Source organism: Photobacterium obscurum (genome assembly GCF_026191635.1).
Classification (GTDB): Bacteria; Pseudomonadota; Gammaproteobacteria; order Enterobacterales; family Vibrionaceae; genus Photobacterium; species Photobacterium obscurum.
The window spans coordinates 1-57,671 of the sequence record NZ_JAKRRW010000026.1 but is presented as its reverse complement, the minus strand read 5'-3'; the positions used below and the strand labels follow the sequence as shown (position 1 = coordinate 57,671).

Below are 57,671 nucleotides of genomic sequence, written 5' to 3'. Positions count from 1 at the left end.
CTTGTGATGCTGTTGCTAATAATATTGATGCAGCAACAAATTTTAGTGTCGTTTTCATAGTAACTCTCTAATTGTATAGGAATGTTATGTAGCGATTTAGGTAATTGGATGTTTTAGGTGTATGCATTGGCCGTATTGGCTGGCACTTTAGTCGGACGCCACGGATCGCCGGTATGCTCAAGCCAAGGCAGCAGCTCTTCTTCGAGCAGCTGACGGACTAAGGTTTCGTTCTGATCGGCAATGTTGTGCATCTGGTAGGGATCCTGCTGGTTATCGTGCAGAACAACGGTCAGCGGCTTGCCGATTTTTCTGTCCATCATCAAGGTGTAGCGGTCGGTTCTGACCCCTCGGCGACCATAAGACTGCCCGCCATACGGCATAAAGGTGTAGAACTGCGATGTGGGTTTGGTATCCCCTTCGATGCCATGAAGGCTGTTGGCAAAGTTAGTGCCTTCTACGGTATCGGGAATAAGCTCCGGCATGCCCATCAGGCCGAACAGGGTCGGATAGATATCCGGTGCAGAGAACAACAGATCATCCTGGCGTGGAGCCAGCTTGCCGGGCCAGCGGAACATCATCGGGATCCGCATAGATTCGTCATAGTGGTTATTCTTGGTCGGCTTACCGTGGGAGCCCAGGCAACAGCCGTGATCGGAGAAAAAGACCACTAAGGTTTCTTCTTCCAGCCCAAGGCGATCCAGTTCGTTGACGATACGGCCAAACTGCTCGTCAACACCGTGCACCATGGCCATATATTCTTTGAAATACTTAGGTCCATAGCCTTCCAGGTATTCTTTGTCCCACTTCACATTAGGACGGGTATTCAGGCTTTCAGAGGTTTCATTCTGATAGCGATCCAGGTATTTCTGCGGCACCTGATCATACGGTGAGTGCGGCGGGTTCATGGAAACCACCAGGGTAAACGGCTTGTCGCTGTCACGGTACTTGCCGTTTTCATTACGTAAATACTTAATTGCAATGTCGGCTTCGTGCTCCGGACTCCACTGGTTAACGCGGATCGGCTGATCACGAGGCGTATCATTGGTCCAGTACATCGGTGTCAGGTGCTTGTCATAAGTGCCGTAGGCATACCAGAAGTCAAAGCCATGGCGGCGATCCGGTGCTGTCCAGTCATTCCAGTAACGGCCTTCCATCGGGTTGTTGTAGCTAGGAATGAAAGGTGCTTCAGGAGTATCCAGATGCCATTTCCCGATATATCCCATGCTGTAACCCTGATCTTTAAGAATGTCTGACCAGGTACGGGTCTGCTTCTTGAGCTCAATGCCAAAGTCTTTGCCGCCAAATTTTCCCGGCATCGCGGTATGGCTGTTGCCCTGGATCCCGTTTCGGTAAGGGTATTGCCCTGTCATCAGCATGCCGCGAAAAGGAGTGCATAGCGGAAAGTTGGAGACGGCTTGGCGCAGTACCACGCTCTGGTTGGCAAAGCGATTGAGATGCGGGGTATCTGACGGATCCTGATTCATGAACCCTAGTGCGTGGGCACGCATTTCATCGGGAAATACAATTAACAGGTTCGGCTTCTTTTTCGGTTGTGCTTCCATATCTCCGGCAGTAAGGGCACTGGGTGAAGTACTGCACCCTGCCGTCGCCGCGACAGCACTGGTGGCTGCCATGCCTTTTAGTAGGCTACGTCGCGAAATAGACATATGTTCTCCTGAAAGTGAAACGTATTGGATGTTTTAAAAACAAATGAAAGAAGATTTGTCTTTCACTGGCCTTGTGTTTTGTTGTTTTTGGAACCATTACTTGCAATATGCTTGCGAATTGCTTCGGATCGTAAGTGATCGAAATTGAGTTGACTGTGTATTTGATCACAAAAAAGAAAACGAAAGCCATTTGGTGCTCGTATCGAAAGATACTGTCTATATAGGTCATACAAATAGCTAAAATTGCGACGGGTATTTACGGTTTGAGTTTGGCAATAGACCTTTCGAAGGTTATGATATGAACAAATGCGTAAGTTCACGCAAGATTAAACGTAACAATGCGAAAGATTGTGAAAGAGATCAAAAGTTTTCATTTCCCGTATTGTTGCTTTCGTTTTTAGGTGTAAGCTGTATTCGAAATCAAGCGAAAGAAGTTTTGCTGGTTTCGTAAGGAGACAAGGTAAAGTGAAAAGTGCAGTCGAAAGGCGCATGGAAATTGTCAACGTCGTTAACCGAGATGGTAAAGCGCGTGTCGAGGACCTTGCCGCACAGTTTGATGTCTCTAGTGTCACGATTCGTAGTGACCTCAGTTTTCTGGAAAAGAATGGCTATGTCGTCCGCTCTCATGGCGCCGCCATTCCCAATACTGGGGTGATTGCTGAACTGACTGTTCATGAGAAACGCCGCCAAAATGCAGGCATTAAATCTCTCATCGGTCAGGCTGCAGCGAAACTTATCGAAAGTGGTGACACTGTTATTCTGGATTCGGGAACTACTACGCGGGAAATCGCAACCAGCCTGAAATCGCTGGAAGATGTAGTAGTAATGACCAATGGTCTGGATGTTGCAATGGAGTTGGCATCGGCGCCTGGAGTAGAGGTTCTGATGTCGGGTGGTGTACTTCGTAAGAATGCACTCTCTTTTTCTGGCTCACAAGCCGAACACAGCTTGAAGAACTATCGTTTTGATAAGGTTTTCCTGGGTGTGGATGGTTTTGATTTAAGGGCCGGTATCACAACGCACAACGAGCAGGAAGCGAGTCTGAACCGCTTGATGTGTGAGATTTCTGAACAAGTGATTGCAGTTGCCGATTCAAGTAAGTTTGGTAAACGCAGCTGTCATATGATCCGCGAGTTCGGAAACATTGATATCTTAGTGACTGATTCTGATATTCCTGAAGATTACGTACAGGGTCTTCGAGAAATGAAAGTTGATGTGATTATTGTAGAAAAAGAGTACTAGCCAGCTAACTCCATAACAGCATTTCAGATGTGGATTGTGGAGTTAGTACATGAACACCCTTCAAAATCTCGTTCAACGCCATAAGGCAGGTGAACAAAACGGTATTTATTCCGTCTGTTCCGCACACCCTCTGGTGATTGAAGCCGCTCTCAAGCAGGCGTTGAGCGACGATTCTCTATTATTAATTGAAGCTACCTCCAATCAGGTCGATCAATTTGGCGGTTATACAGGCATGACGCCTGTGGACTTTCGAAATTTCGTATTGGAGATGGCGGAATTGCTTCAATTCCCCACTGAAAAACTCATTCTTGGCGGTGATCACCTTGGGCCAAATCGCTGGCAGGCACTCGATGCCGATCAAGCCATGCGTAATGCAGATGATCTGATTGCTGCTTATGTTGCGGCTGGTTTCAAGAAAATTCACCTTGATTGCAGCATGTCTTGCCAGGGCGACCCTATACCGCTATCAGATGACATTGTCGCCGAACGTGCGGCAAGGCTCGCTAAAATTGCAGAAAAAACGGCGCTATCAACTTTTGGTCACAGCGATATTACCTATGTTATCGGTACCGAAGTTCCAGTACCAGGTGGTGCGGCAGAAGAACTTAATGAACTGGAAGTGACGTCACCGCAAGCTGCGCAAGAAACTATCGAATGCCATAAATCCGCTTTCGAGAATGCAGGTGTTGCTGATTGCTGGCATCGAGTTATCGGGTTGGTTGTCCAGCCGGGTGTCGAGTTTGACCATACCGGGGTTATTGATTACTGCCCGGAGAAAGCGCAGTCACTGAGCCGTGTCGTTGATGGCTATGATCATCTTATCTTTGAAGCCCATTCTACGGACTATCAGACCGACAAAGCGTATCAGGCGTTGGTCGAAGGACATTTTGCCATCTTAAAAGTTGGCCCGGCCCTGACTTTTGCCATGCGAGAAGCGCTGTTCAATCTTTGTGATGTCGAAGAAGAAATTGTTGCCAAGGCTCATTGCTCGAACTTACGAGAAATGATCGAGCAGCAGATGTGCAATGCCCCTGATTATTGGAACAAATACTACCACGGTGACGAACACCAGCAGCGCTTTGCCCGTTGCTATAGCTTCAGTGACCGCATTCGCTATTACTGGCCGGATGAACAAATTCACCGCGCGCAGGAAACATTGTTTGCCAACTTATCCCGTACTGGCATTCCACTTCCCCTATTAAGTCAGTATTTGCCTGAACAGTTCCAAGCGGTTCGTGCAGGGCTGATTGAGTCTGAGCCTAAGGCTTTGGTTCTCGACAAAATTCGTCAGGTACTTCGTAGCTATGCGAAAGCCTGCAAACTAAATAAAGGTTAAGAGGTACAACATGAACCAATATCTGGGCTACTCAGAGCAAGAGCTGGAACAGCTGAGTGCTTTCTGGACAGCAAAAGAAGTTGAGCAGCAGCCATCATGCTGGCGCAAAACTCAGGCGACTTTCCGTGAATGCTTTCCTGCAATTGAAGCTTTCATGGATAAGGTGCTGGCGCACCAGGATCTACGCATTGTCATGACTGGGGCTGGTACATCGGCGTTTGCTGGCCGTGCGCTGGCACCGGCTTTGGCTGAAAAGACGGGGCGACGAGTTGAAGCCGTTGCGACAACCGATCTGGTCTCGAATCCCTATCAGTATTTCGCCGAAGATTTACCGACCTTGCTGGTTTCCTTTGCTCGCTCGGGCAATAGCCCCGAGAGTGTGGCGGCAGTCGAACTGGCCAATCAGTGCCTGACTAACTGTTACCACTTGGTGCTGACCTGCAACGGTAACGGAAAGCTGTATAACAACAGCGTTGGTGATAGTCGCTGCTTTGCGCTGCTAATGCCAGAAGAGACGAATGATCAGTCCTTTGCCATGACCTCCAGCTTCTCTTCGATGATGCTGGCTGCCTTTTCGGTTATCGACTTAAAAAATGACCATTCGAAAGAGATTGAAAGGTTTTGCTTATGTTCTGAGGGGCTGGTCAAAGAAATTAATATACCTTTCAGTAATATAGCAACACTCGATATAAGCCGGGTAATTTACCTGGGTAGCGGTGGCTTGCAAGGTTTGGCTCAGGAATCAGCATTGAAGTTACTTGAACTGACTGCCGGTAAGGTCGTGGCGACGTATGATTCTCCACTTGGTTTCCGCCATGGTCCTAAGTCTATCGTTGATAGCGAGACCCTTATTGTGGTGTATATCTCGAACGACCCATATACCCGTCAATATGATCTCGACCTGTTAAGTGAGCTACGCCGCGACAAGATTGCGAGCAAGGTTATTGCTGTTACCGCACAACTTGATGAACAAGTGACGAATGGCGATTACTGGCATGTCCCGGCAATGGAAACCGCCACCGATATCGAACTCCTATTCCCGTACATTATTTTTGCCCAGATCTATGCGTTCCACCGTGCATTGGCTCTGGGTAACACTCCTGATAATCCTTGTCCTACCGGTGAAGTAAACCGGGTTGTACAAGGTGTCACTATCCATAACTTTAATAAATAGAACAGGTAGAACTCATATGACTGCACCTAACATTGTTTGGACCCGAATTGACGAGCGTTTGTTACACGGTCAGATCCGTATTACTTGGGGTAAACACACAGAAGCCAATTTAATCCTTGTCGCCAATGATGAAGCCGCAGAGGGGCCGAATGCCGCCTTTATGCAAGCGGGTATGAAAGCATCGGCCGGCGGCGAATATGCGGTTCGTTTTTTCTCAATTCAAAAAACGATCGATGTCATCCACAAAGCGTCCCCGAAACAGAAGATTTTCATTCTGTGTAACAGCCCGGAAGACGTTGCCCGACTGGTTGAGGGAGGCGTGCCGCTGACTCACTGCAATGTCGGCAACATGCACTTCCATGAAGGCAAACGCCAGATCGCTAAGACGGTTTCGGTTGATGACAAAGACTTGAAGGCGTTTGAACGTATGGTTGAGCGTGGTGTGACTTGCACCGTGCAAAACACTCCCGATCAAACCCCTGTTAATGTTCTTGAACTTGCCATGACGTCGGCGTAAGCCACGTCATACCCACTATAAACAGAGATTTAAAAAAGGAATAAATCATGTTTTTTGAAGCTACGCTGGTCGCAGTATGGGCGTTCTTCTGTGGTATCGATAAATACGATGTCGCGTTGAACATCCACCGTCCGCTCATTACTGGCCCGGTTGTCGGCCTGATCATGGGCGATATGCAAATTGGTTTGATTGCAGGTGCCACCCTGGAACTTGCCTGGTTGGGCTTGGTGCCTAACGCCGGTGCTCAGCCGCCAGATGTGACCATGGGTACGATTGCTGCCGTTGCTTTTGCTGTAATGACGGGTCAATCACCAGAGGTTGCAATGGGTGTCGGTATGCCGATTGCGGTACTGATGCAGATGTTGGTTATCGGCTTCTTTGCTCTGACGTCTTTCACCATGGGCAAAGCGGACAAATTCGCAGAAACCGGGGATTCTGCGGGGATCGACCGACTGCTTATCACCACCATTTCGTTACGTTCTTTGATGTACGCGCTGGTTGCCTTCGTAACGGTTTACTTCGGTGAGCATGCGGCAAGCTGGATTGATGAAAACGCACCGAAAGTGTTGCTGGAAGGCCTGGGTATTGGCGCCAAGATGGTACCGGCAATTGGTTTCGCGATGCTGCTTAAAATCATGTGGTCGAAAGAAGTGGCTGGCGTGTTCTTCATTGGTTTCGTGATGACAACCTACCTCAAGCTACCAATTATGGCCGTCGCAATTCTGGGTGCTTCAGCGGCAGCACTGTACTACTTCTTCAGTGGAAATAATGGAACTTCTAACAACCAACAAGTAGAGGAATTCGAAGATGGCATCTGATATCACAGCAGGCACTTTAGCCGGTAAAAACACCAAGGTTCATGAAAGTCTGGTTGATGATATTGATTCATACGAAGACACCACACCACGTAAAGTGATCTCGAAAAAAGATCTTTGGATTTGTGCGCTACGTGGTCTGTTCATGGAAGGTAACTTCAACTTCGAACGTATGCAGGCGGGTGGTTTTGCTTACTCCATCATCCCGGCACTGAAAAAGATCCACGGTGACAATAAACGTGACCTGGCGAAAGCGTTAAAGAACCATCTTCAGTTCTTCAATGCGAGTCCAAAACTGTTCACTTTCCTGCTTGGTACTGCCATCGCAATGGAAGAGAACAAAGAAAAACCATCAACGGTTAATGTCATGAAAGTGGCGGGCATGGGGCCAACGGGTGGTATCGGTGATGCGATCGACCACATGACCCTGATGCCGCTGACACTGGCGCTAGGGGCGTCGATTGCAATGGAAGGCTCGATTGCCGGTCCGTTTGTGTTCTTCTTCCTGTACCAGGTTGTTCACTTTGCCGTGTACTTCGGCTTGATGTTCATGGGCTACAAGGCGGGTACCGCTGCGATGGTCAACATGAGCGATGCCACAGAGAAGCTGGCAAAAGCGGCCAACATCATGGGTATCTTTGTTATCGGGGCGCTATCGGCCACTTTCATTCGGGTGCAGACCACGGCCTCGCTCGAACTGGGAGGGAAGGTCGTTGAACTGCAAAGTGCCTTGTTCGACAAGGTGATGCCGAACATTCTGCCGCTGGCCTTGGTGTTCTTCATGCTCAAGATGGTGAAAGGAACGGGCTTCTGGGCGAAACCGCCGGTGTTGATTTTCTCAACCCTTGCTGCCGGTGTTGTCGGCCACTTCCTCGGCATTCTTTAAGTAATTACGTTTAGATAGTTCAGGGGGGAGGTACTCCCCCCTTATCAAGGATTTTCAGATGATTGGTATTGTTGTTTCGGGTCATATTCATTTCGCATCAGGCATGCAGTCGGCGGTTCAGGCGATTGCGGGCGAACAAGACCAAATGGAATTTATTGATTTTGTAGAGTCAATGTCGACAGAGGAATTGGAAATACAACTTCGCCAGGCGTCCAAGCAGGTTGATTCGGGTGAAGGGGTGCTATTTCTGACTGATATTCCGGGTGGCTCACCGTGTAACCGCGCACTGTCAATCATGATGGATACGCAAAATGTCGAGCTGATTGGCGGCGCCAACCTGCCAATGATTGCCAATGCGGCGTTCGAGCGAGACGGAGTCAGCTTGCAGGAGCTGGTTGAGACATTGTTAGAGATTGGCACTTCTTGCATGCAGGACATGCGCAAAGAGCTGGAAGCTGTCATGGCGCCAGAGCCAGTTGCTGAATGTGAAGACGGACTATAACTATGCGTTACGCCTTACTCGCCGATCGCGTGTTTACCCCACAAGGCATCGTGACGGATACGGCAGTGGTGATTGCCGACGGGAAAATTGAAGCACTGACTTCAGAGCTCCCAGCGGATTGCCCGGTAAGCCGGTTGGAAGGCCAGTCTTTGATGCCGGGCTTTATTGATATCCATATTCATGGCCGCCAGGGCGCCGATGTGATGGATGCAACGGATGCTGCGTTGCAGAAGATTGCTGATGCCTTGCCGCAAACCGGTGTCGTTGGCTGGGTCGGCACCACCGTGACTGCGCCGTGGGACGACATTCTCAACGCTTTGCGTCAGGTTCGTCATTTTGCCGAGCAACCGCAACAGCAGGGTGCCGAGCTATTGGGTAGTTTTCTGGAAGGCCCGTATTTCACCGAGCCACATCGCGGTTCTCATCCTCCGGCATATTTGAAATCTCCCACTATTGGCGAGCTAGAGCAGTTACATCAAGCCGCCGGTGATTCGTTGATCCGGGCAGCCGTGGCACCGGAAGCGCAAGGGGCGATGGAAGCCATTAGCTGGCTTGCCGAACACCAGATTAAAACATCGGTCGCTCATACCGATGCGACGTTTGACCAGGTCACCGAGGCGTTCCATCGTGGCGCTGACTGCGGAGTTCACCTGTTTAATGGGATGCGTGGCCTGCACCACCGTGAGCCGGGGTGCTGCGGCGCCGTTCTCTACCATGACATGCTGGCCGAGCTGATTGCCGACGGTATTCACGTTAATCCGGTCATGATGCAGCTCGCTTATCGAATGAAAGGGTATCAGGGCATTGCCTTGATCACCGACTGCATGCGCGCTGGTGGCCTTGATGACGGTGAATACTTGCTAGGGGCGCAGACCATCACTGTGACTGACGGCGAAGCGCGCACGACCTGTGGCTCGCTGGCAGGCAGCACCTGCAGCTTGGATCAGGCGCTGCGAAACATGGTTTTCGAAAGCCATGTTCCTGAATGGGAAGCGGTGCAGATGGCATCGTCCGTCCCGGCTAATTATCTCGGGCTTGCTCACCGCCTTGGCAGTATTGCCAAGGGATTGGAAGCCAGCCTCACTGTTATGAATGAAGATTTACAAGTGCAGGGCACGTTAATCAAAGGCGAGTGGGCCTATCAAACCGAAGCGACCAAATAGCGCTGTCTCCCTTGCTACAACAAATGAATAAGAGGTTTTACATGGAAATTCGTCAACCAATTCATAGTGCACACGCCAAACAACTTGATACTGCCGGTCTGCGCGAGCAGTTCCTGATTGAAGATATGTTTCAGGCTGGCCAGATCAACCTGACCTACAGCCACATTGACCGCATCATTGTCGGTGGCGCCGTACCGACAACCGAAGCATTAGCGCTTGAAGGCGGCAAGGAAATTGGCGTTGATTTCTTCCTTGAACGCCGTGAGTTAGGTGCAATCAATATCGGTGAGCCGGGGCTGGTGATTGTTGATGGCGAAACCTATGAGATCGGTACTCGCGAAGCGATTTATGTCGGCAAGGGTGCCAAAGACGTTAAGTTTGAAAGTGTGTCGGCAGAAAAACCAGCCCGTTTCTATGTCAACAGCGCACCTGCTCACATGACATACCCAACGCGCAAGATCACCCGTGAAGATGCCTCCCCTGAAACCTTGGGTAGCCAGGAAAACTGCAACGTACGTACTATTAATAAGTACCTGCACCCAGCGGTATTGCCTACCTGTCAGCTATTGATGGGATTGACTGAGCTGGCACCGGGCAGCCTGTGGAATACCATGCCTTGTCATACTCATGAGCGTCGTATGGAAGTGTATCTGTACTTCAACATGCAAGACGACAACATCGTTTTCCATTATATGGGCGAGCCACAGGAAACCCGCCATATTGTCATCCGTAACGAGCAAGCGGTAATTAGCCCGAGCTGGTCAATTCACTCTGGCGTAGGGACGGCAGCCTACACCTTTATCTGGAGCATGGTAGGGGAAAACCAGACCTTCCATGACATGGACCATGTTGCGATGAGCGACCTGAAATAATCCTCTCTCTCAATTTGCGGTATGGCAATTGGCTCGAAAACAGTTTCGTCCACTGCCTGCCATACCGCAGCCTTTTTAATTAGGAATTCCGAATGAATATGTTTGATTTATCAGGTAAAGTTGCCATCGTTACAGGTTGTGATACAGGCCTTGGTCAAGGCATGGCGGTTGGTCTGGCACAGGCTGGTGCTGACATTCTGGGTATCGGTTATGTCCCTGCTGAAGAAACGCGCGAGAAAGTTGAAGCGCTGGGCCGCAAGTTCCACTACATCACTGCCAACCTTATCGACGACTCGAACAAAAAAGCACTGACTGCACTGGTTGACCAGGCGGTGACTGAAATGGGTCGTGTTGACATTCTGGTAAACAATGCCGGTATTATTCGTCGTGAAGACCTGCTGGATTTCTCGGATGATAACTGGGATGACGTTATCGCCATTAATCAAAAAGCGGTTGTCTTCCTGTCTCAAGCTGTTGCTAAACACTTCATTGCGCAAGGCAATGGCGGCAAGATCATCAACATTGCTTCTATGCTGTCTTTCCAAGGCGGTATCCGTGTTATTTCCTACACTGCATCCAAGTCTGCGGTCATGGGGATTACCCGTGCACTGGCTACTGAACTGTCCCCACACAATATCACTGTGAACGCTATCGCCCCGGGCTATATGGCAACCAATAACACACAGGCGCTGCGTGAAGATCAAGAGCGTAACAAGGCCATCTTGGATCGTATTCCTGCTGGTCGCTGGGGGCTACCATCTGATATGGCCGGTCCTGTTATCTTCCTGGCTTCTCCGGCTTCAGATTATGTAACGGGTTACACCCTTGCTGTTGACGGTGGCTGGTTGGCTCGCTAATAGGTGATGACATGACATTAACGAAAGAACATGTACTAAAGCAGCTAAAACGTGTCTATCGCTACCAAGCCGCGAATCAGACTCGTTCTGTAATTCGCCGCAGTGGCGCGACTCGTTTTATCAAGGATACGGACTGGGAAAGAGGCGTATTCTGGTCTTGTGTATCTGCTGCATGGATGGCAACTGACGATAATGAATACCTTGACGGGGTGATGAATTACGCACTGCACACAGGTTTTCGGACCGGTGCATTTCCGCGTTTTGCTGATGACCATGTTTGTGCCCAAGCTTATCTGGATGTCTACCCAACAATAAACATCCCTGAAGCGTTGGAGCCGACCATTAAGGCGTTTGATGTTATGCTTGATGAGCCGAAACCAGGCCATCGCGACTGGTGGTGGGTGGACTCATTGTTCATGGCACCACCTGCTTTTGCGGCTTTGTCAAAAGTGACTGGCGAGCGCAAGTACCTCGATTACATGAATACGGCATTCTGGGACGCGATTGATCATCTTTACGATCCTGAAACGGGCCTGTTTTACCGTGACTACCGTTACATGCCAACAGAGCTAGGCCAGAAGTACCGTGATGAGTTCGGTGATGGTGGGGCAGAGCTTCGCGAAGCTAACGGCGAGAAGGTGTTCTGGTCGCGCGGTATCGGCTGGATGCTGGCTTCGGTACCGCGTCTGATGGCACGCATGCCCGAGGACTATGTTGAACGCAGCCGTTACCTTGAATTGTTTAATAATCTTGCTGCCGAAGTGATCAAATATCAGCAAGATGATGGTTTTTGGCGTACCAGCTTGCTTGACCCGGAAAGTTTCCCGGCTCCGGAGAGTAGTGCCACTTCGTTATTCTGTTACGGCTTGGCGTGGGGAATAAATAACGGTCAGCTTGATCGTGATACTTATTTACCTGTTGTCGAAAAAGCCTGGCAGGCATTGCAAGGCTGTATTCATGACAACGGCATGATTGGCTGGGTACAGTTACCGGCCTTTAATCCTCGCGACGTGAAGTTTGAACATAATATCGATTATGGCGCCGGGGCATTCATGCTGGCGGCAACGGAAGTGGCAAACTTGGCAGAATAAACAAATGGTATATGGCAGCCTCTCTTTTTATCTTCGGAGTGAGATAAAATAGAGGCTGATTTTTTCATAATTGAGGGGCACACCCTAGATTGGTATAAGAGGACCAATAAATTATGTCCGAACAATCTACTTATTTGCTCGCACAATTCCTTGGTTTTATAAGTTTCGCGATCGGCTTGTATGCGTTTTACCAGAAACAAGATACCAAGCTGAAATTGTGGATGGCGGTATTGTGTCTGGTGAATGCAATCCACTTTCTCTTGCTACATTCTTTCTCGTCAGCTTTCTGCGTCGCTGTTTCGATGGTCAGAAATTTAATCACCATAAAGGTCCGATCCCGATGGGTGATGATGGTTTTCATGCTATTTAGTGTTGCCGGTTTTTTCTCTATTCAGCGTCCGAGTGAGGCACTTGGGGTGACGGGTATATGCGTGGGTACTTACTCACTGTTTATGCTCGATGGTATAAAGCTTCGATTAGGTTTGCTAACCGGATCACTGCTTTGGTTAGGTAATAATATCGCCTTGGGTTCGATAGGCGGTTCGTTGCTTGAAGCCTGTGGTGCGAGCATGAATGCCGTTACGCTATATCGTCTGTATCGCGATAAAAAAGCCCCGGCAGCTTTCGTTGTGCAAGGGCGGGATTAAGCCTGGTATTACATAAGGGTATATGTCTTAGCTCATAACTTGCTGTGAACACGAGTGGCCTTTGTTTTTTTGAATTTAGCTGCAAACGTAATTATAGCTTGGACTGCTTTTTGAACAGAAAGTTGAATGTTTGGTTGTTTATCGAGCTTAATGAAAATATCGATAAAATGTTTTTATTAATTGAATGAAAAATATTGTTTGAGTGAATGAAATGAACGCCGTATTATTCATTCAGCAGTTACGTATTTGCTCTAAAACAGAATCCACATAAGCGATATCAACGCTACTTGTGCAATGTTGGCAAGTTTAGCCGTTCTCACGTTCCCCGTGAGACCCCATTGATAACCACTTTTTTAGCTACTTTTTGGGATCCTAAACAAACCATAGCTTTTTGTTTGCTATGGCAGATTCGTATACCTGCAATTCATAACGCTAGGGATACACCCTAGCGTTTTTTTCATTCATTTTTATTATTGAAAACATTATGAAACGTTTTGTTGTTGTACTCACTTCTACCATGTTATTTGCGTGTGGTGGCGGGTCGGGTAATGACTCTTCGGATAATACGAAATCCCCTTCAACGGCGGTAGCTTCTCCTACTCAAGTGGCTCCGCAACCTGAAACTAATGATGAGGTTCAAACTGCGGTTGAGCCTCTTGTTCCTGCTGTTCACTTATCTCCACAATCAGAGCAAGAGCCAGAACAAGATCCAGAACAAGATCCAGAATTAGAATCAGAGCCAAATGAGGCGGCGCAGTCAGTACAGGTTACTGAGAATACACACACTCCCGTCGTTCAATCTACTTTGCAGCCTGAACCGGCGCAGACTAAGGAAATGCAGCTACCTGAGCCAACTTTCGTTTTGGATCTGGCCGGGCCTACTCCTCTGAGAGGGCAAATGGTCTCTGGCAACCTTGTCACCCAGCCCGAATATCAAGTCGGATTAGAGTGGCAAATTGACCAGCGTGGCGTCAGTCAGTGCATAGTGACCCCCACAGAACCGAACTGCACCTATACTGTTACCAGCCAGGATGAAGGGCATCTTTTACGTCTGTGTAGCGTTGCGGGAGAGCAGAGCACTTGTACTGAGGAGCAGCAGTTACCACGAATTAGTTTCACCGGATTGCTTAATTACAAAGGTGAGGTGAATGCGCAGCTGGCTGGTTTTTCCGAGCAGTTGGAAATAGGCTGGTACCTATCTGATACTGAAGTGTTTAATATCGATGCCGACGGTCCTGGGTATCTCGCGCCAGGGATGAATGAAGGACTCACTTATCAGTTACAGGAGGCATCCCACAGCGCCAGAGATTACGTCCATCACTTCTTGATCTTCTGTGTGAACGACCGTGCGCGTCGTTGGGAAACCACTTGCCGTGTTGTCGGCACGATGGATTCTATCTATCCATCAAGACAAGGGATAGACACGCTGTTTCCAATATTCGCTGATGAATATAAAAAACAGCAACTTGTGGGAGGGGAGCTATTGGAGCGAGTCGATACCCATCGTCGCATTGCGCCCGTTTTGGCAATTAAACATGAATTCCGTTCTTATACTTCTTATATCAATCGGCCAATAACATCGGCTGAGCTGGATTATTTCCAGTTCACTTTGGCTCCAATGTATTCAACAAAATATAGGCAAGAGCAACAGGGCGACTATCCATCCCTGATGTATAAGTATGAGGATGATGAAGATACAAGAGAAAATCCATACGATAACATCATCACGACTGCCGATGATTTGTGTAGCAGTATTGGCCGACGATTACCTGCAGCGATTCAGTTTGAGCGTAGTGACTTTACAGACTCAGGCTGGCCAATGCATGGCTATCCGTTTGGTTTGTACTGGACGGCGTCCAGGAAAATTGGCGCGTATTACCCGAACCTGGCGACAGATATTGTAACAGGGGAAAGCTATACAGAGTCAAATAAGGTGCTTTTCAGTGTGGCTTGCGGGCACTACGGCTGATTCATTATTGCACAAGAGACAGGTGCTGCTCTTTGTTACGTAATTTAGAATGAACGTTTATTGTGACGATTAACATTAAATGCTTATTCACAAATCAATAAAAAGGCTGCTTGTGCAGCCTTTGTATTGATACAGCTTGTGAGGTTTATGTTTAATCGTGATTGTTTTTTTTCTTATGCTTCTTAAGAAGTTTTTTTATCAACCGGTAAACCTTAGCCGGTATCTTTTTATCACTCATACAAAATCCATTTCCCGGCGTTTGTTAATTTATCGAACTCATCCTTCGTCGATACTTATTACGCTTCTGGCTTTGCCTTTTCTTGTCGACTCGCTAATAGCGCTTCAATGTTTTCTGCAAGTAGATCGATTTTGTCATCCATATGATCTAATCGCTCATTGTCGATACCAACACAACTTTGTAGCAAATTGTGTACACGCTCTTCAATTGCAACAGATGTGTGGGTGCGTTCAGTATGTACCCGTTCTTTCACTTCTGATTCAACAGAACGTCCACGTTCAACCAATTCATTAAACAAGCTTTTGCCTTTGTCTGATAACTGACTTACTTCTCCGGTGCTCTTTGCATATGCTCCCAGACCTGCTAACCAGATGTTATGTAGTTTTTCATCTTTGACGATAGTTTCTGCAGCCGATTTAACAGTGCTCATAATCGTACTCCCTCTTTGTAATATAAAAATTGCTAATCTTGATTTTCAGTGTATTTACAGGATAAGAATTTCGATTAGAGTATTCCCACTAAAATAGTGAATTACCGTTGTATATTGTGAAATAAAATAAAGGATAACCTTCTTATTCCATTCGTTGAGCATATTTGGTTAGAACAGAAATTAAGGTTTAATCCCTGTGAAAAGTTTTTATTTATCAAATCTGTGAATTTAGGGTAATAACAAACTGAATAATTAAGGTGTATTAGCTTAGTTTCTTTCTGGCCTCCAGGCCCGCAACATCCGCGACAGCCAGGCAGCCGTTTCACGGTGTTTAGTGCGGGTTGCCAGCCAGATCAGCAGGGCATCGATCAGTTCATCATCCAGGTTCAGGTCGATGTTTTTACCACTGAGGGCGGCTTGTCGCGCCGCTAAACTGCGGCTATGAGCATATTCGACCCGCGACAGGAATTCATCGATCAGCGGTTGCTCCGGTATGTTGAGCGATAGGTGTCGCAGATCTTGTAACGCTTGTCGCTCGATATCCAGATGTGCCTCCACCCCGGAAGCCTGACGGTAGCGCTGCTGCCACTTGCGCCCCTTGACCACCAGGGGACGTAGCCGCGGATCCAGCCAGTAGAGGAAACGCTGCAATTCGTTATCGAAGTCCTGTAGGGGGCCGGCGCACTTCAGCTTGGTCCAGAGCGCCGCTTTCATGGTTGCGTTATCCGTTCGACTAGCCAGCGTACCAGTGCAGCTCGCTGAGCGGCATGGCGCTGCTGAAGTCGTTCTATTTGGTCAGATGTTTCCTGCTCAAGCCGCTGTTGTTCGTTAGCTAATTCCTCCAGGCAGTCCTGTTTCTCCCGCTCGAATGTCTGTATCAGTGCGGTTAACTGTTCCTGGTGCTCATGCTCCAGCTGTTTACGCTTGTCGCTCAGTTGTTGCTCGGCGGCTGCTTCTGCCTGGCGGATCTGCTCGGCTGCCGCCCGTTCTGCTTCCGTCAATTTAGCTACAAAGTTTTCAAGTTCGTTTTGTTTCATAACAGGCGGGCCTTTAATCGCTTGATTTGAAAAATTGCTTCCCTTTCCTTCTCCTCAAGTTGCTGTTCGATGCGATTTTTCTCCCGGGTCAGCTCGGGAATAATGACTTGGTTTAACGCATTTACCTGGCGGTGAGTCTGTTTTAAGGCGGCTGCGATACGGCGGATATTGGTCTCCAGCGTCATCAATTTCGCCAGTTCGGGCATCAGCTCCCCTAGCTTCCCGCGTACCTGTTCAGGGCGGATCCCGACCTGAGTAATCGATCCCAGCAGCTTGGGTGCAGGCTTCGCTAGAGAGAGCTCCGCCAGTTCGACCGACATCCAGCGATGGCTGTTGTCTTGCAAAGGAGCGGGTTGTTCCACCGCGTCGGCTAACCGCTTCAGGGTCTGGAACGATTCATGTTCAAGCGTATCCTGCCAGTGATTCTGGATCACCGCCCAGGCTTGGGTGACCTGCTGCCTGAGTGTTTTGGCCTGCCTGAGCTGTTTAAGGCCCTCCGCCATCAGCATATCGCGTTTGCGCTCCAGCAGATCCAGACCTTCCCGCGCAATCTTCAGCTCAGTCTTGATGCTGACCAGTTCTGCCTTGGTGGCCGGCCGGTGAACAGTGAGTGGCATCAGTCTTTCTCCCTTTCAAGGCCCGGATCCAGTCCTTCATCCAAAAGGGACCCATAGGTTTCGAGCATCGTAGCGCTTAACCGAGTCAGCTCTTCTCTGGGCAGACAGCCCAATGCACGCCAGCCGATATCGAGGCTTTCTTCAATGCTGCGATCTTCGGTGAGATCCTGTGCAATAAATGACCGCTCCAGACACTGACCGAATTCAAGGTAGCATCTGTCGACAGTTGACAGATCCCCTTCACCCACGATGCGGGTCATCATGCGAACCTCTTCGGCACGGGCATAGGCTGCATAGAGTTGTTCCATCAGAGGTTGATGGTCACTGCGGGTTAACCCCTGACCAATACCGTCGGCCATGAGCCGGGATAAGGAGGGCGGCAGGTTGATCGGAGGAAAGACGCGCTGACGAAACAGGTCGCGGGAGAGCACAATCTGCCCCTCGGTGATGTAGCCTGTCAGGTCCGGGATCGGATGGGTGATATCATTGTTGGGCATGGTCAGGATCGGGATCTGGGTAATGGAGCCGGGCTTGCCCTTGATGCGTCCGGCACGCTCGAAAATCGTGGCGAGATCACTGTAAAGGTAACCGGGATAGCCCTTTCGGGACGGGATGTCGCCCCGTGCCGTAGCAATTTCCCGCAATGCTTCGCCGTATACTGTCATGTCGGTGAGTATGACCAGCACATGCAGGCCCAGCTCAAACGCCAGATATTCGGCTGCAGTCAGGGCTACCCGAGGTGTCAGCAACCGCTCCATGACTGGATCGTCTGCCAGGTTCAGGAAAGAGACCGTACGCCCGGATATCTCTTCGGCAAATCGTACGGCCACATCATGTTTGACGCCGATAGCCGCAAACACCACTACCAATTCTTCACTGTCTTTTTCGCCCGCAGTACTTTTGCTTAGGTCCGGACGGATCCTGGCCTGCTGAGCAATCTGGATGGCCAGCTGGTCATGGGGCAGCCCTGATGAGGAGAAGATCGGTAGCTTTTGACCCCGAACCAGGGCATTCATGGCATCGATACCGGAGATACCTGTCTGGATAAAATCATGGGGATACGCCCGTGCCGTTGGGTTGAGCGGGCTGCCGTTGATATTCAGTGCGGTTCCGGTCAAAGGTGGCCCCCCGTCGATGGGAGCTCCTATGCCGTTAAGGCGTCGACCAATGATGGATTCACTGACCGTTAAGGTAATTGGATGACCGAGAAAGCGGATACGTTGTGACCCCTTGGCCAGCCCTGTTGTGCCCTGGAACACTTCGATCGTCACTTTGTCACCATCCAGTTGCGCCACTCGGCCATGGCGGATCCGTCCTTCCCGATCGGCTACCTGAACCGCTTCGCCAAAACCGATCCCGGGCAGTGTCGCCACCAGGGCAATCAGGGGGCCTTCAATCTGTTCCAGCTGCGTGTAGATGATTGGGTCTTTCATGGTGTGCGCTGCCATTTCAGGATTTCTTTCGTTTCATCCGACCCCAGTTCATCCTTAAGCCGGATCAGTTCATTAAGTTTGAATTTGGCAAACGCGTCCCGGGCTGGCGTTGTATCTTCGAGCAGGTCGCGAATCTGCCTGATGATCACCCTTAGCAGGCAGGCTTGTTTTTCTGGTGACGCAAAACGATCTTTGGCACTGAAGGCAGACTGCTGCAGGAAACCCTCCTTGACCACACGCTCCGCCATCAGGGTCTTTCGCTGTTGATCGGACAGCCCTTCCTCGCCTAGGATCCTGACAATACCCTTTAACTTGTCTGCGGTAAGCAACAGGCCGAGCAGTTCATCGCGCTCCTGCTGCCAGTCGGGAGAGATCTTTTCCCACCACGGAGCGAGCTCCTCATCAAATTCAGAGTATGACTCCAAGGGGTGAATTGCCGGGAAGAAGCGGGCGTAGGCCAGGTTTTTGTCTAGCATCCAGTAAGCCTTCACAAAACGCTGGGTATGCAGGGTGACAGGCTCGGAGAAATCGCCCCCCGGGGGGGAGACTGCACCGATGGCGGTCACGGAGCCGGTTTCATTGGCCAGGGTACGAACTCTTCCCGCTCGTTCATAAAATTCGGCAGTACGACTCGGCAGATAGGCGGGAAAGCCCTCTTCTGCCGGCATCTCTTCCAGCCGGCCTGAAATCTCTCTTAGTGCTTCTGCCCAACGGGAGGTTGAATCGGCCATCAGGGCTACGTCCAGCCCCTGGTCCCGGAAATATTCCGCAATCGTAATGCCGGTGTAGATGGATGCTTCTCTGGCCGCTACGGGCATGTTGGAGGTGTTGGCTATCATGACGGTGCGCTCGATCAAGGGGCGGTCAGTCCTGGGATCGCGCAGCTTGGGGAAGTCTTCGAGTACACCGGTTATCTCGTTGCCTCGTTCACCGCAGCCGATGTAGATGATGATGTCAGCGTCGCACCATTTGGCAAGGTTTTGTTGGGTCACTGTCTTACCGGTGCCGAATCCTCCCGGCATGGCCGCAGTGCCTCCTTTGGCGAGGGGGAAGAGGGTGTCGATAATGCGTTGTCCGGTAATGAGCGGCTGGTCCGGTGTCAGGCGGTGATGCACCGGACGTTTGATGCGTACGGGCCAGCGATGATAAAGGTAAACTGGGTGTTCCTGTCCGTCGGCACTGCGGATCCGCGCGATGGTGTCCTCCAGAGTGTATTCGCTTGGTTCTGCAATATGAACCAGTTGGCCAGATAGCCCGGGAGGCAGCAGGATTTTGTGGTTGATGGTGGGTGTTTCCCGCACCAGGCCTATGATGGTTCCGCCGCTGAGTTCGGCTCCTGTCTCCTGCTTAGGTTCGAATGGCCAGGTCCGTGTTCGGCTCAACGCTGGTGCTTCCGCGCCCTGGTGGATAGATGGCCCAAGCTGCTCTCGGATCAGGGTCAGTGGGCGCTGGATACCGTCATATATGGTGGATAACAGGCCGGGCCCCAACTCTACCGCCAGTGATGACCCACTGCCGGTGACCGGTTCGCCGATTTTGAGCTCGGTGGTATCCTCGTAGACTTGAAGAAAGCATTCAGTGGGGGTCAGGCGGATGACCTCTCCGATCAAGCCAACATCGCCAACGGCAACACGGTCGCCCATTGCGAATTGCTCGGGATGGTCACAGATGACAACGGGGCCACTAATCCGGATCGTTTGAGCTGACATCTTCAAGCCACCTTTGCCAGAGCTCAGGGAGCAGCCTTTCCAGCCGCTGGTCCCAGGAGCCGTCTATTTCGATATGCATCTCTTTATTTTCAATAATTGCTCCGCCTAATATCGGAGTTGGTGATATAGAGGCGCACTTCAGGGCGACTCGCTCCGGGTCGATACCCTCTGACCACTGGGGAGATAGCTTGAGGTGCCATTTTAAGGCGGGATCCAGCCGTGGTAATGCCTGCGCTATCCAGGCCTTTAGGTAGTTATGGTCTGGTGGTTGCTGCGCCAGCAGATGGCGAGTGTCTGTCATAATTTCGTCGATACAGTTCTGATGGCAGCGCCAGAGGCGTTGCTGCTGACGGGTTTGTGTGTCACGGGTCGATTTGAGGCGAAGTTGCCGCAGCCGATTAGTATGGCTCTGTCGTAGACGGCTGGTCCTGGCGTGGTAGACGCGTTGTTGTTCCTGTTCGAGTTGTTCTGCTCGGGAGCGGTAATCCTGCTCAATTTCATTCAGTCGCTGTTGGAGTTTTTGTTCCAACTCCTCGTACAGGTTCTCCAGGGTATTAGGCGTCACAGGCGAACCTCCCCTAGGCCAATGGCACGGCCTAGCAACTTGCTCAGTTGTTCAGTCTCGCGTGAGGGATGGGCGGGATCAGGTAGTCTCAGGTACGGTATCCGGTCGGTCTCTTCGGGAGGTGGTTCGTCTACGCCAACAAGCAGTCCGCAAGGCTCATTGCCTTCTCTGGTGGCAATGCCGAGCAGTTGAAACAGCAACTGTTCCTCTTCTGTTCCCTTAGTACGCAGTTCCATTGCTACAGGGCTGCAATAATGATGATGGAGATGATCAGGCCATAGATGGCGATCCCCTCGGCCAGTCCCAGAATCACTATCACCCGTCCAAAAAGCTCCGGTTTTTCTGAGATCGCCGCCACCCCTGCTGCGCCGACCTGACTGACGGCAATACCGGCTCCGATACTAGATAGCCCCGTCGCTACCGCCGCTGCCATGTAATTGCCCCAGTGAGGGAGTATTTTGGCGGCTTCCTGAGGGGATTCCGCTGCCGCTTTGGGCATGAAATACAGCAGCAGGCTGGAGAGGATAATTAAAGAGCCTGCAGTCGCGCAAAGCCCCCAAACCCATTTACTGACTGATATCGGCGTACTCATCAAAGTGCTCCACGGAAAGTCTGAGGGGCACGAACGGAATGCCGCCTCCTGAGATAAATTTAGTAAACAATTCGTAAAAGTGCAGGCGAATCACCTGAATACAGACCAGGATCCCTTCGATGACGGTGATCAGAATGTTGCCGATCACAAAGACGCTCCAGGCCAGCCAGGTGTGGCCGGATAACAGCTCCACAATAATAACGAGGGCCATCGAGAGAGCGATATGCGCAAAAGTAAAGGCGGCTAAACGGACGAAGGAGAGGGTATGAACCACAAATTTGATCGCAAAATCGTAGGTTTCTATGAGCGTTGCAAAGAGGCGTAACCCGAGCGATTCCTGTTCCTGCCGGTTGAAGTTGCGTATGGCCATGGCGAGCAATCCGGCAGAAACCAGGCTCAGGCAGAGGAGTTGAATTCCAGGCCACTGCGCCCAAAACCCAACAATTAAGCCGACAAGGGCAAGGTAAAACAGCAGACCGATGAGGCCAAAGTTGTCCCACAGGCGTTCTTTGAGGAGCCCGCTCAACCAAGCGTTAAGCAAACCGATGGACATGCTTATGCAAAGTACGCAGATGCCGAAGGTGACGCTGATGGCTAGCGAAACATATACCTCGTCCATAGGGTGAAAAATAAGGGCGGGGATCCAGTCTTCGCGGGCGAATAAGCTGCCGAACAGGATCCCGAAAATGGCTGCTGAGAGTCCAATCGGCATCAACAGCAACCCGGCATTGCGCCTTAATGTCGAGTTTGAACTCGGCCACCGTTGACTAAATAGCCAGAATCCCAGCAGGGCAAGGAGCATCCCCTGTCCCAGGTCGGCAAACATCATCCCGAACATGAGCGTAAAGCTGATGCTCAGTAGCGGTGTCGGATCAATTTCACGATATCCGGTGATCCCGTAAAGCTGTATCAGATCCGCAAACCCCTCCAGGATCTTGGGTCGGTGAAACAAGCTGGGGACTCGGGCAAGGGAAAGACCGCTATCCTCTGCTGGGGTCAAGACGATGCACTCATGCTGTAAGAGAACACTGAATTCTTCTGTTTTTGTCCTGGGGATCCAGCCATCGATAATGGTCCAATCCTCGACGTGGCCGATCTGGCCTGCCGTGGCAAAAAGCAGCTGGCACTGTTGTTCGGTTAGTGGTTGTCCAGAGAGTGCTAGCGGCGGCTGGTCGGGTGGAGGGGGAGAGGATTTTAGATCGGCTGGTGGGTTGCCTCCCACCCAGAGAAAAAGCTCGGCATCGATCTGAACCGCACCTTGGGGAAGAGAGGTTGAACCGGACAATGTTCCTATCTCATAGCTGAGCAGAGGCTTCTCCGGAAGGTCTTCGAGTAACTGCTCTGCGGCACGAAAACGCTGATAGCGTTGCTTGGCCTGGAGCAAAAGTTGTAATGGCTGGAGATCTTCCCTCTCTCCCAGCGAATGGCGATCGATCGGTTGGAAGAATTCCGTTTCAGACAGCAGTTGGAGGCAGGCGGCCAGGCGTTCTTTGGAAACAATCCAAGTCAGACGTGTCATATCTTCCGGAAACAACATAGTTTTTCCTTCCTGATGATACGATGTTATTCGTTAGCCGACGGCTAGAAAAAGTATTGGTCAAGCTGGCCGATTGAGCAAATATGCCAGCTATCGCTACCCTATTGTTGTGTGTGTGGCGCCCTGGCGCCAAATAAAAGGAGCCGCTCTTGCGATTGGCTCCTTTTCTCTTTCTGTACCTAAGTAATCAGTTAGATCACGACTTAGTCAGGTTAAATGCTTGCGGTATGGCATCTACGGTTATGACCGTGACCTGGGTATTGCCGCTTTCAACCTTGGTGGTCACCTGCGAAGTTGTCACCTGTGAACGGTTACCTTCCAACTTCCATTCGCCTTTAAGCGTAAATTGGTTATTCATCGGCTGTGACAGGTCGAAGCGCCAAGGGCGGCTATAGATACTGACTTCTATCTGTTCGCCGTTGGCATCGACCTGCTCTGGATCTTGGCCATCATAGAGCGCCAGATCGGGATTGACGACGCTGAGCGAGAGCTGATCTGCTGCGGCATTGGCCTTGACCATGATCTGCGAGGTTGTCTCGGATGCCATTACCCAGTTGGAAGCGTCAAGGGTAGCGGGTTCAAAGAAGGCGTAGGCCTCGACACCGCCTTCACTGCGAACCGCGTGTACCTTGTTGTCCTGCTGGAGTACGGTATAGACAGGTTTAGTTTCATCTTGCGCTTCAATTTTGATGGCATATTCATAGCGACCGTCGGCAGGGGCTTTGCCGTGATCAATTACTGCGGTGGCAAACTGGCCAGATGTTGGCTTGCCATCATCCTCGTCGTTGGACGCTTGGGTTTGGTAGCTAAATCGAACCAGTTCATTTGCCGTATCTGTTACGAAGTAACGGTTACCAGCCGGATCAAGAAGCGTCGTTTCGCCCGGAAGGGCCATTTCGGTTCCCAGTGTGTTGACGGTATAGCTGTTAATTTCGACCGCCTCAAGAGCAGGGACGCTGTACTGGAACAAGGTGGTTTCGGTGCTATGTTGGTTATCGGCATTTTGGATCCCTGAACCAAGTGCAACGATGTTATTGCCAAACATGAAATACGATTTATTGGCGCGCAGGCTTTGCTGAGCATACTTTTTGTGACCGTGTAACTTTATGGCAAACATCGCACTGTTGCTGTCTAAGGTGTTGGCCCCCGAATAGCTTTCGGTCGACAGCAACATTTCTTCGATGCCCGCTCCTGGCAGTTGATTGAGCACCGTTCGCAGTTCGCTGTTCGGCAGATGAACGGTCGTTGTGCCGGGATAACGGTTCCAGTCCCAGCCATCATGACTGAAGGCCCGCTTTGAAAAGTCCGAAGGGGTAATTTCGAGCTGCCCATACTGCAGGTAGCGGCCATACAGGTTATTTGCCTGATAGGTTTCATTACCAACCAGGTAGCGGCTAAAGCCCCGGGCTGTCGCTAGCCAGGATTGGCTTGGCTCAGTTGGACTCTCTCCTCTGGCTATCGCCATGGAGGCATAGTTCATGGCCCATACACCGGTAGGTTCGGCCTCGGCCGTTACGCCTTTATATGATGGGAGATGACGCAGGTTGGCGTAGGCAGCAGCTAGCTCGGTATCGACCGACTCGGTGCCATCCGGCGAGCCGCTAAGTGCCAGCCACTGAAACGGTGTCGGTGAAATCTTCTGCTTGCCATCGGGATGACGGCCACTCAAGACAATAGGTGTATGGGTTTCCTTGGTGTAAATACGCATCTTGAGCAAGACGTCTTTGATTCGCTCATGGGCTGCCTGTGAAATTTGATAAGGGCTGTTACTTAAGCCGAATACCGCGCCGGAAAGTCCGTTAAAGGCATCTTTGCCGTAGGCAGGGTAATGTTGCGAGTGGTGGAAGACGCTGCCATCCGGTTTGAAGCCGCCGCCTAATCCGTCTGATGCCAGCAGGGTTTTGCTGAGCCAGGACTGCAGTTGGCGCAGCATGGTGTCGCGTTCTGTTTGATCCGGCAACAGCAGGAAGCTCTTAATCATCCATTGCAGCTGGGTATTTAGGATATCGACATTGGATGAGTTGATTTGAGCGTCGGATTCATAGATTCGGCCTGTGGCGTTGAACCACATCATAGACTGCTGTATCGGCTCGAGCAGCTGATTGTCCGCGAGCAGTTGTCGGGCGATAAACATCGCATTGAAGAACTCGCGGGTCTGGTAGCCGACATGTGTAATGATCTGGAACCCGGATCCGCCTTCCCAGCCTTGCTCAAGGGCATACCGGGTGGCATCGATAAAGGCTGTTTCCAGTGCAGCGCGATTGGCCTCAGAAAGTGACTGGCTACGCAGGAATTTGGCTGTTTCCAGCATCGTTTTGCCTAGCGTTCGGATTGACATGGTATCAGTCAGCATGGTCAGCGTCTCATCACTGACAATACCAGCTTTCATGAAGTTATGACGTTTGGGATGATCAAGCGGACTCCCGGTTGATGAGCCATCGGCATTATAAGAGATATTAAACGGGGCGTATTTCGTCAGGTTGGCATCGATTTTTGCCTGTGTGATGGTTGCCTGCGTATTGACTGCAAGGTGCTGATCGAACTGGCGGTACAGGGGAGCGGTATCTCCCTGGCTATCATCGAAGGCGGCATCGAAATTAAAGCTTGGATTGCCCTCTCGCAGCATTTGATCGTACATCAGTAATGCCGTCCAGTTCTTGCTTGCCATATCGACGACACTGGGGTTGACGAATGGCTGCTGGTAATCCGGTGTCGGCCAGCGGTTGTCAACAGGGACAGCCATCATGACCTGGTCAAAAAGCAGTGTGCCTGCCAACTCTGGTGCGTTAACAGTCAACCGGTTCATGCCCGCTGTCGGAGTACCATCCATATCTCTGAACGGAACGGAAATTCCTCGCCAGCCTTCGAAGTTCAGGGAATAGGTAAACTGGGTTTGCGGGCTGTTATCTTTGCCAAACTGGAAGGTAAGGACGTTATCCGATGCCTGCTCGTTATAGACCCACGCCATAAAGGTGTAAGGGGTTATCTCACTGTCGTCATCGGTGTAATTGATCGGCTGGTGGAAGGTCAGCTGGCTGTTGGGGCTATAGGTCCACTTCAGGGAGTTCGCCCCATCTTTGAAATGCTCATTGCTGATTGTTAGCGGTGTCGTTGAGGAGGTCGTGATGGCCTGTGGTAATCCTTTTTCGAAAAAGTACATATATCCACCGGGCTCAAGCTGCGCCCCCTTACCTTCAATTCCTTGTTTGCCTTCTGTGTCTGGGGAAGTGCCTGTATCTGTGGCCGGTTGAGAACCTGGATTGGTAAGGTTATCTGTGTTTTGAATGCTTTCGTTTCCGCATCCGCCAAGGGCAATAACTATACATAGGGCGAGGTAATTAGGTTTTTTCCATGCTTTCACTTTTGTTTTTCCTTTCATGTTGTGATTGTGGTGCGAAAGGTTAGTGGAAGTTTTGCGGTTGTTTTTTGATCGAATTCACAGCTCGCAACATATGCTTGCTTTCAAAGTCTTTTGTTTTTGTTTGTTGAAGGTATGTCACAAGAAATATGCTTACGAAATCTTTCATATGTTTTTGTTGGTGTGATCATTATCTCTTTAATATTTCGTTTGTTTACGTATATTGCGTTTCAGTTATTTTGAACTGCGGAACGAAAGGAAAGTCCCATGGCGATATCACACCCAAAGCAAGCCCGCTTTCACATGATGGCCAAACCGGCAAGCTATCGCTGTAACCTGAAGTGTGATTACTGCTTTTATCTCGAGAAAGAACAGATAATGCAGCAACCAGCAGAGGAAAATTCTCAATCGACAGCGGCTGCCGAGCAGATGTCCGACGCGATGCTCAAACGCTATGTGCGCGACTATATTCGTTCCCAGGATGCAGACGAGATTGATTTTGCCTGGCAGGGGGGAGAGCCGACGCTAGCCGGGCTGGATTTTTATAGAAATGCGGTGAAATACCAGCAGCAGTATGCGAATGGCAAAACGATCACCAATAGTTTCCAGACCAATGCCGTGGCGATTAACCGCCAATGGGCGCAGTTTTTCGCCGACAACAATTTTCTGATAGGTGTCTCGGTTGATGGTGCGGCTGAGGTGCATGATAAGTACCGGATCTCGGTCAATGGTAAACCGACCTTCGAGCGGGTAAAGCATGCCATTTCGCTGCTCAAAGAGTTCAACGTCCAATTCAACACCCTCACTGTTATCAATGATCAGAACTGGGACAAGGGCAGGGAGACCTATCATGCGTTAAAGGCGCTGGGCTCCGAGCACTTGCAGTTCATTCCGATTGTCGAAATCGAACAGCATTGCCAGCAGAGCAATAGTGGCCATTATTCGCCAACCGCCGATGCCTCGCTGACTCATTTCTCCGTCCCTGCCCACGGCTATGGCCAGTTTATGACTGAGGTTTTTGACGAATGGGTCAAAGAGGATGTCGGCCGCATTTTTGTCCGTATGTTCGACAGCATGCTGGCCACCTGGATGGGCTATCCCGCTTCGGTGTGTGTTCAGGCCAAAGAATGCGGTCAGGCCATGGTCATCGAGGCCAATGGCGACCTCTACTCGTGCGATCACTATGTCTATCCGGCCAATCGTCTTGGCAATATCACACAAACAAACATCGGCAAATTGGCTACCAGTAAGCAGCAACAACGTTTTGGCAGTGCTAAATCGGCCAAGCTCACCACTCAGTGTCAGCAGTGTGAAGTCAGGGCACTGTGTCATGGTGGCTGTCCTAAACACAGAATCACCCCGCTAGCCGGGGAGAAGCATAAACAGAATTACCTGTGTGCTTCCTACCAGCAGATTTTCAGGCATACCGCTCCGGCGATGCACTTCATGGTGCAGGAGATACAGCGGGGGGGAGTGGCGGCCAATGTGATGCCGTTACTGGCAAGTATGCATGCAAGTTAATACGTTTTATTTAAAAAGGAGTGAACAATGAAACTGTCCTCAACCAGGAAGACGGTACTGGCCGGTCTTGTGGCTGCGGCCTGCGCGGTATCACCAGCAATGTCGGTCGCGGCAGAACAGGCTGAGCAACCGAATGTCCTGTTAATCGTGATGGATGATTTGGGCTCGGCGCAATTAGACTTTGCAATGGAGAATATCGACAAGGACACGCTCGCAAAACGGCCAGTCCCTGTACGTTACGACGGTGATTTTGACAAGCTGTATGATGCGGCCAAGCGTTCGATGCCGAACATTACCAAGTTGGCTAATGAAGGCGTCAGGATGACCAACGCCTATGTGGCGACGCCTGTGTGTGGTCCATCTCGTGCCGGCATGATGACCGGACGTTTCCCACACAGCTTTGGTACCTACAGTAATGATGATGCCAAGCTGGGGATCCCGTTGGATATCAAGTTGTTGCCTGCGCTGATGAATGAAAATGGCTATGCCACAGCGAATATCGGCAAATACCATAACGCCAAGGTGCGTAAGGAATTCAAGCCGAAAGATCTGCAAAGCCGTGATTATCACGATAACCAGATCTCAATTGCAGAGCCGGGTTATGGGCCGGAAGAGCGCGGATTTGACTACTCCTATAGCTATTATGTGTCGGGAGCGGCGCTGTATAACTCGCCGACTGTGTTCAGAAATGGCGAGAATACGCCAGCACCGGGTTATCTGACCTATAACCTCACCAATGAAGCGATCAATTTTATCGAAAAAGCCAACGATAACGATCAGCCGTTCTTTATCAACCTGGCCTACAGTGTGCCTCATATTCCGCTCGAGCAGGCGGCTCCGGCTAAATTTATGGAGCGCTTTAATACCGGTAACGTCGAGGTGGATAAATACTACGCCCACGTCAACGCTTCCGATGAAGGGATCGGTAAGGTCATTGATAAGCTAAAAGAGATGGGGGAGTACGAAAATACCCTGATTTTCTTCTTGTCGGATAACGGAGCCGTACATGAGTCGCCGATGCCGATGAACGGTATGAACCGTGCCTTTAAGGGCCAGCGTTACCGTGGTGGTGTCCATGTGCCGTTTGTCGCGCACTGGAAAGGTGTTCTTCCAGAAGGCAGTGTCGATAACACAATGATTTCTGCTATGGATATTTTGCCGACGGCACTTGCCGCGGCGGGTATTCAAATTCCGGAAGAAATGAAAGTAGACGGCAAGGATATTATGCCGCTATTGAATGGCGAGAAGCAGCAGCCTCACCAGTACTTGTACTGGGCCGGCCCGCGTGCACTTCATTATGACTCAAGCAATGCCGACTTCTGGAGTAACTACTGGAAGTGGATCACTTTCGAAACCAACGAGTTTATTCCGAGTAAGCACATTGAAAAGCGTTCGAAAGGGGAGTGGGCAATCAAAGATCAGAACTGGTCGCTGCACTATTACGATGATGGCAACGGTGAGTACGAGCTCTATAACTACGCTCAAGATCCGGCGGAGTCGATTAACCTTGCGAAGCAAAACCCTGAGAAGGTCAAGGAGCTGAAAACAGCGTTTTATGACTGGATTAAAGACAAGCCAGCACCGATTGCATGGGGTCAGGACCGTTATGAAATCTTAACCGAGTCGGCCAAATAACCATGATAAAGGGCCTCGTAAGAGGCCCTCTTCTTTTGTGAGTCAGTGAGAGTAAAAATCATGCAAAAAGAAATCAGTGCCCAGCCTCGCCCGACTATCCCCTATGAGCACCCCGATGCCTCCATGTACTTTAAGCTATGCAAAGAGAACCTGATCCGGCTGCGGCATAAAAAGCCAGCCTACAGCAAACATGACGAAATGATTCGGCAGGTGTTTGATTCTGGCTCAGATAATTATCAGGAGGGTATGCAACAACAGTGCGACCAGTTGGTACGTTATATCGCTGAAGCCTTCGATCATTATGCTGTTTGGGATTATACCCATGCTTATTATCCTGGTCGCCCGAGCCAGCAAACAGCCAGAACCGACGCGATGGAAGGGAGTAGTCGGGTATTGCCGACCCTTGCCGCGTGGCTGCATGGTAACGGGCAGACAACAACGGTGCTCTACGGCCTGAACAATAAAGCGATAGATGTGGCCGAGTTGCTGCGCACCGCTTTTCTTGCCGGAACCGACCCTGCTCACCAAGGTTACTGGGGGCAGTTACACGACTATGACCAGCGGATTTGCGAAAGTGCTGATTTGGCGCTTACGCTCTGGCTAAGCAAGGAGTGGGTGTGGGAGCGCTTTAGTAAGGCTGAGCAGCAACAGGTGGTGGCTTGGTTCAAGCAGGTGAATACTTGCCAGACTGTCGATAATAACTGGCATCTTTTTCCGCTCACCGTTCAGCTGGTGATTAAGGCCCTGACTGGGGTAGATACTATTGCCCACGACAAATATGCCCGCATCAAGGAGTTCTATGTCGGTGACGGTTGGTTTCGTGATGGCGCCCGTGGCAATTATGATTATTACAATGCCTGGGGCTTTTTCTATTCGTTGTACTGGCTGGATCAGATAGATCCGGCGTTCGATCCTGAATTTATTCGGCACAGCCTGACAAGCTTTGTTGAAAAGTTTCGCTATTTCTTTACGCCAGAAGGATTGCCGTTCTTTGGTCGCAGCGTGTGTTATCGATTAGCTGCTTCTGCACCGTTGCTCGCGGCGATAGATATGCCTGAGCCCTGTATTTCAGTCGGAGAAGCAAAACGTGCCTTTCGAACCAGCCTCGAATACTTCATTGGCCAGGGGGCTTTTCGGCATGGCGCGCCGACGCAGGGGGTCTTTGCTGATGATCCCCGGCTGGTGGATAACTACAGCGGACCAGCCAGCAGTTTCTGGTCGTTGCGGGCACTGAACATTGCCTTGTTTAGTGGTACTCGGTCAGGTTTATGGCAAGAAGATGAGGCGCCGCTTGAAATAGAAAAAGGTGATTTTTCATTTGAAATTCCGGCTATCGAAGCAAGTGTGATAGGGACTTTCAAAACGAAAGAGGTAGTGATTATCTTTCATAGTGACTATACCTCGGAGCAATCGCCATTAACTCGTCGCCTGGAGTGTCAGTCATGGCCTGAACAGATACTGGAAAAGCTGGTTGGGCGTGCTGAAAGGCCGAAAAACAATCTGCTTCGCAAGGGGGTAACCTGTTACACCTCGAAAATGTTTCATTTCTTTTGATTTCGCAATCTTTCGCTTCGAAAGTGTTTATGTGATCTGGATCTTTTTATTTGCTTTTGTTTTCAAATATGATTAAAGCGAAAGCTAACGAAGGTTTTGAGGTTTTTATATGTTTCTGGTTTCTTCTCGCGAAATGCTCCACAAAGCGCAGATAGGCGGCTACGCTGTCCCTGCGTTTAATATTCACAACCTGGAAACCGTTCAGGTCGTGGTTGAAACGGCAGCCGAAATGGCATCGCCGGTTATTCTGGCGGGTACCCCAGGTACTTTCTCGTATGCAGGTACCGATTATTTGGTGGGGATTTGCCAAGAGGCAGCAAAGCGCTACCAGATGCCAATTGCCTTGCATCTCGATCACCATGAATCTTTCTCTGATATCCGTAACAAGGTAGAAGCCGGTATCAAATCAGCCATGATTGATGGTTCCCATCTGAATTTTGAAAACAATATCGAACTGGTTAAACAGGTGGTCGAATTCTGTCATCGCTGGGACTGCTCTGTCGAAGCTGAACTGGGTCGCCTTGGTGGCCAGGAAGATGACCTAGTTGTTGATGCCAAAGATGCGCTGTACACCGATCCAGAAGCGGCGTTGGAGTTTGTCACCAAGACGGGCATTGATTCATTAGCGATAGCAATTGGTACTGCCCACGGTATGTACAAGGAAGAGCCTCGACTGGACTTCGACCGTTTGGGCATTATTCGTAGCAAAACTGACGTGCCTCTTGTACTGCACGGCGCGTCCGGTGTGCCTGATGAAGATGTTCGTCGCTGTATCGAGCTGGGGATCACTAAGGTTAACGTCGCCACTGAGCTGAAAATTGCCTTCTCTGATGCCGTGAAGCAGTACTTCAATGAACACCCGAATGCCAACGACCCTCGTCACTACATTGTTCCCGGCAAAGAAGCCATGAAGAAAGTGGTGATGGAGAAAATTGCGGTGTGCGGTAGCGCCGGTAAGTTGTAATCGTTATTCGGAAAAGAATTGGTATCAGCACGCCCCCTGTGCAGGCTACACCCTAAGTTCCCCCCTTAACGTAAAGGTGTAGCCCTTTTTCTTTTTCATTCCAGAAAACATAAGAAATGGATAGCAAACAGATGGCTTCATCTCCGAAGTTTAAGCAAAAGAAAATTGCCATTATTGGCGAGTGCATGATTGAACTGAGCGGTCAGCCTTTTTCGACTCAGGAGCAGAATTTTGGTGGTGATACGCTTAATACCGCGGTTTACCTGTCTCGTCTGGTGCCGGGGCTCGCTCCCAGTTACGTGACCGGTCTGGGTCAGGATACCTATAGTCACCAGATGGTATCGGCATGGCAAAGCGAAGGCATTGATACCTCAATGGTACTCAAGGTGGCAGATAAGCTACCGGGTATGTATGCCATTGAAATTGACCCGCACGGCGAGCGTAGCTTTCACTATTGGCGTAATGACTCGGCAGCCCGGCAGCTTTGCCAGCATTGTGATTTTCCGAGTGTCGTCGAGTCGTTAACAGCGTTTGATCTGATTTACCTATCCGGCATTTCGCTGGCCATTTTATCGGATCCGGACAAGCGAATCTTGTTGCGGGCGCTGGAGCAGCTCAAGCAAAGCGGTGTACAGATTGCCGTCGATTCTAACTATCGACCTCGGCTGTGGCACAGTGCGTCAGATGCCTGTGAATGGCTGGGTAAGCTTTATCAGTTAAGTGATATTGCTTTGGTAACTGCAGAAGATGAAGACTTGCTGCTCGGTATGAAGGACTCTCCGGCCGGCATTATTGCCAAGCGGTTGCATTCAATGGGGATCAAACAAGTTGTAGTTAAGCTCGGTAGCGAGGGGGCGATGTGGTCACAATATGGTCTCAGTGGTATTGCCGCCGGTAACAAGGTCGATACCGTTGTCGATACGACAGCGGCTGGTGATTCGTTCAATGCGGGGTTCCTTGCCGCCTGGAGCATGGGGATGGAAATCGATGAGTGTTGCCATTGGGGCAATAAGTTAGCGGCCCGGGTTATCCAGCACAAAGGAGCGATTATCCCGCTGGAGCATTCACGTTATATTACGGAATTGATGAGTATTTGATATGAATAACAAGTGGATTGAAACATTACGTGCACTTCGGGTGATGCCAGTCATCCAGATTGAAGATGCCAAGGATGCTGTAAAGTTGGCGCAGGTCTTGAGTGACAATGGCTTGCCGGCCGCAGAAATTACGTTCCGCAGTGAAGCGGCGGCAGAGTCAATCCGCCTGATCCGCGAGGCGCTTCCGGATTTGATCCTATGTGCAGGGACGGTACTGACCCCGGCACAAGTAGATTTGGCAGTTGAAGCCGGTGCCGATTTTATTGTGAGTCCGGGCTTTAACCCGACAACAGTTAAGTACTGTCTTGAAAAGGGCATCAAAATTATCCCGGGTGTAAATAGCCCCAGCCAGGTTGAGCAGGCTCTAGAGCTTGGTGTTACGGCATTGAAGTTCTTCCCGGCAGAAGCATCCGGTGGGATCAATATGCTGAAGTCGCTAACAGGCCCTTACGGCAATATTCAGCTAATGCCAACGGGTGGCGTGAAGCCAACGAACCTGATGGATTATCTGGCCATTCCTCAGGTGATTGCCTGCGGGGGGACCTGGATTGCACCAACGGCAGCGATTCGTGACAACGACTGGGATACGATTGCCGAAAACGTCCGTGAAACCAGCAAGCTTGTAAACGCCTAGGAGCATGATGATGACAGAAAAGCATGTTGCCGTATTACTGGCTGATGGATTTGAAGAAGGCGAAGCTGTCGTTTTTATCGATATCATGCGCCGACTCGACATCAAAGTGACAGTGTTGTCGTGTATGGCAACGACGGCGTTAAATACCTACTTTGAAACTCGTATTACCGCCGATGATACCCTGAAGAACTGTTTCGACAATACCTATGATGTGGTGATGATGCCGGGGGGACCGCAAGGTACGGATAACCTGTCTGCTAACCCTATGGTGATTGATTTCCTCAAGCGTCATATCAATGAAGACAAATATATCTGCGCCTTGTGTTCATCCGGTGCCAAGGTATTGGCGGCTCATAACTTGCTGGAAGGTAGGGCATACACCACAGGTGATAAGTTGGCGAAAAAATTTGCCGATGGCCAGTACATCGATAAGAAAGTTGTGGTAACGGATAAGTTCATTACCGGTAAGGGACTCGGCGTTAGCTTTGAATTCTCTTTCACGGTTGCCAAGATGCTGCTGGCCGATAATCAGGAAAAGGTCGACTGGCAGGCAAGCCATATCTATTTTGACCACTGGCCGTTGTAATCTGTGTTATTAACCAGAGTTGTAAGGCTGTACGGTTTTGCCGGGCAGCCTTTTTCTATTAGTGGCTCTCTATTGCCTTATGACTGACAGTCATAAGGCTGATAAGCGGCCTCAACTGAAAACATTAAAGCGGGCTTACATAATAGTGCGTGTCTGACAGGCGAGAAATCGAGACTTGATCACCGGCAACCAGGCCATGCTTTTCGAAAAAATGGCGAGTCAGCGAGCGGTTTCGAAATAGCTTTTTTTCCCCGTCGATATCTGTGACTGCAGTACCGGTACCTTCAAATTCTACATTAAGTGAAACCGGGGCGGATAACGCTTTGTTGCTGCCACCAATTGTCTCTTGAGGAAACATATCAATTACTGAAGTCAAATAGATATGGTTATTGCGGATATTGCCGCCAGTCAGGGTAATCGTTTTAGACAACATAGTTTTACCTTTATATTGTCCCTACCTAATCAGTTACTGGCAGAGACATTCAAAAATAATAGGATTAACACGCTAGTGCTACTGTACCGACAGGAACTTAAGCACCATAATCAAGTCAGCACCGGTTTTGATTTTGAACTTCATAACATTGGTGTACGCCAGCTCATCAATTGTTTGTAAATTGCTGTTACGACCATATGGTGTTGTTTGTGGCGTAATGGCCGGGTACTCCGTCATCGCCAGCCCATCTAACTTATTCCGCGCGTCGATGGCTTGTACCCAGAAGTTAGCGGTCTTTGTTTTCTCTATAACAAAGACTCCTGACCTCAAGTTCTCAGCCCCTTCGCCGGGACCCGCGGCATATGGCTTCAAGTATTTGGTTTCACGGTACTGGCCATGGGAGTGGATACCAAACAGCTTCAAGGTGTCGATGACTGTATCAGAGGTGATCTTGCCGGCAGTCTTTAACACTTCTAACTTACTGGTCATATCATCAGCGGGTGTACTGTTGGTGGCACTTTCACTATCGACTTGTATACATATCCGAACGGCTTTTACTAACCCCTCCATATCCAAATCTAGGCCTTGTGACAACGCTAAAATAAATGCCGAATCTTCTATCTGTTCATTAAATCGGTCAAAGATTGTCAGCGGCACGAAATCAGCCAGCTTTCCCTGATGTACGGCCCTTTCCCGTAACTGGGTATACAGCTGCTGTTTGCCGAAGTGACGTCGCCCACTGACTGACACTGAAAAATCGAAAACCGGAGTGTCTTTCCACGGGGAGCTGCTTTCGTGTACCGGTTTGTAGTACCGTCGCTGTGACAGCCATGCCCGCATGTCATCATGACTCATCTTATGAAACTCCTTGCCCCTCAGGAGCTTCGTTGGCTTTGTTATATCTTTGGCAACCAGGCGGTTTAGATCTTCTGCGCTAATTGCATACTCAATGTAATCTTCGTCATAAAGGGCAATATAGGTCAGTAAATTGGCGGTTAAGGCAGAGAAATAACGTAGGTTGTTGTATTGCTCTTCATCCAAAAGTCCACGGTCACCACCTAGCAGGTAGCACCAGTGATCCATATGGCTAATCGTCGCATTTAGCAGGCTTAGAAAAGCTATCAGTTCTGGATCTCCTTGATGTCCTTCGAGCACTGCTGTTTCCAGTTTGCCACTTTCACATAACGCCAGCAGGGTAAACATGCCGTCAGCGCAAATATCCATAACGAATGCCGGATAAACTTGTTTTAACGTCTGTTCAAGAAGGTTTTTACGTTTGGTATATAGCATCTTACACACTTAGCGATATTTGCAAATTAGCCAGAAATAATCGATTTCGGCAGAAAGTGGGGGCATTATGTGACAGTTCGAGATAGGAGTCAACTTTATTGCCGAAAATGGATTAAAGTTCATTTTGGGTGGTTTTCGGCAAAAGCTGTCTGGTAGTGTAAGCCAGTTGCTTGATTTGTCTTATCTGATCATTCCGTCTTTCTTTACATATTGCTTTGCGAGTGACAACTCGCTCCCAAAATACCGTTAAATATCTCAGTTGCTGGCTGTTTTTATAACTACCGAAAAGAACTGCAACTATGATGGACCTAGGGGGATTCTGGAGGGGGAAGATATGAAGCGACTTGCAAAAGATCTATGGATTTTCGATGGAGAGACTGTCTCATTTTACTGTTGCCCTTTTACTACCAGGATGACGGTGATCCGGTTGCACAATGGCGATTTGTGGCTGCATAGCCCTATCACCTATTCGGAAGAGCTTGCAGCCCGGCTGGCAGAGCTGGGAAACGTAAAATACTTGGTTGCTCCTAATCACCTGCATCACCTCTATTTGCCCGAATGGATTGAACATTACCCCGAAGCCAGCCTGTCTGGAACCGATGAAGTTATCAGAAAACGTGATGATCTTCATTTTGCTCACTCCCTGAATGCTGAACAAGAATGGCCTTGGAGAGAGGAGATTGATCAGTTGTTGGTTAGCGGTTCGACGTTAATGCAGGAATGTGTTTTTTTCCATCGTCCTACCCGGACTTTGATTGTGACCGATCTTATTGAGAACTTCCCACCTGAACACTTTACTGGCTGGCAGCGGTTATTGGCTAAAAGTGCTGGTATCTTGGCTCCGAATGGCAAAACCCCGCTTGACTGGCGACTGAGCTTCAAAAAGGCAGAAGTGCAGGAGCATATTCGCGAGGTCAACAATTGGCAGCCCGACAGAATTGTGATGGCCCACGGCGACATTGTTCGTCAGGACGCCAGTGAATTTCTGCAGCGTTCGTTTCGCTGGGTATGGTAAAGAACGTTACTTCACCTCGGTATTATTACAAAACAGCCTCTAACTCAGACAGTAAGTTGTCGAACTCATTTTCCGTTAGTGGTTTCGATAATAAAAAGCCCTGACCATAGTCACACCCAGCAGCAGCTAGCAGGTTACGTTGTTCCTCGGTTTCAACACCTTCAGCCACGACTTGCATGCCAAGCTTGTGTGCCATAACGATGATAGCTTCGCAGACTGCCATGTCATCTGAGTTTGCATGAAGGTTACGAATGAACGACTGGTCGATCTTGATATTATCGACATGAAACTTTTGTATGTATGACAGAGACGAATAGCCGGTACCAAAATCATCAAGTGACACTTGAATGCCGGCATCGCGGAATGCAAACAGCTTGTCGGTGACCGTTTTACTGGCATCAAGTAACAGACCTTCGGTGATTTCGACGGCGATAGCTTGTCCTGGCAGACTGAGGGCGTCCAGATGGCTTAGCCAGCTGGAGATATCATTTCCCCGGTCACGGAATTGCATTGGAGATTTATTGATGCTGATCTGAAAGTCTTGATGGTGCAATGCACGCCACTTGGCTGCCTGCCTGGCAGCTTGGCGGAATACCCAGTCACCGAGCTCGACAATGATGCCGGTCTCTTCTGCCACTGGAATGAATTCGCTAGGACTCACCAGGCCTAGGACCGGGTGTTGCCAGCGGATCAAGGCCTCGGCTTTTTTGATCTCACCCGTCGACAGCTCAACGATTGGCTGGTAGTGAAGCTGTAGCTGATGGTTGTGGAGCGCATGGCGCAGATCATTGGCAAGTTGCCGGCGATGCTGCGCTGTCTCCTGCATCGATGCTGTGAAATATCGATAACGGTTTCGACCTTGTTCTTTTGCTGCATACATGGCTTGGTCGGCGTTTTTAAGCAAGATATCGGTTTGTGTGCCGTCATAGGGGTAGAGAGTAATGCCGATACTTGGCGATATATAGATAGTTTCAACGCCTAATGAGAAGGGGGCTGAGAATTGGTTGAGGATTTCTTGTGCTACGCGCTCGGCGCAGTTCGAGCTTTCCAGTTCGCCAAGGATCACCGTAAACTCGTCGCCACCCAGTCGTGATACCGTATCAGTTTCTCGTACACAGTTTTGTAGGCGCTGTGCGACATCTTTGAGTAGCAAATCCCCAGTGTTATGGCCAAGGGTATCATTTACCTCTTTGAAGTGATCAAGGTCGAGAAACAGCAGGGCCATAGGCCGTTCAGCAATGTGGGCTTTTTTCTTTTCTTGTGCAAGTTGGTTGAGGAACATATGGCGATTGGGCAGTCCGGTCAAAGAATCAAAATTGGCTTGGCTCCAGATAATTTCATCAGACTTTTTTTTGTCTGTAATGTCAGAGAATTGCGCAACCCTACGGTGGACAGAACCATCTGCATTGTGAATGGAATTGATTGTCAGCAAGGCGGTGTAGTATTCACCACTCTTGTGGCGGTTTTGGATTTCTCCCTGCCAATGACCAGTGGCATTTAGGGCGTGCAATATGTTTCTAAAAGTACTCTTATCCTGATGGTAGGAGGTCAGGATTTTTGAGCTTTTACCTTTGATTTCATCAAGTGAGTAGCCAGTGATTTCAGTAAAAGCAGGGTTGGTGGTGATTATTTCCCCATGACAACCTGTAACAACCATTGCTTCGCTGCTGTTTTGGTAAACCATCGAAGCTAGTTGCATTGATTCTTCGGCTGACTTGCGCTCTGTAATATCGGTATGGGTACCACACATGCGTAAGGGACTACCATCCTGCGCAAAGTTAACAATTTTGGCGCAGTCCAAAATCCATTTGTAATCACCTTGCTTGGTGAGCATTCGATATTCTGCTTTATGTTGTGTGCTGCGTCCTTCTAGATGGTTTGTTATTGATAATAAGGTTGCAGCCCTGTCATCAGGGTGAATGCTATTTAGCCAAAGTGTTGAGTCGTTTTGTATTTCTTCGAAGTTATATCCGAGGATTTCAGCCCAGCGAGCATTTCTTTGTACCGTATTGGCTTTTATATCCCAGTCCCAGAAGCCGAGTTCACTGCCTGCTAGCACGGAAATCAGCTGTTCTTTCTTCGCTCGCAGTTTGGCTTCGGTTTGTTTATGCTCCGAGGTATCTAACATACCGGCAAAAACAAACTTAACCTGCCCTTTGATTCGGTAGCAGGCAATCGTCATGTGAACATAAACGATGTCCCCATCTTTGCGAACAAAGCGCTTATCTAATGAATAGCCATCAATTTTGCCTGCTATCATTTGGTCAAACTGAGCCAAATCCAGCAGTAGATCGTCAGGGTGGCTAAATTCAGTCCAGGTTTTTTGAAGCAGTTCTTCTTCGCTGTAGCCGAGCATTTCGCACAGTCGGGGATTGACGCGTAGCCAGTTCTTTTCCGGATGGGTGATGGCAATCCCAATGTTGCCTAAATCGAATTGAGAACGGAACAGGAATTCACTTTCTTTTAGTGCATCTGCCGTTTGATCTCTTTGTAGCCGTCTTATAAAGAGCATCCCCATGGCGACTGTTATCAGCGGATAAATGAGTAATACCGGAACAGTAATATTGGAAAGTACCTGTAGCGCTATGTCCCACGGTAAAGTGAACATCAGCGCGAGCATAAGCCCATGAATGATTAAGCCGAAGAGGTAAAGTTCGCGAGCTGATAACTCCGACAGTGGACGCTGTCGATAACAGTGCCAGGCAATTCCTAGGAATCCTGAAGCCATAATTACAGTAATGCCTGTGATAGCGGCTTCGCCTCCTTGAAAAAAACGTAAGGTGGCAGTCATTGCCATTGCAATGATGGTGGGAACTGCGCCAAAAAAAAGCCCGGAAATCCCGAGTAGCACTGAGCGGGTATCAAATATAATTCCTGGAGCATACTGCCATGGCGTAAGCATGATAATAATACCGATCAACCCGAGGGCAAAGCCAGTGAAAGCCGCCCGGAGAGGAGTAAATAGGTTATGACCTCGGCTAGCTGCCATATCATAGATAAAAATCATTGCTAGTAATAAGGCGGCATTATGAGTCAGGGCGAGGAGGCCTGCGTGGTTCATGCTTATTAATGCTCTTTATTTATTTGGTTTGTTAATGTGTTTTTATTGTTGCATACCTATGTCAAATGATATCAATGTGAGGTAAGTGCTGACTATAACTCTTTTGGAGATAGGGCTCCCAGCTCACACTTCTTCATGACTGGCTGCATGTCTGCTCAATAGCCCTTTATCTTTTTGTCTGAGCATAATGTTCAGATATAAAAAAACCGGGCCTTGCGGCCCGGTTTAAAGTCTCACTCAAGACTTTTAATTTTAAGCTAGTGCTTCCATCTGACCTTTGATGATTTCAGAGTGGGTACCGAATACCGCTTGGAAGTTGTCGCCTTTCTCGAATACACCCGCTGCACCTAGTGCTTTCAGACGTGCTGTATCAACTTTAGAGCTGTCGATTACAGTTACACGTAGACGAGTGATACAAGCTTCAAGGTCTTTGATGTTAGCTTTGCCGCCGAATGCTTGAGCAATGTCTTGTGCCAGGCCGTCAGAAGCTGTGTTCACTTCAACTTTAGATTCGTCTTCGTCTTCACGACCCAGAGTCTTCAGGTTAAGTGCCTTGATTAGGGTTGTGAATACTAGGAAGTAGATTGCCGCGTAAACTAGACCGATTACTGGTAGCATCCAACCGTTAGTTGACTGACCGAATAGTAGGGTGAAGTCAAACAGACCGTGGCTGAATGTTGTACCGTGTTTGATGCCTAGAAGAATCATTACTACGAATGCAGAGCCAGCTAGTAGTGCGTGAGCAACGTAAAGCACTGGAGCAACGAATAGGAATGCAAACTCGATTGGTTCAGTAATACCTGTTAGGAACGAAGTTAGTGCTGCAGAACCTAGGATTGAAGCAACTTTCAGTTTGTTCTCAGGCTTAGCTGTCACATACATTGCAAGACATGCTGCTGGTAGACCGAACATCTTGAACATGTAACCACCCGCTAGGTTACCCGCTGTTGCGTCGCCTGCTAGGTAGCGAGGGATTTCACCGCGAACAACTTCACCAGCCGCTGTTGTGAACTCACCAACTTCGTAGAAGAAAGGTGCATTCCAGATGTGGTGTAGACCGAATGGGATTAGAGAACGCTCAACGATACCGTAGATACCGAATGCAACTTCTGGAGACTGGTAAGCAGCCCACTCAGAGAATGCAGCGATACCGGCACCGATTGGTTGCCATACGATAGCTAGCACAGCAGCAACAATACACGCTGCTAGTGAAGTTACGATTGGAACGAAACGTTTACCACCGAAGAAGCCAAGGTAAGTTGGTAGCTTGATATCATGATATTTATTGAAAAGTTGTGCGGCTACCAAGCCCATGATGACACCACCGAATACACCGGTATCAGTACCTTCTGCAACAACGCCTAGTACGCGAGTCATGGTTAGGTAACCAAGACCTGCAGCCAGTGCAGCAACACCGTCATTTTTGGTAAAGCCTAGTGCAACACCGATGGCAAATAGCAACGCCATGTTGGCAAACACACCCAGACCGGCCTCGGTCATGACTTGTGCAACGATATCAGGTAGGAACTTAGCAACCTCGGAGTTACCACCGATACCAAGAAGAATACCTGCTGCAGGCATACATGCTACAGGAAGCATGAGGCTACGCCCCATTTTTTGCATCGTACTAAATACGTTCATTTGAACCCCCATTCATTATGAACTTTATATATCTATTAAGAATAATTTGATCTTTAATCGATATCTTATGAAAACGTTAAGTGTCCATAGAGCAATTGAGTGATGTTGCTCTAAGTTGACGATAATTGTTTTTAGTCATGCTTTGTTTTAAAAGTAATAAGTTAAAGCAAAGCCGTGTTGGCAATGTCTGCTACCAACTAAAAATTAAATTCAAATAACGTTTTCGATTCCTTGTTATGCTAATAAGCATGAGTGTTTTTAATATTTCGCGATGGTCAGCTTTAAATTGTTTACCCCCTCGCTTCAATGAAAACAATGATACGGAAGAATTTTGAATATTTACGAGTCACTCGTCACACTGGGTGTAACATAGTGTAATTTATTGTTTCTTTAGGTTACGAAAAAAGCGTTGAGTGTAAGTTCAACGTAACATTAGAAGTGTTTAGAGAGTGATCTGATTCACAAATGATAAAGGATGTTTTAATTTAATCTTTATTTATCAGTGTCTTATATTGGTTTGTGCGGTGATAACTTTGTTACGTTACAGTTTACTGGTTTATCTTGTTTTGTTTAACCCAAAATTGTCGCAGCAGCGACTAGTGTAACTCGAATAATGATATGCGTCTTTATGAATGCATCTAAGCTCATCTTGAGCTGGCTGGTTTATATAAGATTTTGTACTGAGATAATATAATTGTTTTGGTTATGATTAATAGATTTCATTAGGCTCTATTTTGTTATGCACAATAACGAGATAAAGCGTTTACGCTTCTATGTGAAATTTATTTTTTTAACGCTCACAAGAAAGACTGATGAAATGTCTGGTTCAAAATAATAGCAAGAGGTTGAGGGCGATGATCTCTTGCTTTATCTTATATTTTTATTGCCATAAATAACGGTGAGAATTGATCTACCCCTAGATGCCAATGATTGACGGGTTGCCAGTTACACGGTGTGCTAGCAATTTACTGAATGTTAATCGCACTTTGTGGCGTAAAAACTCGTACCGTACTTTCCGTGATTGATAAAGTGAATCCCGTCACCGGAGGTAACAGGTACTGAGCCGTTACGCGGTCACGTTTTTTCGCGGGTGCGGACATTAGCCGTGTAAAACAGCCTTAGCTCCTCACTAACTTCTCTAATCTTTGGGTTCTGCATTATGTATTTTTGAACGTTTAGAGAACGAGTTGGCCGCTCTATGTTCAGGTAGAACACGCATCATTGCATTGGTGAATGCAAATGTGTAGTTTCATTCGCCTGCCCTTGGGTAGACTCGCTAATTGTCACAGTTTCAATTCAGGTGGATAGGTAGCGTCTCGACAATGCTATGCGTCCCTGAACCTGTGATATATCTTCGCTAGGATCAATTTACTGCGAATGGCTTTATGTTATTTGTGTCTGACACCCATTGTTAAATGGTATTTCTAGCAAGGGCTATCCAATATTGGGTAGCCCTTTTCTTTTGGCCATAACCCTTCGGGCTACGCAATTTTCAACTTGCTCTGCTTGAAAATAGCAGCAGCGTTGGACGCAACATAATTGAGGGATACTCCCTAGAGCACAGCTTATGGATGACCAAAAGCATTTGCAGCAGGTTGAAATGCACTAAATTTTTATACAATTGACTTAATTGTTTTTTTTATCTGTCGCTATATAAAGCTAGGAAACACTATGACGTGTAGAGATGGAAGAAAAAAGCTGCATGGAAGCAGCATATAACAGAGAAGCCCATTCATTAAAACGCAGTATTCAAAGGGCCTGTTACATTAAGTTGCTTCAATATCGGCGGGAGATTTTAAACCAAAGGCTATCAAGCAGCCTTTGGCTTAAACAGGTGTTTGCTCGTTATTATGATGAACAATCAGCTAGTTGAGCGGAGATGGCTTAAAAAGGGGAATTTCTACTACTTTTTCTTAATGACAACTTGCTAAAATAGCGGCGTGAATTTAGACCAATCTACATACTTATCCGTTCTGATTCACATGCTAGACACAACCCCGAATCCCGCAGGCCTAAAATCTAAAGATGGTCAATTTGCTTTTGCAAATGAAGCCTATCGACAGTTGGTTAATGCACCTAAGGATATCGCCGGGTTATATGATTGTGATCTACCATGTGATACCGCCCAATTTGCATCTACTTTTGCCCAACAAGACAAACATGCATTACTTAATAATAAGACAGTTAGCACGATAGACATTCATAACTACGCACATGGTTATGATGCGTTTTCGTTCCACAAACGACCAATTGTCATAAACGGTGAGCCCTGGGGGATACAATTCTATGCGGTTAACCTCAAAGAGCTGGTTAACTTGGAAGCCTTTGCTGAAGTGCTGGCGTTAGATAAATCCAATAAATCATTTAGTACTTTACAGCCTGGAGGAATGCAGCTGACGTCCTCTCAGGAGGTTGTATTGTTTTGGCTGTTGCGCGGGCGTCAGACCAAGCAAATTGCCCAGCTGATCCACCGCACACCAAAGGCGGTAGAAAAACAAATTGCTAATCTTATTGCCAGGTTTGCCGTGTTCGGGGTCACGAATCGTGCGACATTGATTGACTACGCGCGTTGTAACGGATGGCTTTCTGTTATTCCAGCTCAGTTACTGAAGCAGCCCGTCTCGATCATGATCAACCAGTAAGAGGTTTGGGCAATTACAATGAATAAGTTGTTACTCGCATGGTGGGGCAAGGTGGATCATCGCCAAGCCGCCCAGTGAGGTCTCACGGTATTTCTTGTTCATATCTTTACCGGTCTGATACATGGTTTCTATAACCTTATCCAGTGAAATTAGAGACTTGCTATTACGCTTGAGTGCCATGCGAGAAGCATTGATCGCTTTTATCGCTCCCATAGCGTTGCGTTCGATGCATGGAATTTGGACAAGACCGCCAATAGGATCGCAGGTCATCCCAAGCGAATGTTCCATGGCAATTTCAGCAGACATACAGATTTGCTCGTTGCTGCCGCCACGGATGGCCGTTAAACCAGCCGCTGCCATAGATGACGAGACGCCGATTTCCCCCTGACAGCCTACTTCCGCACCTGAAATAGAGGCATTCATTTTGTATAGCATTCCAATAGCTGCCGATACCGCAAGAAAATCTTTGATTTTTGGTGTGTCAAGCTGGCAGATGAACTTGTTGTAATACATCAAGACAGCCGGGATCACCCCGGCAGCGCCGTTGGTTGGAGAGGTCACCACCTGACCGCCAGCAGCATTTTCTTCACTCACCGCAAAGGCAAACACGTTAACCCAGTCCAGGACGGTCATTGGATCATTATCGATATCTTTACCGGCCTCTAGCTTTTTCAGTAGGGCGGGGGCACGTCGGACAACATGCAGTCCCCCCTCAAGTATCCCTTCGGTCTGGAAGCCTCGTTGCATGCAGGAAGTCATGACTTCCCAGATCTGTTCTGCTTGGTTATCGATTGCTTCCTGAGAGCGGAAAGCGAGCTCGTTGCGTAGAAACATCGATCCAATGCTGAGCCCATTATTCTCGGCATTTTTAAGGATATCTTCGGCAGAATTAAATGGGTAGGGAACGGTAACTTCATCGCTGGACTTGCCGTTTTGTAGCTCATCGGCCGTGGCAATAAACCCCCCACCAATTGAGTAGTAGGTTTCGACAAGCAGCTCTTTATCTTGTTCATCAAATGCACTGATCGTCATGCCATTTTCATGTAGCGGCAGGCTCTTGTCGTGAAACAGCATATCGGTACTGGGATCAAAGCTGATTGTCTTTTTACCTGCAAGGTATAATGTTTTGGACTGAACCCCGTCGGCCATAGCCTTGTTGGCCTGAGTAATATCAATGTTGTCTGGTTTGTTCTTCATTAAGCCAAGTATGGTTGCCCGGTCAGTATGGTGGCCCTTACCTGTCAGAGAAAGAGAGCCATAAAGATCAACCTGTATGCGATTCACATCATCAAGTATCGAACTGATTTTCTGGCAAAAATCAAAACCGGCTAGCATCGGTCCATTGGTATGTGAGCTAGATGGTCCGACTCCTATTTTGTAGATATCGAAGATTGATAGCATGGTCACTTCCTTAATTCAGTTATTAGCCGGACATGGACGAGAAAATCGGGCAGACAAAACAGGAAACAGCAGTAATTTCAGCGACTACTAAAAGCATATACCCAAACGACACTAAGGGGGAGGGACAGGAGTGAGTTCAGTTTAAGGAATATCTCGCAAGGAAGTTTTGTTATTAATCAGGTGGCAAAACGATGTGATACTACCTTTTATTACATGTAGTTATCCTGACAAGAATTGACTATCTTGTTAGCATTCATACTCTCGATTACCAGTATTTATCTGAATTCTGGCTGATTTCTTTTGATCAAGAGCCAGTTTTAATTCGTTTTGCTTTCCATTCGCGTTAATTGGCCAGATAATGAAAAGATGGTAGCGGCTAAAACGGTTTAGTAATGGAAAAGAGAAAACGTATAACAATTGCTGACATAGCCAAACTGGCCGGTGTCTCGAAAACAACAGCGAGTATGGTGCTTAATGGGCGGGCATCTACCTTTCGGATTAAAGAAGAAACCCGTGAGCGGGTTATGGCTGTTGCTAGAGAAAACAATTACTCACCGAACCTGCACGCAAAATCTCTGCAGGCCAACCGCTCTGACACCATTGGCTTGGTTATTCCCGATTTGACCAGTTTTGGCTTTGCCTCTATAGCCCGTGAACTGGAGCGTCTCTCTCGTCAGGCCGGGCTACAATTGTTGATCGCCTGCTCGGAAGATGATCCGGAGATTGAGCGACAGGTCGTAGAAGGGCTGGTTCGCCGCCAGATAGATGGCTTGATTGTGGCCTCTAGCGAAACCTCTGATGAATTCTATCAAACATTGACCAAGCAGCTTCCGGTTCTCCAGCTTGAGCGACATATCGGTCAGTCACCGTTACCATTGGTACTTACCGATGCGACCAAAGTGACTGCGGATTTGATCGAGACAATAGCTGCTTCCTCTGTTTCCGAGTTTTACTATTTCGGTGGGCGGCTAGAGCTGTCCCCAAGTCGCCACCGTTTAACGGGCTTTGAGCTGGGTTTGAAACGGGCAGGGCTTGAAGAAAAGCCTGAATGGATTCGCCATCGTGATTATCAGTCCGAATCGGGCTATGAAATGATGCAGCAGTTGCACAAAGAGCTAGGGCGATTGCCTGAAGCACTGTTCACGGCATCCTATACACTGCTCGAAGGGGTATTACGTTATCTGAAAGAGCAGAATTGTCTTGACGCTCTGGTTAGTAAAGAGATGCGGCTGGCAACGTTCGATAACCATGACCTGCTAGACTGCCTGCCGTTGAATATTGACTCCGTTGCTCAGGACAATGAAAAAATTGCCCAGACCGGTTTTCAGCTGATCCGGCTACTGTTGTCGAGCCAGCGTGTAACACCTGCCTCTTTTGCCCTTGATGCCCACATTCGCTGGCGGAGCCAGTGACGGCTAATTTGCTACGACTAGGCCACTTTGAATTCATCGACTCGTCTAGTGGGCTGGTCTAGCCTCATAACTATACTAAACGGCTTCAAGATACTCTTATTCCAGTCTATTGAGGTCGTTTGACTAGACATAGCTAACTCTTCACATTCTTCGGCCCTGATTGTTTTCATATCTGTATCTGTATCTGTATCTGTATCTGTAGAGTGCAGAGACGCCATCACACAGCCTATCTCGGATCACTAACGCTCCTAAACACTTCACCAGCCTAACACTATTCACACCATGCATATTGCAAGATCACAAAAAGCAAAAATATGACACTACGATCACAAAGCTAAACGGATTTAGCAAATATATCTCGATCAACTAAACCGGTTTAGCAATAATCAGCAGCGTTGTTTAGCAGTTTACAAATTAATGGATAGATGGAATTAGAATGATGAAAAAAAGCCTCTTATCACTCGCAGTGTCTTTTGCCGTAACTTGCTCCGGTGCCGCCTTGGCACAAGGTGATGTAGCGAGCTTAGAGCAAAGGATTGCTGACTTAGAACAGCGCCTGGAAAAAAATGAGCAAGTGGCAGCGGATGCAGACAGCAAAGCTTCCGCCTTTGAGTTTCATGGTTATGCGCGTGCGGGGTTGCTTATTGATGACAACCTCAACGGTGCCACTGGGACGGGGCCATACATGACAGCAGCTGGTGCGCTTGGTGGTGCAGTTGGTCGTCTGGGTGTCGAAGATGACAACTATGTCGAAGTAATTCTTGATCATAATATCCAGCAGGACGATGGCTCATGGTCGAAATACCGTGTGATGCTGGCCGATAGTACGGAAACCAACAATGAATGGACTGCCGACGATTCAAAATTGAATGTGCGTCAGGTTTATGCAGAGCTGGGTGGTCTGGAGTCATTTGATGGTGCGCTTTCTTATGCGTCGATTTGGGCCGGTAAGCGTTTTGATCGTGATAATTTCGATATCCACTTTATGGATACTGATATTGTTTTCCTATCGGGAGCGGGGGCCGGTCTTTACGATATTCAGTTCAGCGAAGATTGGAGCACGAACTTCTCGGTTTATGGGCGTGATTTTGGCACCATTGACAGCGAAAGCCTGGAAGTTGAAAACTACATTGTTACGATGAATAACTACATTGGTCAGTGGCAGTTGATGTTAAATGCTATGACAGCTGCTGATAATGAAGGCAGGGCTGACAACGATAATGGTACGACACCAACCAAGCGTGCTGAAAATGGCTTCCATGCTTTGCTGGCCTACCATGGCGATAATTTTTACGGCGGTGGCGAAGGTTTCTCTAAGACTGGGGTATTGGTTGGTCAAGGCCTAGGTGCCGAGCTTAAGGGGATCGGCTCGAACGGTGATCTTAATGAAGATGCTCAGGCTGTTCGACTGTTTAGTTACGGCGTTACTCGATTTGCTGACAACTGGCGTATTGCGCCGGCGTTCCTGGGTGAATATAGCAAAGACCGTGTTAAAGACGGTGATGAATTCATGTGGGCGACTGCGAACGTACGCCTGGCACAAGAGCTGACCAAAAACTTCGAAATGGTGTATGAAGGATCTTACCAGTACATGGATTTGGACAATGGCACGGAACAGGCTGACGGTAGCTTTTATAAGGCGACTATTGCCCCAACCTTTAAACTAGATACATCTGGCGGCTTCTTCCAGCGTCCGGAAATTCGCTTTGCGGCTTCATATGTTGACTGGAGCGAGGATTTGAATGATTACTCTGTGAGCTTGGATAATGACGCAAGCACAATGGGTGAGGGTGGTGAGTTTATCTTTGCGATGCAGATGGAAACCTGGTTCTAATATAGTGATGCACGTGACTTTTTGTTGTCACAGCCTTTCTAATTTTTGTGATTATTAAGAATGTACTTGTTCTTTTCGGTGGCTTAGGCCACCGTTTTTTTATGTTGCCTACAGCACAAATAAAAAAGCCGAGCTTAGCTCGGCTTTTTTATTTAACAGTGAAAACAGATTAATCTGCAATTTCAGCGTTGTGGTAGACGTTTTGTACGTCGTCGCAGTCGTTCAGCGCATCAAGGAACTTCTCGAAAGCCGCAACATCGTCGCCAGAAATTTCAGTCATTGTTTGAGGAACGAAAGAAATCTCTTCAACGTCAAGTGTCACGTCAGGCATGGTTGCTGTTAGTGCATTCTTAACCTTGAAAAACTCTGTGTGTGGCGCATAAACAGTGATAACACCGTCTTCACACTCGATGTCGCTTACGTCAACATCTTCCATCATTAGGTTTTCAAGTACTGCTTCTTCATCGTCACCGTTAAACTGGAATACAGCCTGGTGTTCGAACATGTGACCAACAGTACCCGGGCCACCGATTTTTGCGTGGTTCTTTACAAAGCACTGACGAACATCCATAAAGGTACGATTGTTGTTGTCAGTTAGGCAATCAACGATAACCATGCAGTTACCAGGACCGAAACCTTCGTAGCGCGCAGTTGCAAAATCTTCACCGCCGCCACCTTTCGCCTTATCGATCGCTTTTTCGATAACGTGAGATGGTACTTGGTCTTTTTTAGCTTTTTCGATTAAACGGCGTAGTGCAAGATTGCTTTCTGGATCAGGACTACCGTTCTTAGCACAGACGTAGATTTCTTTACCGTATTTCGAGTAAACCTTGATCTTCGCGCCTTGTGTTTTTGCCATCGACAATTTGCGTACTTCGAACTTTCTTCCCATGAGGAATAACTCTCTATGTTGATATTTGGGACTTCTGTTGGGGGCGGATTTTACCAGTTAGTGGGTAGTGAAGGCTAGTCTGATTTAATTGGGATAGGGAAAGTCCTAAGCCAATGTTAATAATTCATATTTCGATAACAATAAAGGCCAATATTTCTCCAGATAATCATATTTGTTTTTAAGTAAAATGTGAGCAATGTTGCATATTGTGTATTTTGATGCACATTCTGATAGATGAAATTTGTTGTCATGATGCTATTGACTACCATTGCATATGGGTTGTTATGCATATTGGTGTCTAATGTTGGAAATTTGTTGTTACCTCCCAATTCAATCTCCTGAGACTTCTCAGCTGCTGGCTTCTGTCGAAGCATTGTCAGTTGACGAGTGGCTTCCTCATGTCAACCGTGCTTGTTATGACGGTCAGTGGGATGTATATCCATTGCGCGGTCTTGCCAAGTATCAGGATAAGTCTCCGATTTTACAGGCTTTTGCATTGGAAGGGGCTGAGTCGAACGATGATTTTGATAATTATGGTTTTTTATCTAGCTGTCCCGAACTTCACGCCTTTTTGAAACAACTCTGTTGTCCCATTCTGTCTGTGCGTTTGATGCGCTTGCGTCCGGGAGCGGTTATCGCACCGCACCGTGATCATGGGCTATGTGTCTCACAAGGCCAGGCGCGTCTGCATCTGTGTTTGCAGACTGATCCTGATGTTGAATTTATCGTCGCTGGTGAATCGGTTCATATGGCCGAAGGAGAGTTATGGTATCTCAACGCCGATCTGGAGCATGCGGTTTACCACCGGGGCAAGGTTGATCGCATTCATGTGGTGATTGATTGTGTGGCGAATGACTGGCTGCGTGAGCAGTTGAGGTTGTCAGTTCATCAGGCCTCGAATGTTTTATAGAGATAAGAAGATGTCGGTATGACTGAATACAAATATAACGTCTGAATGGTGTATATAAGCTTATGGCAAAATATCTTGATTTACAGACTTCGTCAGTGACAACAGTGAGTTCAGTCGACCCTGAGCTGGAGAAATTATTTAACCAGCTATTACGTTCGAAATTGGATTCAACATTAAATATATCCAGCCAAAATGAGCTAGCTGTGAAATTGAGCGCGTCTTTTAAAGAGCTGACAGCGACAATTGCAGATACACCAAATGCAGATCATCAATGTTGGGTCGAATTATTTGCTGGTGCTTCAGAAGCGCTTTTATCAATTTATCAAGATCTGGCCTTAACAGAAAGCGAACGACATACCTCCTATATCAATGCGACGGGGCAGGTGATGTCAGTTGATGATGCCGTACATACTGTAAAGGATATTTATAGAGTTAAAGCATTTATTCGAGGTCTGCATTTATCTATTCGCCAACAGATTGAGAGTAATCCTAGCAAGACAATACATTTAGTTTATCCAGCATGTGGCCCTTTTGCCCCGTTGTTGTTGCCTTTATTAAGCTACTGCAGTGAGCAAGGCATCACCTCCGATCAATTAACAATAACTTTGATCGATATCCAGCCTGGTGCGGTAAAAGTGTTAAATCGGCTAGTTGATGATCTGGCTATTCGTCATTATATACAGGACATTTTATGTATAGATGTTATGGGTTATCAGCCAGAGCTACCGATTGACATTTTGTTGATGGAAGCCTTTCAGCACGGCTTAAGTCGTGAAGGTCATGTGAGTTTTGCCAGACACCTCAGCCAATTTATTGCAGAGGGCGGCGTGATGTTGCCAGAGAAGGTAGAGATTAATGCTTGCCTGGCTAAAGGTCAGCGAGAATACAATGATCAATGGCAGCAGCAACCCCGCTGTCATTCAACCTTGATTGACCCTTCTATTCAACAGGAACGCATTGAGCTCGGTAATGTATTCACGTTGACTCTAGATAAACTGAGAACCATGTCTGTATTGCCGCTGGGGGATGGATTCGAAATTGTTGAGTGTGAACAGGTTCAAATACCCTCAGATGTGCCAGATATCAATCAAAGAATTCTACTAACCACGGCAAGCGTTAATGTATTCGGTGATGAGAATATAGAGCAGTATGATTCTGGAATTAGTCATCCCCGAGCCGATATGTCTATCTGCATCGATTTCATCCCCAAAGTCCCTGAACCAGATGATCTGTTAGTCAGAAGCGGAGACCACATCAAGTTTTACTACAAGCTTTGTGGTACTCCCGGCTTCCTGCCTACTTTAGCTTAGGAGATCACATGGAAAATAATCATCACATTAATTCCTCGATGTATAAAAACAAGGTTTCAGTGGCGACCTCGAGCTTCGCAACAGTCCCAGTAATAATTTGGCTTTATCAGCAAGGGTATCTGAACGGGGTGTTGCTTTATGGTGCTGATGGGCAAGAGCGCATGCAATTTGAAGCTCAACTTGGTGCTGTTTCTATTCCAGTTTTTTATGTTGAAAATGACGATGAAAAAGCGGTTAAACATCTTGATACTTGGCAAACAGATCTACTGATTGTTTTTAATTGCGGAAAAATTCTTTCGTCAACCGTATTTGATTTTGCTACTTATGGCACTGTCAACCTGCATGCTGCAGCGCTCCCACATTATCGAGGTCCTCACCCTATTTATTGGCAGATCAGAAGCGGCGAGAAACAACTGCTATTAACTGCTCATCGTGTGACTCAAAAAATAGATAGTGGAGATATTCTGGCTCAGTACCCTGTAGAAATCAGTGAATTCGATACCCATCAGAGCCTATATGGAAAAGTAATACAGCATACTCCTTTACTTCTAGAGCAGCTTTTTGCACTAGATCTTGATTTAAATAAAACGCTAGGCATTAAACAAGCAGGCGTCCCCGCCATTAAGGCTCCTAGGGTTAGTCAACCCGATCTCAATATCAATTGGCAATCAACATCGGCAAAAGCACTTTGTGATCAAGTTCGAGCTGGGAACCCAATTTATGGTGGCGCGATTTTAACTCTCGGTGGAGCCAGTGCCCAGCTTTTACAAGCATCGGCAGCTGTCATGCCGAATTACGGAGTGAAGCCTGGCACCATCATTCATATTTCACCAGAAAAAGGAGTGTTTGTTGCCCTAAAAGATAATGCGGTGCGGCTAGATATTGTGGCCAATTCAGATGGTGTATTTGACGGTTACCGTTTTTCGCAAGTTGTTGGACTTAAAACAGGTATGCAATTTAGTTAAAAGTTAACGGAGAGCACGTTATGGAAGAAATGATGGGTTCAATTAAGCTTTTTGGTGGGAACTTCGCGCCAAAAGATTTCGCGTTTTGTGATGGTCAACTAATAGCCATTTCGCAGAATCAAGCCCTCTTTGCCATTTTAGGTAATGTTTGGGGGGGAGACGGCCGTACTAATTTCGCGCTGCCAGATATGAGAGGTCGTGTACCTATTGGTGTGGGGCGTGGTATAGGCCGAGTTAATGTAATTCAAGCGCAAATGCTAGGCAATGAAGTCAACGCATTACAACTTAGTCAAATGCCAGCCCATAGCCATAGCGCAACCTTTAATCCTACGAGCAGCACCAGTAGCCCACCAACGGCTACGGCAGCAGTGAAAGCTAATTCAGGCATAGGTACGGAAAACAGTCCTGCTGGTAACTATTGGGCAACCGGCAATGTGGCTCAAGATAGATCTACCTACCCAGTTGAAAAAGGTTTCGCTAGTACCGCTGACACCACAATGGCTAGCGATGCGGTTACGATCGATATTGCTGGTGGCAGCGGCGGTATCACAGGGGGTTCAGTCACAGTCAAGCAGACTGGTGGGGAAGACCCATTTAGTATTATGCAGCCCTCACTGGGCATTAATTACATTATGTGTGTGGAAGGCCTATTTCCAAGTCGAAATTAATTTTCAGTCACAAGGGCCAGGGGAACATCTCTGGCTGTTGTCTGTGCTGGTGTAGCTGCTAATTTCATCACACTCAAGCAAGAGTAAAAGGAAAGTATTGTAGTTTGGATTTTGCCGATATGGATGTAGAGGCTTCGGTTTCTTCTGAAACTGCTGATATCTAGTTCGGGATAACGCCGCTGAATGGTAAATGGAAAAGGATGTCCTTATGAACAAGTACTTACCAAGCATTATCGTGGCGGCTATGCTGCTAATGGGATTGGGCAACGCGTCAGCAGCAGGTGCTCATACTTATATTGGCAGTAAAAATATAGGTATTACATCGTTTCCTAATGAAAAGCCTCTGTCTAATGTTGTCAGGCAAGATGATTTAGAGTCAGTTGCCCCTGCTCAGGTCAACGAACTTATTATTATTGATGCAGCAGTCCCTGATAAACACTTGTTCTATAAAAATCTAAAGCAAAATGCCGAAATTAAAGAAATAGCGTCAGAAAAGGATGGTTTAGAGCAACTAACCCAAATTTTATATCAATATCAAAACCTCGATGTATTGCACGTTGTCTCACACGCAGATGACGGGATTATTTATTTAGGTAACAGCCAAGTAACTGAACAATTTTTAAAACAAAAAACAGATACATTTCCGTCATTAAATTACGCCTTAAAAGAAGGTGCTGATGTACTGCTTTATGGTTGTAATCTCGGAGCAGGGAAAGCGGGTGAAGCTTTAATTGAATTTATCGCTAACCAAGCTCATGTTGATGTTGCAGCATCAGATGACTTAACAGGTGATTTTTTATTAGGAGGAGATTGGGAGCTAGAAGTTTCGACAGGAAAGATTGACTCAATAAAGCTTTGGTCTTCGGAATCAGAAATTCAGTACTCGCATGTGTTGGCTACACCTGTATTTAACTCTCCGCCAGAAATTACGAATATTTCGCCTGGAGGTGGAACGTTAAATGTTGAGTTGAATTTGGAGGGGGGAGCGAATTATGTCGTATTACCTGATGGAGCAACTGCTCCTACCAATGTTCAAGTGCAAAGTGGTACTGATGGAGATGATAATGCGGCAATAATCAAGCACTCAACAGACGGTAGTAATGCTGCTAACACAGTTTTTACTACGGTAATAAATGGGGTGAGCAGTGAAACAAGTTATGATGTTTATGTAACGGGATATGATAAAAATGAAGAAGATAAGTCCGGTGCTAATGATACCCAACCTGTAAAAATAGACTTGACCACCTCAGCTTTAGGAGAAGCTCCGAGTGGACTTCAAACATTTGCCGGTATAGCAATCATCAATAATATTGGTCAAACCAACGATGGGTACTTTAATTTAACAAGGTCGGATGGATCTGGTGCTAACAACGCGCTTAGAGCAGATCAATACGGAGCTTATATTAATGACTCCAGTGCTGCAGCATCATCATTCACATCCTCTATTAAAATCAATATGACCGTTTCTGGATATTTTCAAATAACAGATATCACATTAGGTGAATATCAAACAGGCGGAGCAGCTACAACGAATAATTTCAAAGATATAACAGTTAAAGGGTATAAAGACGGAGTTACAGTTGCTCAATCAACGCCATACACCCCTCCATCAGATACTTATATTACCGACTATACATCGATAAGTTGGGCTGATTTTTCAGGTGTTAATGTTGATGAATTTGAAGTTTTTTATACTGTGAGTACAGGAGATAAACAATTTGATTTTAATTTGATTGATTTTTCTATCGCGGGTATGAACACAGCTACAAATGAAGCTCCTACCATCACTATAAACGATACTAACCTAGCTTATATTGAAAATGATGCTGCCATCCAGATAGATGCGTCTGCAACTCTTTCTGATGAAGATGGTGATGCCGATTGGGATAACGGTAAGTTGATGGTACAGATTACCGCTAATAATGAAGCGGGTGATGAGCTATCTATTTCGGATAATATTGTTGGCTCCATTAATACCGACGGAACCAATATACGAGATAATACAACTGTTATAGGGACTTTGAGTGCCAGTGAAGGTACTGTGACCAATGATACGGCTCTCACTGTCACTTTTAATAGCAATGCTACCAATGTGTTAGTTCAACAAGTACTACGAGCCATTCATTACCGCAATACATCTGATGATCCTGTTACGTCCAATCGCACCATCACATTTACTGCGACAGATAAAAATGATGCTGTAGCCAGTGATACTCGAACCATTGTGTTCACAGCCGCTAATGATCAACCAACGCTTTCTGCTACAGGCAGAGATCCGACCTTCAGCGAAGGTGGTGCTGCACAAAGCCTGTTCAGTGGCGCTATGGCTGCCACTGTAGAAAGTGGGCAGACACTTACCGCAATGACTCTGACTGTCACTAATGTAAACGACGGTGCTAGCGAAGTTCTCGGTTTTGATGGTTCAAATGTGCAATTGACCAATGGGTTTAATGTTGGGTCAACGACTACCAATAGCCTCAATGTGTCAGTAGTTGTGGATGGTACAACTGCAACTGTAAGCTTCTCTGGAGCTACTCTTAGCCCTGCACTATTGCAAACGCTTGTTAATGCAATCACCTATTCAAATAACAGCTTGAACCCTAATACGTTAAACCGTGTGATTACCATTACTTCACTTACGGACAGCGGCAGCAACACCGGATCAAATGACAACGTAAATAGTGCTCTTGCTGTGACTTCAACCGTTACTGTTGTAGCAATAGGTGATACTGTCGCTCCGACAGTTATTATCGGTAGTGATCAGACCGAGCTGAAAGCCGGTGAAACGGCTAGCTTGACCTTTATTTTGAGCGAAGCCAGTAGCGACTTTGCGGTCGGGGATATCACCGTGGTCGGCGGTTCACTGAGCGGCTTTAGTGGTAGTGGTACCAGTTATAGCGCGACGTTTACACCGGATGCCGATCGCACCGCGGCAGCCACCATTGATGTAGCAGGTAGTACCTTCACCGACAGCGCAGGTAACGACAACACCGCGGCGACGCAATTGTCGATTAGCCTCGATACGGTACTGCCGGGGATCAGTATCGCTAGTGACAAGCCGAGCCTCAAGGCGGGTGAAACTGCCAGCTTGAGCTTCATCTTAAGTGAAGCCAGTAGCGATTTTGCAGATGGTGATATCACTGTGGTCGGTGGTTCGCTAAGCGGCTTTAGCGGTAGCGGCACCAGTTATTCGGCGATGTTTACCCCGGATAATGACCGCACGGCAGCGGCGACCATTGATGTGGCCGCTAATGCCTTCACCGACAGCGCCGGTAACAATAATACTGCGGCGACACAGCTAAGCATCAGTTTGGATACGGTGCTGCCGGGGATCAGTATTGCCAGCGATAAGCCGAGCCTGAAAGCCGGTGAGACTGCCAACTTGAGCTTTACTTTGAGTGAAGCCAGTAGCGACTTTTCTGTCAGCGATATTACTGTCGTCGGTGGTTCGTTAAGCGGATTTAGTGGTAGCGGCACCAGTTATTCGGCGATGTTTACCCCGGATAATGACCGCACGGCAGCGGCGACCATTGATGTGGCGGCCAATGCCTTCACCGACAGCGCGGGTAACAATAATACTGCGGCGACCGGGCTCAGTATTGGTCTGGATACGGTGCTGCCGGGGATCAGTATCGCCAGCGACAAGCCGAACCTGAAAGCCGGTGAGACTGCTAGTTTGAGCTTCACTCTGAGCGAGGCGAGTTCTGATTTTGCTGAAAGTGATATCAATGTGGTCGGTGGTAGCCTGAGCAGCTTTAGTGGCAGTGGCACCAGTTATTCGGCGACCTTTACGCCGGATGCGGATCGTACTGCGGCAGCAACCGTGGATATCGCAGCGAACAGTTTCACTGACAGTGCCGGTAATGACAACACCGCAGCGACACAGTTAAGCATCAGTTTGGATACGGTGCTGCCGGGGATCAGTATCGCCAGCGACAAGCCGAGCCTGAAA

The 57,671-nt window shown here is 48.1% G+C and carries 48 protein-coding genes (1 of these 48 running past the window's edge); 29 read left to right on the top strand and 19 right to left on the bottom strand.

Going from position 1 to position 57,671, the window contains the following annotated elements:
* Both MD588_RS22555 and MD588_RS22550 read right to left on the bottom strand, forming a co-directional pair.
* Positions 1 to 58: the 5' portion of an oligogalacturonate-specific porin KdgM family protein gene (locus MD588_RS22555; RefSeq protein WP_265700044.1), read on the bottom strand. Its footprint begins 665 nt before the window's first position; 58 of the gene's 723 nt are visible here — the first part of the coding sequence; it begins with the start codon at positions 56 to 58; the stop codon falls past the left edge of the window.
* 55 nt (positions 59 to 113) lie between these two features.
* Positions 114 to 1,667 carry a sulfatase family protein gene (locus tag MD588_RS22550; protein ID WP_265700042.1) on the bottom strand — a complete coding sequence of 518 codons (1,554 nt, stop codon included), beginning with the start codon at positions 1,665 to 1,667 and terminating at the stop codon, positions 114 to 116.
* A 465-nt stretch (positions 1,668 to 2,132) separates the two neighbouring features.
* On the opposite strand from MD588_RS22550, the gene agaR reads away from it, so the two are divergent.
* The 13 genes from agaR to MD588_RS22485 all read left to right on the top strand — a co-directional run bounded on the left by agaR (position 2,133) and on the right by MD588_RS22485 (position 14,738).
* Positions 2,133 to 2,909 carry a transcriptional repressor AgaR gene (gene agaR / locus MD588_RS22545; protein ID WP_265700040.1) on the top strand — a complete coding sequence of 259 codons (777 nt, stop codon included), beginning with the start codon at positions 2,133 to 2,135 and terminating at the stop codon, positions 2,907 to 2,909.
* A gap of 49 nt (positions 2,910 to 2,958) precedes the next feature.
* On the top strand, positions 2,959 to 4,245 hold the full coding sequence (gene kbaZ / locus MD588_RS22540) for a tagatose-bisphosphate aldolase subunit KbaZ (protein WP_265700038.1): 1,287 nt from the start codon (positions 2,959 to 2,961) through the stop codon (positions 4,243 to 4,245).
* 10 nt (positions 4,246 to 4,255) lie between these two features.
* A complete protein-coding gene (locus tag MD588_RS22535) occupies positions 4,256 to 5,419 on the top strand; it encodes an AgaS family sugar isomerase (protein WP_265700036.1) in 1,164 nt (387 codons plus the stop codon).
* A gap of 16 nt (positions 5,420 to 5,435) precedes the next feature.
* Positions 5,436 to 5,936, top strand: coding sequence for a PTS N-acetylgalactosamine transporter subunit IIB (gene agaV / locus MD588_RS22530; protein WP_265700035.1), 501 nt, complete (start codon positions 5,436 to 5,438; stop codon positions 5,934 to 5,936).
* Between the two features lie 47 nt (positions 5,937 to 5,983).
* Entirely contained in the window at positions 5,984 to 6,754 is a 771-nt protein-coding gene (agaW, locus tag MD588_RS22525; RefSeq protein ID WP_265700034.1) for a PTS N-acetylgalactosamine transporter subunit IIC, read from the top strand.
* Entirely contained in the window at positions 6,744 to 7,637 is an 894-nt protein-coding gene (locus MD588_RS22520) for a PTS system mannose/fructose/sorbose family transporter subunit IID (RefSeq protein WP_265700033.1), read from the top strand. The genes agaW and MD588_RS22520 overlap by 11 nt, the downstream gene beginning before the upstream one ends.
* Before the next feature lie 58 nt (positions 7,638 to 7,695).
* Positions 7,696 to 8,139 (top strand): PTS galactosamine/N-acetylgalactosamine transporter subunit IIA, encoded by a 444-nt coding sequence (gene agaF, locus MD588_RS22515; protein ID WP_265700032.1) that lies wholly within the window; start codon positions 7,696 to 7,698, stop codon positions 8,137 to 8,139.
* Positions 8,140 to 8,141: 2 nt separating this feature from the next.
* Complete coding sequence (gene nagA, locus MD588_RS22510; protein WP_265700030.1) at positions 8,142 to 9,302, top strand: N-acetylglucosamine-6-phosphate deacetylase; 1,161 nt, start codon at positions 8,142 to 8,144, stop codon at positions 9,300 to 9,302.
* 41 nt (positions 9,303 to 9,343) lie between these two features.
* Positions 9,344 to 10,174 (top strand): 5-dehydro-4-deoxy-D-glucuronate isomerase, encoded by an 831-nt coding sequence (gene kduI / locus MD588_RS22505; protein ID WP_265700029.1) that lies wholly within the window; start codon positions 9,344 to 9,346, stop codon positions 10,172 to 10,174.
* A gap of 92 nt (positions 10,175 to 10,266) precedes the next feature.
* On the top strand, positions 10,267 to 11,031 hold the full coding sequence (gene kduD / locus MD588_RS22500) for a 2-dehydro-3-deoxy-D-gluconate 5-dehydrogenase KduD (protein WP_265700028.1): 765 nt from the start codon (positions 10,267 to 10,269) through the stop codon (positions 11,029 to 11,031).
* Between the two features lie 11 nt (positions 11,032 to 11,042).
* Positions 11,043 to 12,122, top strand: coding sequence for a glycoside hydrolase family 88/105 protein (locus tag MD588_RS22495; RefSeq protein WP_265700027.1), 1,080 nt, complete (start codon positions 11,043 to 11,045; stop codon positions 12,120 to 12,122).
* Positions 12,123 to 12,235: 113 nt separating this feature from the next.
* Positions 12,236 to 12,769, top strand: a complete 534-nt coding sequence (locus MD588_RS22490) for a YgjV family protein (RefSeq protein ID WP_265700025.1) — start codon at positions 12,236 to 12,238, stop codon at positions 12,767 to 12,769.
* A gap of 484 nt (positions 12,770 to 13,253) precedes the next feature.
* Positions 13,254 to 14,738, top strand: a complete 1,485-nt coding sequence (locus tag MD588_RS22485; protein ID WP_265700022.1) for a hypothetical protein — start codon at positions 13,254 to 13,256, stop codon at positions 14,736 to 14,738.
* 296 nt (positions 14,739 to 15,034) lie between these two features.
* On the opposite strand, the gene MD588_RS22480 is transcribed toward MD588_RS22485, so the two are convergent.
* From MD588_RS22480 to MD588_RS22430, 11 genes are all read right to left on the bottom strand, one after another.
* Complete coding sequence (locus tag MD588_RS22480) at positions 15,035 to 15,406, bottom strand: phasin-related domain-containing protein (RefSeq protein WP_265700020.1); 372 nt, start codon at positions 15,404 to 15,406, stop codon at positions 15,035 to 15,037.
* Positions 15,407 to 15,673: 267 nt separating this feature from the next.
* The gene (locus MD588_RS22475) at positions 15,674 to 16,120 is read right to left on the bottom strand and encodes a hypothetical protein (protein ID WP_265700019.1); all 447 of its coding nucleotides are present in this window, start codon (positions 16,118 to 16,120) and stop codon (positions 15,674 to 15,676) included.
* Positions 16,117 to 16,443: a hypothetical protein gene (locus MD588_RS22470; RefSeq protein ID WP_265700017.1), complete on the bottom strand. Its 327-nt coding sequence runs from the start codon at positions 16,441 to 16,443 to the stop codon at positions 16,117 to 16,119. The genes MD588_RS22475 and MD588_RS22470 overlap by 4 nt, the downstream gene beginning before the upstream one ends.
* The gene (locus MD588_RS22465) at positions 16,440 to 17,060 is read right to left on the bottom strand and encodes a V-type ATP synthase subunit D (RefSeq protein ID WP_265700015.1); all 621 of its coding nucleotides are present in this window, start codon (positions 17,058 to 17,060) and stop codon (positions 16,440 to 16,442) included. Before MD588_RS22465 ends, MD588_RS22470 begins: the two co-directional genes overlap by 4 nt.
* Positions 17,060 to 18,508, bottom strand: coding sequence for a V-type ATP synthase subunit B (locus MD588_RS22460; RefSeq protein ID WP_265700014.1), 1,449 nt, complete (start codon positions 18,506 to 18,508; stop codon positions 17,060 to 17,062). Before MD588_RS22460 ends, MD588_RS22465 begins: the two co-directional genes overlap by 1 nt.
* The gene (locus MD588_RS22455) at positions 18,490 to 20,202 is read right to left on the bottom strand and encodes a V-type ATP synthase subunit A (protein WP_265700013.1); all 1,713 of its coding nucleotides are present in this window, start codon (positions 20,200 to 20,202) and stop codon (positions 18,490 to 18,492) included. The genes MD588_RS22460 and MD588_RS22455 overlap by 19 nt, the downstream gene beginning before the upstream one ends.
* Positions 20,177 to 20,767, bottom strand: a complete 591-nt coding sequence (locus MD588_RS22450; protein ID WP_265700011.1) for a hypothetical protein — start codon at positions 20,765 to 20,767, stop codon at positions 20,177 to 20,179. Before MD588_RS22450 ends, MD588_RS22455 begins: the two co-directional genes overlap by 26 nt.
* Complete coding sequence (locus MD588_RS22445; RefSeq protein WP_265700009.1) at positions 20,764 to 21,003, bottom strand: hypothetical protein; 240 nt, start codon at positions 21,001 to 21,003, stop codon at positions 20,764 to 20,766. Before MD588_RS22445 ends, MD588_RS22450 begins: the two co-directional genes overlap by 4 nt.
* Before the next feature lie 2 nt (positions 21,004 to 21,005).
* Positions 21,006 to 21,359: an ATP synthase subunit C gene (locus MD588_RS22440; protein WP_265700007.1), complete on the bottom strand. Its 354-nt coding sequence runs from the start codon at positions 21,357 to 21,359 to the stop codon at positions 21,006 to 21,008.
* Complete coding sequence (locus MD588_RS22435) at positions 21,334 to 22,896, bottom strand: V-type ATPase 116kDa subunit family protein (protein ID WP_265700006.1); 1,563 nt, start codon at positions 22,894 to 22,896, stop codon at positions 21,334 to 21,336. Before MD588_RS22435 ends, MD588_RS22440 begins: the two co-directional genes overlap by 26 nt.
* 196 nt (positions 22,897 to 23,092) lie before the next feature.
* Positions 23,093 to 26,257 carry a chondroitinase family polysaccharide lyase gene (locus tag MD588_RS22430; RefSeq protein WP_265700005.1) on the bottom strand — a complete coding sequence of 1,055 codons (3,165 nt, stop codon included), beginning with the start codon at positions 26,255 to 26,257 and terminating at the stop codon, positions 23,093 to 23,095.
* A 264-nt stretch (positions 26,258 to 26,521) separates the two neighbouring features.
* Here MD588_RS22430 and MD588_RS22425 point away from each other — a divergent pair, with 264 nt between their 5' ends.
* The 7 genes from MD588_RS22425 to MD588_RS22395 all read left to right on the top strand — a co-directional run bounded on the left by MD588_RS22425 (position 26,522) and on the right by MD588_RS22395 (position 34,245).
* A complete protein-coding gene (locus MD588_RS22425; protein ID WP_265700003.1) occupies positions 26,522 to 27,775 on the top strand; it encodes an anaerobic sulfatase maturase in 1,254 nt (417 codons plus the stop codon).
* Between the two features lie 27 nt (positions 27,776 to 27,802).
* Positions 27,803 to 29,410: a sulfatase family protein gene (locus MD588_RS22420; RefSeq protein WP_265700002.1), complete on the top strand. Its 1,608-nt coding sequence runs from the start codon at positions 27,803 to 27,805 to the stop codon at positions 29,408 to 29,410.
* 60 nt (positions 29,411 to 29,470) lie between these two features.
* Positions 29,471 to 30,964, top strand: coding sequence for a DUF2264 domain-containing protein (locus tag MD588_RS22415; RefSeq protein WP_265700001.1), 1,494 nt, complete (start codon positions 29,471 to 29,473; stop codon positions 30,962 to 30,964).
* A gap of 109 nt (positions 30,965 to 31,073) precedes the next feature.
* Positions 31,074 to 31,928, top strand: a complete 855-nt coding sequence (locus MD588_RS22410) for a tagatose bisphosphate family class II aldolase (protein WP_265700000.1) — start codon at positions 31,074 to 31,076, stop codon at positions 31,926 to 31,928.
* 131 nt (positions 31,929 to 32,059) lie between these two features.
* A complete protein-coding gene (locus tag MD588_RS22405) occupies positions 32,060 to 33,025 on the top strand; it encodes a sugar kinase (RefSeq protein ID WP_265699998.1) in 966 nt (321 codons plus the stop codon).
* Position 33,026: 1 nt separating this feature from the next.
* On the top strand, positions 33,027 to 33,659 hold the full coding sequence (locus MD588_RS22400; protein ID WP_265699996.1) for a bifunctional 4-hydroxy-2-oxoglutarate aldolase/2-dehydro-3-deoxy-phosphogluconate aldolase: 633 nt from the start codon (positions 33,027 to 33,029) through the stop codon (positions 33,657 to 33,659).
* Between the two features lie 7 nt (positions 33,660 to 33,666).
* Positions 33,667 to 34,245 (top strand): DJ-1/PfpI family protein, encoded by a 579-nt coding sequence (locus MD588_RS22395; protein WP_265699995.1) that lies wholly within the window; start codon positions 33,667 to 33,669, stop codon positions 34,243 to 34,245.
* A 124-nt stretch (positions 34,246 to 34,369) separates the two neighbouring features.
* Here the strand turns inward: MD588_RS22395 and MD588_RS22390 are convergent, their stop codons facing one another.
* Positions 34,370 to 34,678 (bottom strand): hypothetical protein, encoded by a 309-nt coding sequence (locus MD588_RS22390; protein WP_265699994.1) that lies wholly within the window; start codon positions 34,676 to 34,678, stop codon positions 34,370 to 34,372.
* 78 nt (positions 34,679 to 34,756) lie between these two features.
* On the bottom strand, positions 34,757 to 35,968 hold the full coding sequence (locus MD588_RS22385; protein ID WP_265699993.1) for a hypothetical protein: 1,212 nt from the start codon (positions 35,966 to 35,968) through the stop codon (positions 34,757 to 34,759).
* 334 nt (positions 35,969 to 36,302) lie between these two features.
* Here MD588_RS22385 and MD588_RS22380 point away from each other — a divergent pair, with 334 nt between their 5' ends.
* A complete protein-coding gene (locus MD588_RS22380) occupies positions 36,303 to 36,983 on the top strand; it encodes a DUF4336 domain-containing protein (protein WP_265699992.1) in 681 nt (226 codons plus the stop codon).
* Between the two features lie 25 nt (positions 36,984 to 37,008).
* Here MD588_RS22380 and MD588_RS22375 read toward each other — a convergent pair whose 3' ends face one another.
* Both MD588_RS22375 and ptsG read right to left on the bottom strand, forming a co-directional pair.
* A complete protein-coding gene (locus MD588_RS22375; protein ID WP_265699991.1) occupies positions 37,009 to 40,044 on the bottom strand; it encodes an EAL domain-containing protein in 3,036 nt (1,011 codons plus the stop codon).
* 252 nt (positions 40,045 to 40,296) lie between these two features.
* Positions 40,297 to 41,685 carry a PTS glucose transporter subunit IIBC gene (ptsG, locus tag MD588_RS22370; protein ID WP_265699990.1) on the bottom strand — a complete coding sequence of 463 codons (1,389 nt, stop codon included), beginning with the start codon at positions 41,683 to 41,685 and terminating at the stop codon, positions 40,297 to 40,299.
* 1,982 nt (positions 41,686 to 43,667) lie between these two features.
* Here ptsG and MD588_RS22365 point away from each other — a divergent pair.
* Positions 43,668 to 44,327, top strand: a complete 660-nt coding sequence (locus MD588_RS22365; protein WP_265699989.1) for a LuxR family transcriptional regulator — start codon at positions 43,668 to 43,670, stop codon at positions 44,325 to 44,327.
* Positions 44,328 to 44,357: 30 nt separating this feature from the next.
* Here MD588_RS22365 and MD588_RS22360 read toward each other — a convergent pair whose 3' ends face one another.
* Positions 44,358 to 45,728, bottom strand: a complete 1,371-nt coding sequence (locus MD588_RS22360) for an L-serine ammonia-lyase (protein ID WP_265699988.1) — start codon at positions 45,726 to 45,728, stop codon at positions 44,358 to 44,360.
* Between the two features lie 392 nt (positions 45,729 to 46,120).
* Between MD588_RS22360 and MD588_RS22355 the strand changes: the two genes are divergently transcribed.
* Together MD588_RS22355 and MD588_RS22350 are read left to right on the top strand one after the other, a co-directional pair.
* Positions 46,121 to 47,140: a LacI family DNA-binding transcriptional regulator gene (locus tag MD588_RS22355; RefSeq protein ID WP_265699987.1), complete on the top strand. Its 1,020-nt coding sequence runs from the start codon at positions 46,121 to 46,123 to the stop codon at positions 47,138 to 47,140.
* 439 nt (positions 47,141 to 47,579) lie between these two features.
* Entirely contained in the window at positions 47,580 to 48,974 is a 1,395-nt protein-coding gene (locus MD588_RS22350; RefSeq protein WP_265700067.1) for a carbohydrate porin, read from the top strand.
* A 169-nt stretch (positions 48,975 to 49,143) separates the two neighbouring features.
* On the opposite strand, the gene MD588_RS22345 is transcribed toward MD588_RS22350, so the two are convergent.
* Positions 49,144 to 49,866: a YebC/PmpR family DNA-binding transcriptional regulator gene (locus tag MD588_RS22345; RefSeq protein WP_265699986.1), complete on the bottom strand. Its 723-nt coding sequence runs from the start codon at positions 49,864 to 49,866 to the stop codon at positions 49,144 to 49,146.
* A gap of 301 nt (positions 49,867 to 50,167) precedes the next feature.
* Here MD588_RS22345 and MD588_RS22340 point away from each other — a divergent pair, with 301 nt between their 5' ends.
* From MD588_RS22340 to MD588_RS22320, 5 genes are all read left to right on the top strand, one after another.
* Positions 50,168 to 50,776, top strand: a complete 609-nt coding sequence (locus MD588_RS22340) for an aspartyl/asparaginyl beta-hydroxylase domain-containing protein (RefSeq protein WP_265699984.1) — start codon at positions 50,168 to 50,170, stop codon at positions 50,774 to 50,776.
* A gap of 62 nt (positions 50,777 to 50,838) precedes the next feature.
* Complete coding sequence (locus tag MD588_RS22335) at positions 50,839 to 52,086, top strand: SAM-dependent methyltransferase (RefSeq protein ID WP_265699983.1); 1,248 nt, start codon at positions 50,839 to 50,841, stop codon at positions 52,084 to 52,086.
* An 8-nt stretch (positions 52,087 to 52,094) separates the two neighbouring features.
* On the top strand, positions 52,095 to 53,051 hold the full coding sequence (locus tag MD588_RS22330) for a methionyl-tRNA formyltransferase (protein WP_265699981.1): 957 nt from the start codon (positions 52,095 to 52,097) through the stop codon (positions 53,049 to 53,051).
* 20 nt (positions 53,052 to 53,071) lie between these two features.
* Complete coding sequence (locus MD588_RS22325) at positions 53,072 to 53,719, top strand: phage tail protein (protein WP_265699980.1); 648 nt, start codon at positions 53,072 to 53,074, stop codon at positions 53,717 to 53,719.
* 208 nt (positions 53,720 to 53,927) lie between these two features.
* Positions 53,928 to 57,671, top strand: a 3,744-nt coding sequence (locus MD588_RS22320; RefSeq protein ID WP_265699979.1) for an Ig-like domain-containing protein, incomplete at its 3' end; no start/stop codon positions are given.

Excerpts from the sequence above, each read along its gene's own strand:
- MD588_RS22550 (WP_265700042.1), bottom strand. The coding sequence starts at position 1,667 with ATGTCTATTTCGCGACGTAGCCTACTAAAAGGCATGGCAGCCACCAGT.
- kbaZ (WP_265700038.1), top strand. The coding sequence starts at position 2,959 with ATGAACACCCTTCAAAATCTCGTTCAACGCCATAAGGCAGGTGAACAA.
- MD588_RS22535 (WP_265700036.1), top strand. The coding sequence starts at position 4,256 with ATGAACCAATATCTGGGCTACTCAGAGCAAGAGCTGGAACAGCTGAGT.
- agaV (WP_265700035.1), top strand. The coding sequence starts at position 5,436 with ATGACTGCACCTAACATTGTTTGGACCCGAATTGACGAGCGTTTGTTA.
- agaW (WP_265700034.1), top strand. The coding sequence starts at position 5,984 with ATGTTTTTTGAAGCTACGCTGGTCGCAGTATGGGCGTTCTTCTGTGGT.
- MD588_RS22520 (WP_265700033.1), top strand. The coding sequence starts at position 6,744 with ATGGCATCTGATATCACAGCAGGCACTTTAGCCGGTAAAAACACCAAG.
- agaF (WP_265700032.1), top strand. The coding sequence starts at position 7,696 with ATGATTGGTATTGTTGTTTCGGGTCATATTCATTTCGCATCAGGCATG.
- nagA (WP_265700030.1), top strand. The coding sequence starts at position 8,142 with ATGCGTTACGCCTTACTCGCCGATCGCGTGTTTACCCCACAAGGCATC.
- kduI (WP_265700029.1), top strand. The coding sequence starts at position 9,344 with ATGGAAATTCGTCAACCAATTCATAGTGCACACGCCAAACAACTTGAT.
- kduD (WP_265700028.1), top strand. The coding sequence starts at position 10,267 with ATGAATATGTTTGATTTATCAGGTAAAGTTGCCATCGTTACAGGTTGT.
- MD588_RS22495 (WP_265700027.1), top strand. The coding sequence starts at position 11,043 with ATGACATTAACGAAAGAACATGTACTAAAGCAGCTAAAACGTGTCTAT.
- MD588_RS22490 (WP_265700025.1), top strand. The coding sequence starts at position 12,236 with ATGTCCGAACAATCTACTTATTTGCTCGCACAATTCCTTGGTTTTATA.
- MD588_RS22485 (WP_265700022.1), top strand. The coding sequence starts at position 13,254 with ATGAAACGTTTTGTTGTTGTACTCACTTCTACCATGTTATTTGCGTGT.
- MD588_RS22480 (WP_265700020.1), bottom strand. The coding sequence starts at position 15,406 with ATGAGCACTGTTAAATCGGCTGCAGAAACTATCGTCAAAGATGAAAAA.
- MD588_RS22475 (WP_265700019.1), bottom strand. The coding sequence starts at position 16,120 with ATGAAAGCGGCGCTCTGGACCAAGCTGAAGTGCGCCGGCCCCCTACAG.
- MD588_RS22470 (WP_265700017.1), bottom strand. The coding sequence starts at position 16,443 with ATGAAACAAAACGAACTTGAAAACTTTGTAGCTAAATTGACGGAAGCA.
- MD588_RS22465 (WP_265700015.1), bottom strand. The coding sequence starts at position 17,060 with ATGCCACTCACTGTTCACCGGCCGGCCACCAAGGCAGAACTGGTCAGC.
- MD588_RS22460 (WP_265700014.1), bottom strand. The coding sequence starts at position 18,508 with ATGGCAGCGCACACCATGAAAGACCCAATCATCTACACGCAGCTGGAA.
- MD588_RS22455 (WP_265700013.1), bottom strand. The coding sequence starts at position 20,202 with ATGTCAGCTCAAACGATCCGGATTAGTGGCCCCGTTGTCATCTGTGAC.
- MD588_RS22445 (WP_265700009.1), bottom strand. The coding sequence starts at position 21,003 with ATGGAACTGCGTACTAAGGGAACAGAAGAGGAACAGTTGCTGTTTCAA.
- MD588_RS22440 (WP_265700007.1), bottom strand. The coding sequence starts at position 21,359 with ATGAGTACGCCGATATCAGTCAGTAAATGGGTTTGGGGGCTTTGCGCG.
- MD588_RS22435 (WP_265700006.1), bottom strand. The coding sequence starts at position 22,896 with ATGTTGTTTCCGGAAGATATGACACGTCTGACTTGGATTGTTTCCAAA.
- MD588_RS22425 (WP_265700003.1), top strand. The coding sequence starts at position 26,522 with ATGGCGATATCACACCCAAAGCAAGCCCGCTTTCACATGATGGCCAAA.
- MD588_RS22420 (WP_265700002.1), top strand. The coding sequence starts at position 27,803 with ATGAAACTGTCCTCAACCAGGAAGACGGTACTGGCCGGTCTTGTGGCT.
- MD588_RS22415 (WP_265700001.1), top strand. The coding sequence starts at position 29,471 with ATGCAAAAAGAAATCAGTGCCCAGCCTCGCCCGACTATCCCCTATGAG.
- MD588_RS22410 (WP_265700000.1), top strand. The coding sequence starts at position 31,074 with ATGTTTCTGGTTTCTTCTCGCGAAATGCTCCACAAAGCGCAGATAGGC.
- MD588_RS22405 (WP_265699998.1), top strand. The coding sequence starts at position 32,060 with ATGGCTTCATCTCCGAAGTTTAAGCAAAAGAAAATTGCCATTATTGGC.
- MD588_RS22400 (WP_265699996.1), top strand. The coding sequence starts at position 33,027 with ATGAATAACAAGTGGATTGAAACATTACGTGCACTTCGGGTGATGCCA.
- MD588_RS22395 (WP_265699995.1), top strand. The coding sequence starts at position 33,667 with ATGATGACAGAAAAGCATGTTGCCGTATTACTGGCTGATGGATTTGAA.
- MD588_RS22390 (WP_265699994.1), bottom strand. The coding sequence starts at position 34,678 with ATGTTGTCTAAAACGATTACCCTGACTGGCGGCAATATCCGCAATAAC.
- MD588_RS22385 (WP_265699993.1), bottom strand. The coding sequence starts at position 35,968 with ATGCTATATACCAAACGTAAAAACCTTCTTGAACAGACGTTAAAACAA.
- MD588_RS22380 (WP_265699992.1), top strand. The coding sequence starts at position 36,303 with ATGAAGCGACTTGCAAAAGATCTATGGATTTTCGATGGAGAGACTGTC.
- MD588_RS22375 (WP_265699991.1), bottom strand. The coding sequence starts at position 40,044 with ATGAACCACGCAGGCCTCCTCGCCCTGACTCATAATGCCGCCTTATTA.
- ptsG (WP_265699990.1), bottom strand. The coding sequence starts at position 41,685 with ATGAACGTATTTAGTACGATGCAAAAAATGGGGCGTAGCCTCATGCTT.
- MD588_RS22365 (WP_265699989.1), top strand. The coding sequence starts at position 43,668 with ATGCTAGACACAACCCCGAATCCCGCAGGCCTAAAATCTAAAGATGGT.
- MD588_RS22360 (WP_265699988.1), bottom strand. The coding sequence starts at position 45,728 with ATGCTATCAATCTTCGATATCTACAAAATAGGAGTCGGACCATCTAGC.
- MD588_RS22355 (WP_265699987.1), top strand. The coding sequence starts at position 46,121 with ATGGAAAAGAGAAAACGTATAACAATTGCTGACATAGCCAAACTGGCC.
- MD588_RS22350 (WP_265700067.1), top strand. The coding sequence starts at position 47,580 with ATGAAAAAAAGCCTCTTATCACTCGCAGTGTCTTTTGCCGTAACTTGC.
- MD588_RS22345 (WP_265699986.1), bottom strand. The coding sequence starts at position 49,866 with ATGGGAAGAAAGTTCGAAGTACGCAAATTGTCGATGGCAAAAACACAA.
- MD588_RS22340 (WP_265699984.1), top strand. The coding sequence starts at position 50,168 with ATGTTGGAAATTTGTTGTTACCTCCCAATTCAATCTCCTGAGACTTCT.
- MD588_RS22335 (WP_265699983.1), top strand. The coding sequence starts at position 50,839 with ATGGCAAAATATCTTGATTTACAGACTTCGTCAGTGACAACAGTGAGT.
- MD588_RS22330 (WP_265699981.1), top strand. The coding sequence starts at position 52,095 with ATGGAAAATAATCATCACATTAATTCCTCGATGTATAAAAACAAGGTT.
- MD588_RS22325 (WP_265699980.1), top strand. The coding sequence starts at position 53,072 with ATGGAAGAAATGATGGGTTCAATTAAGCTTTTTGGTGGGAACTTCGCG.